We start from the raw sequence: 55587 nt of genomic DNA, 5'->3' as shown, positions 1-55587 counted from the left end.
TCCACGCCTACGCCAGCGCGGCCGACTGCTTTCAGGTTCTTCCCGGCGGCGAGCACCTCGGCTGTCACCTGTGTTTGGCTGCGGACGAGCAAGGCGTCGTAGTCGCCGATGACTTCGATCAGCTCAGCAGGAGAGAGGTTGGTTTTGCGGACGACTTCGACATCTTCTGCGTCCAGCAGTTGCTGGATACCAAATTCGCTAAGTGGGTCAGTAATGAGAACTTTATACATGTGCAATGAGCACCTCCTGAGCAGCTTTGACACCGGCACCCAGTTCGACTGGAGCACCGATCTGGTGGAGCGACATTTCAATCGCGGAAATCACTTGCAGGACATCGAGCGGCTCGCAATAGCCCATGTGCCCGATGCGGAAAATTTTCCCCTTCAAATGCTGTTGGCCGCCGGCGATGGTGACGTTGTACTGCTTCGTCAGCACCTTGCGCAGCGCTTCTGCGTCAAACGCCCCTTGAGGATCGCAGGAAGTGACGGTCAGAGCGGCGTAAGCGTCGTCGGCCATCAGGTTGACGTTCAACGCCCGCATGGCTGCGCGGGTCATGTCGCGCATCAGCTCATGGCGTTTGATGATCGCAGGCAAGCCTTCCTCGTCGAGCATATCGAGCACCTCGGCCAGACCGAAAATGAGCGAGACGGCAGGGGTGTACGGCGTTGTTTGCTCGGCGAGGCTTTTTTTGTACGCCTTCAGGTCGAGATAAAAAGCGAGCGGCTTGTTCGCTTCGATGACTTTCCAGGCGCGTTCGCTCGCCGCCAGAAAAGCAAGGCCGGTTGGCAGCATAAACGCTTTTTGCGAGCCGGTCACGACGATGTCGACACCCCAGGCGTCCATTTCGCAAGGGACAGCGCCCAGGCAGCTAACCGCGTCTACGATGAACAGCGCGTCCGAATGGGTACGGATCGTTTTGGCAAGCTCGGCAATCGGGTTTTGCACCCCGGTAGATGTTTCACAGTAGGTCGCGAATACCGCTTTTACTTGCGGTTTTTCCTTGAGGAAAGCTTCCAGCAGCTCTGGTGTAACGGCCTGCCCCCAAGGAACCTCCAGACGGTGGGCAACCACGCCGTAGCGCTCGCAAATTTTGGCGAAACGCTCGCCGAAAGCGCCGCTGACGAGAATCGCTGCCTCATCTCCAGGCTGCAGAGTGTTCACGACGCCTGTTTCCAGCGCGGCGGTTCCGCTGCCAGCCAGGATGTACACGTCCTGGGTCGTACCGAAGTAAGGCTTCAGTCGTTCCGCCGTGCGAGCGAACAGAGCGGAAAATTTGCCGCTGCGATGTCCGATCATCGGCTGGCTCATCGCCAACTGCACGCGAGGGGGGATCGGGGTAGGGCCGGGAATGCGCAAAATCAGTTTGTCAGTGAACATGTCTCTCTCCTCCTAAATAAATCAATAAAAAAACCTCCCGTTCTCACACTGCTCCTATTACAGAACAGTGAGGGACGAGAGGCTTTGCTTCGCGGTGCCACCCTCATTCGCTCCCTTTTTCTCAAAAAGGAGCCTTGGCAGGTACATGACCTGTAGAGATAACGGATCTACCGTTCGCACCTACTGGGACGGGAAAAATCGTCCGTTCAGCGCAGCAGCTCGGAAGTGCTTATCTGTGGTAGAAACCGCCGATTCGCAGCAATCATCGGCTCTCTGAGGATTTCCGGGGCCACAGCATTTCTTCGTCATCGCTGTTGGTGATGTGGTGTTTCGTAAGATTTGTACTAAAGATATCACGGCAAAATGACACCGTCAAGAACAAAAACAAGAAAAAATGAACAATGTCAAAAAAAATAGATTTATCGTTCGTGAATAATAGCGATCAGGGAGTGGGTAAGAGCTAGAAAACAACCAAAAACCGAACGTTAAGATATTAGTCTCACAAAAAATGGGAAAAATGCGCCGGAATGTTCGGTTTTTCTGCATGATTTTATCTTACCGAAAAATCAAAAAATAAGAAACGGGAAAATGTCGATCAGCCGTTCAGGGGAGAAAACTGAAAAACCTCTTACATACAAAGTACGTAAGAGGTTTTGTTCTTGGAATCCTATTCCACTTTGATAGAGTCGGTCGGGCATCCTTCCGCAGCGTCGCGAACGTCGTCTTGCAGGATATCCGGGATTTCAACACTGTTAGAGTTGTCATCCAACTTGTTGAACGCAAGGCCCTCATCGTCGTAGTCAAAAACGTCAGGGGCCGTGGCGCCACAGGCACCGCAAGCAATACAAGTATCTTTATCTACCCATGTAGTCATTGTGGTTTCACCTCCCGTTACAAGTGGTACGTCCACTATCATAGACAATTGTATGCTCTTGTCCACAAGATTTCAAGATTGAATCAGTCTAAAAATGTACGACTACTTGTAAAGCGGGATTTCAGGGGTGTTCAGTACGGAGTAAAGCTTGCCATTCAACTTCTTGAAATCGCCAAAGTGGACGGCATCGGTTGCATACAACACCTTCACTGCCGCTGCCACATCCGTGATTCCCAACGTTTGCGACTCGCTGGAAGCAAGCAGCAGGTCGAGGCGGGCGGTCAAATCTTCCGGATTGTAGCTGTCCCAATGCTTGTTCGCAGACATGAACAGGGCGGCCAAATAAGTCCGGTAGTGAAAAGGGTACTGCTTCCACTGCGCTGCCGTAACGGTTGCAGGCGCTGTTTGTGGCATCGGTTTTTTCTCGACATACGCCGATTCCCAGGCCGCGACGGAATGATAGACCATTTCCTGGGCCGTCAACCAACTGTTCTGGGATAAAGTCAAGTTGGAAGCGATGGCAGCAGGCGTTGCGGCATTACTATTCTGATCGGAACGGATTCTCTCCATACTATCCAAATAAGCCCGTACACTGTTCGTAAAATTGGCGTGTGCTTGTGTCAGCAGCGGAGAGGTCGGGAGCGGCACCTTTTTTTCCAACTCCTTCAGCGTCTGCTCGGCGAGCTTTTCCAACTGCTTCAACGCGTCAGAGCGGCCTTTCTGATCGAGGCTTCCCCAATTTGCCATCGCATCGAAATGCGCCTGTTTCAGTTCAAGCGCCGGCGCGTACACGGCGTAGTAAAAGCGGATGAAGTCCTGCTCGCTGTACAGCTTTTGCTCGCGCAGGAGCTTTTCCTTTTCCGCTTCTTTTTGTTTGGCTTCCAGCGCAGCCGCCTGCTCGGCTTCAATCGATGACTTCATATAATGGGCGCCGAAAAAAAATCCACCAACCCCGCATGCAAGTGTTATGATGATCATGTACGCCATCATAAATTCTGACTTTTTCAATCGTTTTGTCATAAAGAAATCCTCCAAATCCAATCCAGCAAAAATGGTGCAGGCTGCCATGCCCGCCAAAAATAAAAAGGAAAAGTGCAAGGAGTACCAATGAACAGTCAAAACAGTGTGGCAGAGGAACTTGAGCTTCTATGCGCTGTCGCCCTGAATGCGATGATTCCTCTGGCGAACGAGAGAACGCTTCAGTCAGCCTACTACATACTGCGCGGCAGAAAAGCGAATCAGACCCTGCAGGATGTGCATTTGTACAACCTTTATCCGTATTATCGGATGTTTCCCGGTTTTTCAAAAGAGGATTGGGATAAAATTGTTGCAACTTTGTTTCAAAAAGGGCATTTGCAACAGCGGGAAGGGGAAGGGGCAAGCCCCAAGCCGACGTTTTTGGTCACCGAAACAGGCTGCCAGTCTGCCCGGGAGGCGTATGAGAAATACCGCTTCGCCGTCTGGTTTGCGCCCTTTACGCAGTTTGATTTCGCTTCGCGCATCGAGACGTTTTGGCAGCGGCTTCACCTTCTGGTGCAAACGGTGTCGCAAATGCTGGGAAAAGACCTTGGGTTTACGCCTGTCGTGACCGACAAATCCGTCCAGCTTTGGGTCAAGGAGCAGTTGCAGCCGAAAGAGGCGAGAGCGGTATGGACAGACGGGCTGGCCGAGGAGCTGTACCGGCTGTGGGAGCCGCTTGCGCCCGAGGTGCAAAAGCTGCTGGTCACTCAACTATCCGGCATCTCGCAGGTGGGAAAAACGCTTGGACAACTGGCGAAGCAACAGCAGGTGACGCGCGTCTATCTGACGCTGTTGTTCCGCTATGGGCTGGCTGCCTCGATGCAACGGCTGATGAAGGAAGCAGAGGCGTTTCCGCTGCTTTCCCGGCTGGTCACCCGGGAAAACAAGCTCGATCCGCGGTTGAGCGACAGCGCGGCCCGGACGTATGCCATGGTGCAGCGCGGCTGGAGCAAGGCGGAGATCGCCGTCAGACGGCAAATGAAAGAAAGCACGGTCGAAGATCATCTCGTGGAAATTGCCCTGCGCTGTCCGGAGTGGGATGAATCGGCCTATTTGTCCCCCGAGACGCGCAGCGTGATCGTCGCCGCAAGCGAAGCGTTGCAAACGAGCAGACTGCGGCTCATCAAGGACCACGTCGGGCCTGCCGTCAGCTATTTGCAAATCCGTCTGGCGTTGGCCCGCAGGCAGGGGGAGACGAATGGATAAAGAGTTGCACGACTATTTGAAGGAGTATTTCGGCTACGAGGCATTCCGGCCGGGCCAAGCGGCTATCATAAAACGAGTGCTAGGCGGACAGAGCGTCCTCGGCCTGATGGCAACGGGCGGCGGGAAATCGGTCACCTATCAGCTTCCTGCCTTGCTGTTGCCGGGTATCACGGTGGTGGTTTCCCCGCTCATTTCGCTCATGGTCGATCAGGTTCAGCAACTGCGCACGAAAAGGCGCATACCTGCCGCCTATTTAAACAGCACGCAAGACCCGGCAGAGGCGCGGGAAGTGTTGCAGAAGATCGCGGCTGGCGCCTGCAAGCTGCTGTACATTTCGCCGGAAAAGCTGCAGCAGCCCTACGTCCAGCAAGTGCTGGGCCGCGCGCGGGTGTCGCTTCTGGCGATTGACGAAGCCCACTGCATCTCCGCGTGGGGACACGATTTTCGCACCGATTACTTGCGGCTGCCGGACACGCTAAAACAGCTCGGCAATCCGCCCGTGCTGGCTGTGACCGCGACGGCGACGACAGCGGTGCGCAATGAAATCTGCTCCCTGTTCGGGATTGCGCAGGAACATGTCGTCGTGCAATCGCTCAATCGGGCAAACATCGCGTTTGATCTGGCGGAAGTGAACGGGGAAAGCGAGCGGCGCCAACTGACGTTCGAGCTGATGGACAGGCTGGAAGGGCCGGGAATCGTCTATTGCAGCACGCGGCAGGCCGTCGATGTGCTCGTGGCTGCGTATCAGCTCGACGGGAAAAGGCGCGTGGACGGTTACCACGGAGGCATGAACAGCATAGAGCGGATGCTGATCCAGACGCAGTTTCTGGCGGGCGAACTGGACGTCATCATCGCGACGAACGCATTTGGCATGGGCATCGACAAGCCGGATATTCGCTACGTCATTCACTACCAGATGCCAGCAAGCCTGGAGGCGTACTCGCAGGAGATCGGCAGGATCGGCCGCGATGGACGGCCCGGCTATGCCATGCTGCTGTACGCCCAGGAGGACATCCAGATTCATCAGTACATGCTGGACAAGGAATACCCGACTCCTGTGCAAATCCAGCAGTTTATCCAATATTACCGCGGGGGAGCGGCCCTGGATGCCCAGGCATTGGCCATGATCGACATGTCCGAGGAAATGGCGGCCATGCTCACCTTTTATACAGAGCGTGCCCTGTCCCGGGCGCAGGTGAGCAGCACACACGAAATAGCCAATCCCGTCCATGATATTTGGCAGGAGACGGAAAAGCGAAAGGCCGTCAAGCGAAAAAAGTTGTCCGAAATGGTATCGTACGTGCTCGCCGACAGTTGTCTGCGCAAGCATTTGAATCAATACTTTGGCGAAGCAGACCACGGCTATGACCGTTTTTGCTGCTCGCGCTGCGGATTGCAGCGGCAAGCTTACGAAGGGCAGCAGCCCGCGCTGATGCAGCCGGAAGCACAAAACAGTTGGAGTTTGCGGCAGGCATTGGACAAGCTTTTGCCGAAAAAATAAAAGGAGAGAACGATTACGTGAAAGAAAGTGGGCTAGAGGTGGATGAAGCGACGCTGCGGCTGAATCTGTGGCTGACCCAGGCGTTGGTTTTGGCGGCGGCAGCGGCAAGCAGCTTCTGGGTCCACGGATGGCAAGGGACGCTTGGCTTGTTCAGCTTCCCGGGGTGGAAGGGAATCGGCCTTGCGTGCGGTGTGGCAGCGGGGATTGTGCTCTTCAGCATTGCCATGGAAACCTATTTACCCAGACGCTGGCAGGACGACGGCAGCATCAACGAAAAAGTGTTTGGAGCCATGTCTTCCAGCCTGACGGTGCTCGTATGCGTCATCGTCGGTATTGGCGAGGAATGGCTGTTTCGCGGCGTGATCCAGCCGTTTGCCGGGAATGCCTGGACGAGCCTCATCTTTACGCTCGTACATGTGCGCTATTTGAAAAAGCCGCTGTTAATCGCGAGCGTGTATGGCACGAGCTGGCTGTTGGGGCTGCTGATGGATTGGCACGGCTCTTTGTGGCCGCCCATCGTCGCGCATATTGCCATTGATGTTTCATTGGCCTTTTATCTGCAAAAGACTTTGAAAAAGGAAAAGGGGGAGGAAGAGTGAATTTGCAGACGAACCAATTGCCGCCTCGACGCTCCCGTCATACCCGCCCAAAAGCGTCAGTGGGATTGAAAACATGGGTTCGGTCGGGACTCTTGGTATTTGGACTTGTTTTTTTCGGGCTGATCGGCCTGGAGCTGTACAAGGCGAATGTAGCCCGGGAACAGGCAGAAGCCGTCGACATGATCTTGACGCCGCCAGAGGCAGGCGAAGCGAAGACGGCGGCAGCCGAAGCAGAAACGGGAGCGGAAACGGAAACAGCCGCCAGCGAGCCAACATCGGTGGCGCTCCCGTCTACTCCCGCAGAGACTGCGCAGCCAGCCGAGCAGACTGAATCTGCGTCTGTTGCCGCTTCGCCGCCTGCTACTGCCGCAAGCAGCGCTCCGGCCAGCACAAGCGCGGCAGTAGCTCCGCAAACCGAGAGCAAGCCCGTCCAGCAAAAAACCGAGAGCGCATCTGCTGCTCCTGCTCCGGCACAGCCAGCTCCTGAACAGAAGCCGGTACAACCAGCCCAGAAGCCAAAAGTCGTCAAGCACGTCGTACAAAAGGGAGAGACGCTGTTCATGCTGTCCCGCAAATATTACGGCAACAATTCCAACGTCGCCCGCATTGCCAAATACAACGGGCTGAACGCGGAAACGCAACTGGCAGAAGGAAAGGTGGTCTTCGTGCCGCTCTCTCCGTAATCGTTCCCGCCGCCTGCGGTTATGCTAAAGGCAGTAGACGGATCAGTGGAGGGCTAGCGATGTACGATACGATCATTGTAGGCGGGGGAATAGCGGGCTTGCAGACGGCGATCCAGCTCGCCAGAAGCCCTCGCCGCGTGGCGGTCATCGACGTGCCGGGAGGACGGTCGGCGGTCGCCAAAAACTACCGGAACATCCTCGGATTCTCGGAAGGGGTCAGCGGCGATTTTTTTCGCCGGGAAGGGCGGAAGCAGGCCGCGCAATACGGCGCCGAGTTCATTGCGGATGAAGTGACGGGGCTTGTCGCAAATCCGGAGGGAAGCTTCCGGGTAACCACGAAAACGAGAGCGGGCGCACAGGCGTTGCAGGCGAAAACGCTCGTCATGGCGACGGGAATGGCGGACCCTTTTCCGGCGATTGCCGAACTGCGCGACTGTCTCGGGCTGTCTGTTTTTATTTGCCCGGATTGCGACGGGTACGAGAGCGTCGGACAGACAACGGCGGTGATTGGCGATGGCTCACACGCTGTCCAGATGGCAGGCGATCTGTTTTTCTACACGAAAAAGCTGGTCGTCGTCAATCACGGCGGCAGCGAAATCGACGAAGAGGAGCAGGCGCTGCTGGACAGGCTGGGGATTGGCTATCGCGCTGCGCGTGTGGAAAAGCTCGTGCAAGCAGATGGCCTCTTGCAACGATTAGAGCTTTCCTCAGGGGAAAAGTTGACCGTGACCCGCGCCTTTTTGGCCTTTCCCGGGGCGCAGGCCCAGACCGGGCTGTTGCAAGCTTTTTCCGTACATATCAATGAAAAAGGACACGTGCGCACCGATCCGCGCACAAAAGAAACCGATCATCGCAATCTGTGGGCAGTCGGTGACATCGCCGTTCATTCCCAGCAGGTCGCGATCGCGATGGGGGATGGCGCACAGGCGGCGATCTGGATTCAGAAGCGACTTCGCGAGCTGGATGGCGAGCTGCCGTTTGAACAGAAATAGCCCCTTTGCAGGGGGAGCAGGGCGGACGTTTTGGGAAAAAAGCAAACGCCGAAGCGTGCGGCGTTTTTTTCTTGCTTGAGCAAATGGACGCGGAACCCGAACTAGCCGGAATCAATATATATGGGGGGAAGAAACAATCGGGAGGCCCTAGAATCATGCTGGTAATGGGAAGAAGCCTGTTTGTCGGACTTCTGGCATGGCTATTGGGAAGTGCTGCCCAGCACGTTTTTCCCGCCAAACATATGCATCTGGAGCGATTCGGAGACTGGGTGTCGATGTTTCTGTTTTCGCCCGTGGAGATTTTGCTGTCACTGCTGTTGTTCAGCGGGGCTTGCCTCTTGTTGTTCGGCCTGCTGCATTTTCATGTCAGCCAGTTTTTGTACGGCCGAATGCTGCAGACGGGATGGGTTCACGCCCCTTTATGCTTCTTCTCCTTTTTTGTTCTGCTGATCCAATTTGTCAAAATGCCCGTTCCCACCTTCCTGGCGGCCGCAGTCGCGCTCATGATTGGATGGCGATAAACGAGCAGCTTTTCCTGGGAAAGCGCAGGAAGCGTCAGGCTGCTACAAAGTCTGCTTTTCAAGCGTCCGAATCGACACGTGCGTGCGAAAGTGCGCGAAGAGCCTCGGAGAGTGTCAGGTGCTATGTTCCTGCTACTAAATGTGATATGATAGGACTACCCCGGATTTTCCCATCTGCGAAAAAATGGTTGAATGCAGCACGGGCATTCGTCGGAAAATGCGGAGAACTCTTACAGGCTTAGCATCATATTTTGTAGTACGACTGGATGGCGAGGAGGGACAGTCATGCGTGTTGAACGCCTTGGTCAAGACAAAATACGAATCTTTTTAACGTTTGACGACCTAACAGAGCGCGGGATAGAAAAAGAAGACATGTGGCGTGACATTCCTAAAGTTCATGAACTGTTCAACGACATGATGGAGCAGGCTTATCACGAATTGGGATTCGAAGTGTCAGGGCCTGTTGCAGTTGAAGTGTTCGCCTTGCCAGCTCAGGGAATGGTCGTGATCGTAACTCGCGGCAAAACAGGCTCAAAGGACGGAAAAGAAGAAGAATTTGAGGACGAAGAAGTGTACGAATTAGAAGTCACCCTAGAGGAAAGCGACCTGATTATCTACGCCTTCCGTGACTTTGAGCATATGGTTGAAGCTGCCCATCGTATCAATGCCTTGCTGACCAATGGAGGGTCGGCCTACTTCTACCAGGGGAAATACCACCTGGTCTTGGAAGAGGTGGAATTGGATCAGGAGCGATACCACAAGTTGATTGCGATCCTCTCTGAGTACGGGGAAGCGACGCCGACAACGATTTATGTACTGGAGGAATATGGCAAAGTTGTCGTTGCCGACGATGCTGTCAAGGAAATATGCAGACATTTCACGTAAGCAAAAGGATGAAATGCCTGGGAGAATAAACAGCACCTAGTCCATCAACTAGGTGCTTTTGCTGTCTCAGGTTACTCGGGGCTGTCGAGGCCGGCGAAAAAGTCGGCTTCCTTGCCTGCGACCGTGTAGCCGGGAAGGTTGTGCCAGGCCAGAATGTAGTGATTGCTCGGAGGCACCGATTCAAAGCCGCCGGCAGTGACGCCAGGGAACACGCGCTCTACGGACAGATGCTGGGTGCGGTGGGCGCGCAGAGCAGCAGCTACCTGCGGCTTGTACGCCGGCCCGTCAACGATGGTGGTAATGCTTTCGATCGGATCGGAAAACGGCGGCTGTACGGCCCCGAATGGCCCGTTGGAGGCGCGGGTTGCGTAGTACAGCTTGCGAACGCTCGTCGCCGAGCCCAAGGACTGGACAGCCTGGGTCGTTGCGAGAGAGATCGCCTGGTGGTCCGGATGACCGGAAATGCCATGCGGGGCAAAAGTGACGAGTACATGAGGCTCGATTTTTGCGACCGCCTGGTGGATGCGTTCCACCAGTTCCTGGACGGGCACGGTGTTCAGCAGCTTATCCTGGTAGTCCCATATGTCCACGCTCGCAAGCCCGAGGATGGAAGCCGCCTCTCTCAATTCCTGCTCGCGATACGCGGGCAGTTGCTCGATGGTGCAGAGCGGCGGATTGCCGGGTTTGCCTGCTTGGCCCCTGGTGGCGCAGAGCAGGTGGCATTCTGCTATGTTTTCTTGGGTATATTTGGAAATCGTAATGCCGGACGCGAAGGTTTCGTCGTCAGGATGAGCGAAAACGAACAAAATCTTATTTTTTTTCATAAAAACGCCTCCGTGAATAAACTTCCAGAATTACTGTTTCCATTATGGCATAATTTCACTTGCCCCGTCATGAAAGAATGCGCGTTGGGTACACTACAACAACCAAGGGATGTACGTTTTACGCCATGTCAAGGTGCATGGGCGCTTTTCGTTTCCAGTTGCGACTGGCGGGGAAATCGTTGTATTTATATGCAGATGAGCCGGAGAAAACGTTTTCGAAATGGAAAAAAAACTTTTTTTCGCTTCTCAACCCTGATACAAGCGTGTATACTAAAGGCTGCATTGACCGATAACATTTTTGAGGTGGTAAGTAATGGGTAATCAAGACGTGGTAACCGAAAGCACCGAAGGGAAAGCAAAGCAAGAAACAATGAACTTGCTGCATTCGACTCAAACGGTGATCAAGGAAGCACTGGACAAACTAGGTTACCAAGAATCGATGTTTGAACTCTTGAAGGAGCCGCTACGCGTTTTGACCGTACGCATTCCGGTTCGCATGGATAACGGCGAAGTAAAGGTGTTTACGGGCTATCGTGCTCAGCACAACGATGCGGTTGGTCCGACCAAGGGGGGCATTCGTTTCCACCCGGAAGTTACTGAGGATGAAGTTAAAGCACTTTCTATCTGGATGAGCCTCAAAGCCGGTATCGTCGACCTGCCTTATGGCGGTGGTAAAGGCGGTATCATTTGCGACCCGCGTGAAATGTCCTTCCGTGAACTGGAAAGACTGAGCCGCGGTTACGTTCGCGCAATCAGCCAACTTGTGGGGCCGACAAAAGACATTCCGGCTCCGGACGTCTTTACAAACTCGCAAATCATGGCTTGGATGATGGACGAATATAGCCGTATCCGTGAATTTGACTCACCTGGTTTCATTACCGGTAAACCGATTGCACTTGGCGGTTCGCATGGACGCGAGACAGCGACAGCCAAAGGGGTTACCATTTGCATTCGCGAAGCTGCAAAACGCCGCAACATTGACGTGAAAGGCGCGCGCGTTGTCGTGCAAGGCTTCGGTAACGCAGGCAGCTACCTGGCGAAATTCATGCACGATGCAGGAGCAAAAGTCGTCGGGATTTCCGATGCTTACGGCGCTCTGCACGATCCGAACGGTCTGGATATCGACTACTTGCTCGATCGCCGCGACTCCTTCGGTACGGTAACCAAGCTGTTCAACAACACGATCACGAACAAAGAACTGCTGGAGCTGGATTGCGACATTCTCGTTCCTGCAGCGATCGAAAACCAAATCACTGCTGCAAACGCTCACAACATCAAGGCGCAAATCGTCGTAGAAGCGGCTAACGGCCCAACTACGCTCGAAGCGACCAAGATCCTGACCGAGCGCGGCATCCTGCTCGTACCGGACGTACTGGCAAGTGCCGGTGGCGTAACGGTTTCCTACTTCGAATGGGTACAAAACAACCAGGGCTACTACTGGACAGAGGAAGAAGTAGAAGAGAAACTGGAAAAAGTAATGGTTCGCTCGTTTGAAAATGTTTACTCCCTGTCCCAAACACGCCGTGTGGACATGCGCCTCTCCGCTTACATGGTCGGTGCGCGCAAAATGGCAGAAGCTTCTCGCTTCCGCGGCTGGGTATAAGCAAAACAGACGACCTTCCCGATATGAGAAAAACCGGGCTTCGCCGCCTATGTGGCGAAGCCTTTTTGTTTGGGCGGGAACGTACAGGAAACAGAAACAGGAAAACCCTCCTGGAAGGGGCGAGGAGGGTTTGTCCGGTCGTGTTACTGATCGAATAGTTTTTGCAGTTCCTGGAAGTCGCGTGTTTTTTGCAGGGTGACGATCAGCTTGATTCGCGCTTTTTGACCGTTGAGCCCGTTGGAGAAAATGATGCCCATTTCCTTCAGCTTGCGGCCTCCGCCTTCGTAGTCGTACACGTCCTGTACTTGCCCGTTGTAGCAGCGGGACACGAGCACGATCGGGATTCCGCGATCCAGCAACTGCTGCAAGGTCGGGATGATCGCTGGCGGCAAATTGCCGAGGCCGAACGCTTCAATCACAAGCCCGTCAATCGGCTGGTCGAGCAAAAACTGGAGCCAGGACGGATCCATGCCAGCGACTGCTTTAATCAGCGGGACGTTTCCGTCGGCATGGGAAATCGTGTAATGCTCCCGCGCCAAAGGCGCGTGGTGGTACTGCACGCTTTTTTTGGCGATGGTGCCGATTGGGCCGTATTGCGGCGATTGGAAAGTGGCGACATTACTCGTATGTGTCTTGGTGACGTGGCACGCCGCATGAATCTCATCGTTGAACACGACGAGCACGCCTTTGTTCAGGCTTCCGGGATCAGCGGCCGTGCGCACGGAGGAGATCAGGTTGACCGGACCGTCCGCGCCCAGCTCGTTGCTGCTGCGCATGGCGCCCGTCACGACGATCGGCACGTCGACAGACAGCGTCAGGTCGAGAAAATACGCCGTCTCTTCCAGCGTATCGGTTCCGTGCGTAATGACCACACCGTCGTATTGCTCCTGACGAAAAGCTTCTTCGATTTGCAGGCGCAGGTCGTTCATGATCTTGGGAGTCATGTGAGGACTTGGCAGATTCAGTACATTTTTCATGGTGACGTCCGCATAACGCTCTAAAAAAGGAAGAATTTTGTTCACAGCCTGGTCATCCAGCGGTTTTACGCCTTCTGTGTCATCTACAGACATGGCGATGGTGCCGCCAGTGTTGACTACCAATATTTTTTTTGTCATGCTCTCTCTCCTGTAGCGGGTTTTCATCAACCAATATTCATGGTACGATGAATAACAGCCTTGTGTAAAGGAGCAATAAAAGATGATTGCAATGATCGGCGCGGCAATAGCCCCCGGTATCGCCATCATGAGTTATTTTTACCTGCGTGACAGTCTCGAGCCGGAGCCGATCTCTATGGTCATCCGGTCGTTTATCTTTGGGATGCTGCTGGTGATTCCGATTATGGTGCTCCAGTACATCATGCAGACAGAATGGAACTGGCGGAGCGGAGTTGTCGCGGAAATCATCCAGTCCGCTGTAGTAGAAGAGTTTTTCAAATGGATGGTCATCTTCTTCACCGCCTACAAGCACGTGGAGTTCGATGAGCCTTACGATGGGATTGTTTATGCGGTCGCCGTGTCGCTCGGTTTTGCCACTCTGGAAAACCTGTTTTATTTGATTATCAACGGCTTGAACATCGCCTTTTGGCGCGCGCTTTTGCCCGTCTCCAGTCACGCGCTGTTCGCCGTCTGGATGGGCTATTATTTGGGGCGAGCGAAGTTCTCGCAAAAGAAAGAGCAGGAGAAGCTTTTTCTCTGGCTGTCCATCTCGTTGCCGATCGGGCTGCACGCCCTCTACAACGCGATTTTTCTCTCCATTCAAAACTGGCTCGTGGTCATCGTGCCATTCATGCTTGTCCTCTGGTGGCAAGGCTTGAAAAAGGTGCAGCGCGCTCATGATTACGGTTCTAAAAATCTTTCTTCGCGTCCACAATAGACGATAAGGAGGAGACGAGACGTGCTGAAATCCGAACGAGCAAAAGTGACCATTCAATGTAATGTATGTGGAGAAAAATTTACCCTCCGTGGCCGCAGGGAACCGGGCGGGCAAGTGGAAACGGGATTCAAGCAATGCTTGTGCGACAACGACCAGCATTTTCGCATTGACGAATCGTAAACAAACGAATAACAAACGGTACAAAAAGACCGATGCCAAGCCGCATCGGTCTTTTTGTGCTGGAAGCCTCTGGGGCTTGCGCCTTCTGGCGGATTTGCATGCATAATCCATTCTTCCTCCACTAACACTATGCAAAGATTTCAATTCATGCCAAGGAGGATTTTCGCCGTGCAAAAAATCTGGATCGCAAGTTTGTTGATCTTGTTTGGAGTGGCAGGCTTTGGCGGGTACGAGCTTTTCTCCAGCAAAAAAAGCGCTGCGGCCGCACGGGAAGTACAGATAGCTGCACCGGCAAACGAGAAGCAGTCAAAGGCAAAAGCGAGCTTTCATCCTTCGCGCATATCGGAGAATGACCTGAAGCTGATGGCCAATGCAGTGTACGGAGAGGCCAGGGGCGAGCCGTTCGAAGGCCAGGTGGCGATCGCGGCCGTCATTTTAAACCGCGTCAAAAGCCCATCTTTTCCTGACACGCCATCTGCGGTCATTTTCGAGCCGCGCGCGTTTACGGCTGTAGCGGACGGCCAGATTTGGCTGACCCCCAATGAAAGTGCGCGCAAGGCTGTGAAAAACGCCCTGAACGGGTGGGACCCGTCGGGAGGCTGCACCTACTATTTCAATCCGGAAACGGCGACATCCAAATGGATTTGGAGCAGGCCGCAAGTCAAAAAAATCGGGAAGCACATCTTCTGCAGGTAATGGCTATTTAAAAAGAAGAAAAGGAGTGGCAAGGGATGGTATATGGAGCAACGGCGCGTGTCTTGTTTCCCATCGCTCTGGTTGCCTTGGTAGGCGCGGGGATGTGGGGCTACCAGGAGCACAACGAAAAAAACTCGGTTTTGATTAAGGCAGAGAACTCGTATCAGCGGGCTTTTCACGATCTGACCTATCACATAGACAAATTGCATGACGAACTCGGAAAATCTTTGGTGGTCAACTCCCGGCGGCAAATGACGCCGACCTTGACCAATGTATGGCGGCTCGCCTATGCGGCGCAGTCGGACGTGGGCCAGCTTCCGTTGACCTTGATGCCTTTCAACAATACAGAGGAGATGCTGTCACGGGTCGCCGATTTTTCGTATCGGGTCGCTGTGCGTGATCTGGACAAGGAGCCGCTTAGCGACAAGGAATACGGCACGTTGAAAAGCTTGCACAAGCAGGCCAAGGACATCCAGGACCAGCTTCGCAACGTCCAGGCCAACGTCATCGACAAACAGCTTCGCTGGATGGATGTGGAGACGGCGCTCGCTTCCGACGACAAAAAATCGGACAACACGATTGTCGACGGGTTTCAGACGATCGAGAAAAAAGTGCAGGAGTTTCCCGATTTGGATTGGGGAGTCGGCATCCAGAGCCTGGACAAGAAAAAGCAGCAGCGAATCCAGGGGATCGACGGCAAGCCAGCCACTCCGGAGGACGCGAAGAAAAGCGCACTGGAATTTTTGCGCCTGAACGCGCAGGACGCCAAGGTGGAGGTAGATGAAAACGGCAAAGGCCAAACCTACACGGCGTACAGCGTCCGCGTCACTCCCAATGGGCAAAAGGCCGCGATTAACCTCGATGTGACAAAGCGCGGCGGCAAAGTCGTCTGGATGATGAGCGAGCGCGAGATTGGGGAAGAGAAGCTCGACATGAAGCAGGCGCAGGAGCGGGGCGAGGAATTTTTGCGCAAGCATGGCTTTGAAAACATGATCGTCTCCGAGATTGACAGCTACGACCGCAATGCCCTCTTTACGTTCGTGCCCGTCCAGGACGGCGTCCGCATTTACCCGGATTCGGTGACGATTGAGATTGCGCTGGACAACGGGGAAGTAACAGCGTTCAACTCGACCGAATACTTGTTTAACCACAAACGACGCATCCTGTCCAAGCCGCGCATCTCCAAAGAAGAAGCGCGTAAAAAAGTGAATCCGAGCGTGAAGGTTACGAACGAACGACTGGCGCTGATCGAAGGGAAAAACGACGGCAAGGAAGTTTTGACCTGGGAGCTGACCGGCAGCTTTGAAGGAAATTCGTACATGGTGTACATCAACGCGATGAATGGCGACGAGGAAGAAGTCGTGAAAATGGAGACGGGCGAAGACCAGGACAATCAGCAATAGGCACGCGAAAAAATCAAGGGGAAAGCTGAATTTGACGGCTTTCCCTATTTGCTGATTGGAAAGAAAAGAGTATATAATGGGTGGGTGAGAGGGAAAAGGAGGAACATTTGCTATTATGATGCTTCCACGAGTAGGACAAACCATACGACTTCAGTTCACGGGTTCCTCTGAAGACGAGCAGGGCATGGAGGCCTTTAAAAGCCGCATAACCGACATGACAGAAGAGCTGGCTTCCATTGAGTTGCCAACCAGTGAAAGCACGGGGCGGACTGGCGTGTTCCGGCCTGGGACAAGCTGTCTGGTCTGGTATGTAGGCGAAGACGGGTCTCGCTATGAATTTCAGTCTTCCATCGTCAGCAGGGAGAGCGGGCACATTCCTGTCTTGCTGTTGCAACTGCCGAAAAAAGAAGAGATCGTGCGGACGCAACGGCGCAACTACTTGCGAATCGAAACCGCGCTGGACATCGCTGTCAAGCATCAGGACCCGATGCGACGCTATCATTTTTTGGCGAGAACCATCGACATCAGCGGTGGCGGCTTGTCTTTCACTTGCGATGAGTCTTATCGTCTGCGCGAAAAAGACGTGCTGCAAGTCTGGATCGCACTGCCGAGCAAAAACGGACAGGTCCAGCACGCCTTCGCCGAGCTGGAGGTCGTCAGACAAAAGGCGCCGGAAGAGAAGGGCTTGCACCAGTGGATATCGGGAAAATTTACGAATATTAGCGAACAGGATCGGGTAAAAGTGATTCGGGCGTGTTACGAAAGACAACTAGAGCTTCGCAAAAAAGGCGTCGAGGATTGACGCTTTTCCGAAAAGGAAGTGACCCCAGTGACCAGTCAGTACGACGAGCGTTTTCGCCGATTTTCCAGACGGGTAGAGAAAGGCATCTTGATTGGAATTGCGGCTTGCGCCATCGCGCTGACAGCCGGAGAGATTCTGATTCAATACGTTCCGGCTCGCGTTTTCCTGATCGAGACAGAACGCTTGGAAGGCGTGTCAGACAAGCCCTAAAGGTTTGCGCATGCTTCCATACTATGGTACTATTATAAATAACATAGAAAACGGTCAGGGGCGTTTTCGTAGACCGCGCGCGGTCGCCACGTGTTTTTCACCACATGAATGGGAAAGGGCTTCGGGCAGAAGCTTTTCTTGTTTTACTCCCTTTCTGAACTACTGTACATAGCAGGTGAGAAGTAATGAACATAGCGATTGATGGACCTGCGGGAGCAGGGAAAAGCACGGTTGCACAGAAGGTAGCAAGGCAACTGGAATACGTCTACATCGACACCGGGGCCATGTACCGCGCTCTCGCTTGGGCTGTTTCTTCCGGACAGATTCCGATCGGCGACGAGCCTGCTGTTTCCGAACTTTTGAAAAACAACAAGATTGGTCTGGTTCGGCAAGCTGGACAGCAGCGTGTGTTCTGGAACGAGCTCGATGTGACGGACCTGATTCGTTCGCCAGAGGTCAGTCAGTACGCCTCGATTGTCGCGAGCTACGGTTCCGTTCGCGAACAGATGCTGGTGTTGCAGCGAGAGCTGGCGAAGCAAGGAAACGTGGTCATGGACGGCAGAGATATCGGAACGCATGTCCTGCCTGACGCCGAGGTGAAAATTTTTCTGACGGCCTCCATCCGCGAGCGAGCAGAACGCAGATGGAAAGAACTGCGGGAAAAAGGAACCGAGGCAGACCTGGCTGAGCTGGAAAAAGAAATAGAGGAGCGAGATCGCCGGGACATGCAAAGAGAGGTGGCTCCCTTGCGCCAGGCGGACGATGCCGTGCTGGTCGACACTACGGGGATGACCATCGACCAGGTCGTAGACCACATCCTGCAAATCTGCGAACGAACGGGAGAGTCGGCCAAGTGACCTATTACCGTTTATTCCGCGGAATATTCCGCATCATATTTTCGCTTGTCTTCCGTTGGCAAGTGATTGGGCGTGAACATATACCTAAGGAAGGCCCGGTGATTTTGTGCGCCAATCACATTTCGCTCTGGGACCCGCCGCTGCTCGGTTCTGGAATCGAGCGCCAGGTGCACTTCATGGCCAAGGAAGAGCTGTTTAAAATTCCGCTCTTATCTTTTCTTATTACGAAATTCGGCGCTTTCCCAGTCAAGCGGGGCGCGGGTGATCGGGCGGCGATCCGCACGACGCTCAAACTGCTTGAAGATGGAAAAATCTTTGGAATTTTTCCCGAGGGAACCCGCAGCAAAACCGGCGAACCGGGAGAAGCGATGCCAGGGGTGGCGATGTTTGCCCTCAAATCGCAAGCAGCGGTCATTCCGGTAGCGATTATCGGGCCGTATCGGGCGTTTCGTCCGATCAAGATCGTCTACGGCAAGCCGATCGATCTCACCAGCTTGCGCGAAGCCAAGTCCGGCTCCGATGTGCTGAAGGAGACGAGCGATTTAATCATGGCCCGCATCAAGGAATTGCGCGACCAGCATCTTCCCTAAGTCCGGTATAGAATCGACAAAGGGACAAATACTACATTTGCTGGAACTTACTGGCTACGTCAGTGCTAACTGCCAGCCTTCGGGCGACAGTAAAAAATATACTTGCTCCCGCTTCGTGTAATATGGTTGGTACACAACCTGTACATAGATGGTCTGGGACTCGATGGTATTCAAGGAGGTTTTTTGGATGATGGATGAAACAAACGTAAGCTTGACGGATGCAACAACGATTTCTGTGGGGGATGTCGTAAAAGCGACTGTAACCAAAGTCGAAGACAAACAGGCTCTCGTGGATGTAGGCTACAAATACGATGGCCTGATCCCGATCAGCGAACTGTCTCCTCTGCATGTGGAAAAAGTGTCTGACGTCGTTGCGGTTGGCGACACGTTTGAAGTAAAAGTAATCAAGCTCAACGATGAAAAAGAAGAGCTTGTCGTTTCCAAAAAAGCGGTTGCGATGGAATCTTCCTGGGCTGAACTGGAGCAAAAAATGCAGTCAGGCGAGATCATCGAGGCGACAGTCAAGGAAGTCGTCAAAGGCGGTCTGGTCGTAGATGTAGGGGTTCGCGGCTTCATCCCTGCTTCTATGGTCGAGCGTCATTTCGTGGAGGATTTCTCCGATTACAAAGGCAAATCCTTGACATTGAAAGTAGTAGAGATGGACAAAGAGAAAAACAAAGTGATCCTCTCCCACAAAGCGGTTCTGGAAGAAGAAGCAAAAGCGAAAAAACAGTCCGTACTGGATCAAATCCAGGTGGGTCAAGTGCTGGAAGGCACTGTGCAACGCATGACCGACTTCGGCGTATTCGTGGACATCGGCGGGGTAGACGGCCTGGTGCACGTATCCGAGCTGGCTTGGAACCGCGTAGAAAAGCCATCTGACGTCGTAAAAGAAGGCGACAAGGTACAAGTGAAAGTGCTCAAAATCGACCGCGAAAACGAGCGCATCGGCCTCAGCATCAAAGAAACCCAGGCAGGTCCTTGGGCAAAGGTTGCCGAAGAGTTTAAAGCAGGCTCGATCACAACGGGTACAGTGAAACGCCTCGTTTCCTTCGGTGCTTTTGTCGAAGTGGCACCTGGAATTGAAGGGCTTGTGCACATCTCGCAAATCGCGAATCGTCGCGTGAACACGCCTGGCGAAGTGCTCAAGGAAGGCCAGGAAGTGCAAGTGAAAATTCTCGATGTGGTTCCACAAGAGCAGCGCATCAGCTTGAGCATCCGCGCGGTAGAAGAAGATCGCGCCGAGCAGGCAGAGCGCGCAAGCAAGCGTGAACAGCAACAATTCACGCAAGAAAACAATCAGCCAATGGGTGTAACGCTTGGTGAACTGTTCGCGGATCTGAAAGACAAGTTCAAGTAAGCGAGACAGACGGGAAAAATAAGGGGGTACGCTCTTGCGTATCCCTTTTTGCTTGGCTGTGGCCAAAGCTACAAGGGGATAAAAGGTTTGTCGGGAGGGAAGACGCGTGGATCGTTCGCAACGAAAGCTTGACCATATTCGCCATGCACTGGCAACGGCCGAAATCGGTACAAACAGCTTTGATGACGTCAGCTTTGTGCCGAATAGCCTGCCGAATATCGGCTACGAACAGACAAGGCTCGATACGGAGTTTGCTTCTTTTCGCCTGCCGTCTCCGCTCATTATCAACGCGATGACAGGCGGAGCGGAAGCGACAACGCAGATTAATCAGAAGCTTGCGATCATTGCCAGGGAGCGCCAACTGGCGATGGCCGTCGGTTCGCAGATGGCCGCGCTGCGCGACCCGTCTGTCGCCGCGAGCTACCAGATTGTGCGCAAAGAAAATCCGCGCGGCATCGTCTGGGCGAATGTCGGGGCGGAAGCGACAGTGGAGCAAGCGCAGGCAGCGGTAGAAATGCTTGCGGCAGACGGCTTGCAAATTCACCTGAATGTGATGCAGGAGCTGTTGATGCCCGAAGGAGATCGCGATTTCAGCGGCTATTTGGAGCGGATCCAGCGCATCCAGGAGAGCGTCGACGTCCCGGTGATCGTCAAAGAGGTCGGATTCGGGATGGCGAAGGAAACAATGCTCAAGCTGACCGCAGCCGGGATCAAAAGCATCGACGTGGGCGGCAGAGGCGGAACGAATTTTGCCAAAGTGGAAAACAAAAGGAGCGCTCACCCGCTGTCCATGTTTGAGGATTGGGGCTTTACGACCGTCGAGAGCCTGCTGGAAGCAGACCGCGATATACACGCGCAAGCATCTGTCATGGCGACGGGAGGAGCGCGGCACGGACTGGACGTGATAAAAGCGGTCTGCCTGGGAGCTTCGGCTGTCGGCGTGGCGGGTGCGCTATTGCGCGTCGTGCACGCGCACCCGATCGAAGAATGCCTGGCGGAAGTAGACGGCTGGCATCACCAGATTCGCGTGGCGATGACGGCGCTCGGGCTTGTGCAGCTCGCAGATGGCGTCAACACCCCGCTGTTGATAACAGGCAAAACAGCGGAGCGCGCCCGTCTGCGCGGGAGAGCAGTGGAGGAATGGGCAGAGCGGCGCTGACTAACGGACGAGCCATTCATGAAAGGCGGACGCTTGAGGCATACTTTGGGGAGACAACCATCATTTTGAGGAGATGAACATGAACGAGGGAACCATTGCGATCCTCATCCAGTGGTCTTTGCTTTGTCTTGTCTGGATGGGGAGCTTTGACTCGCAACTGCGGGAAATGGGCATGGAGAGAAGGCGCGTGCTCGCCGTTCTTTGTGCGTTTCTGATTTGCTCCTTTGTCAGTTGGACATTGTTTTTCGCCCCGATTCAGGTAAGTCTCAGCGGAACGTTGCTGCCCTTTTTCGCAAGCGCGATCTTTTATGCACGGCTCCCCAAAGCAGGCCGAAGACTGTATGTGCTCGGCGCGACGGGGGTTGCCGTCATGGTTTTCTGGCTGCGCTGGCTGTTTTTTTCCGACCCGATCCTGTTGATTTGGGACGAGCGGGTGATCGTGCCGGGAATTAGCGTCGCGATCACGCTTGCGACGAGCAGGCTTATGGCCGTCCGGCTGTTTCTGCTCATGCTGGCGCTGCCGCTGGCGGATGCGCTCTACGCGCTCTATTTTTGGCGGGCGTCCGGAGCGTGCAGCCTGGGAACGGATTACGCGCAAGACCTGTTGTGGAGCGGCATTTCGTTGCTGGGGCTTATCAGTATGCTCTGGACTGCCATTCGTCGGCTTTTCGGACGGAGGGAGGCAGAGCCTTCCCATTCCGATACTGGTAGGTGATCGCGCTTGTTTAAAGAGTTGTTGGCCAATGAGTTTGTCGTTCCGTTGACGATCGGGTTCGTCTTCGGGATCATGTGCCGAATCCATCTGCTGCGGACGGATTATCGCCAATATCCGACGTATCCGCACGGAAAAATCATTCATGTGTCGCTCGGGGTGATCGCCTCGGCCCTGGGCGCTTTGGCTGTGCCGGCACTGTTGAAGGAAAACTATACGGCCGTGACGTTTTTGACCGTGGCCGCCCAGCAGTTCCGCGACGTGCGCAACATGGAGCGGACGACCTTGACGGAGATTGACAAGCTAGAGCTGGTACCGCGCGGCGGTCCGTACATCGAAGGGATCGCCATGGTGTTCGAAGGGCGCAACTACATGGTCATTTTCACCTCCCTCGTCGCCGCGACAGCGACCATTTTGTTCAACTGGTGGGGCGGCATCATCGCGGGGGTGATCGCCCTTGTCATTTCGCGCAAGTTGCGCTCCGGGAAGACGCTGTCGCTGATCGCAGACACGAGTCCGGCAGAGGTGAGAGTGGACGGAAAAGACTTGTACGTAGGCGACATTTACATCATGAACGTCGGTCTGGAAGACGCGCAAAAGGTCATCCGCGAGCACGGAGTCGGCTTTATTTTGACCCCGAAGGATGCCAACGCCAAAGTGACGATCGCCCATCCCGGCCAGCGCCAGGCGATTTTGCATGATGTAGCGACCCAACTCGGCGTGTACACCGATACAGGGGAGCCTTCCTTGACGCCACTGGTAAAACGCGACCTGCAATCCGGCAGGCTCGGCGTCTTCCTTTTGCCGCAGGAAAAGGATGCCGAGCGGGGCAAAGCCGTCATTGATGCGGTGCCGATTTTAGAGAGCGTCTTCCGGATGCCGCAGAAGACGAAATTAGTCAAAAAGGAGCTGTAGATCATGACCGGGACGATTTTGGCCGTGATTACCGTGAACAGGGAAGGCATCGCGGGCGGCGCGCCGATTTTCATCGAGCCGACACATGAGAAGATGCAGCAGACGGCTTTCACGCTGGAAAAGATTTTGGACGCCATGGTGCACGAGGTAAGCCCTGATACCCTTATCGTTGTTCGCCACAAGTAGTGTATGGTATGATTAGCTAGTCAAAACGTAAATGAGAGAGAGTGTTGTTGATTATGGGATTACCTGTGGTAGCCATTGTGGGGAGACCCAACGTGGGCAAGTCCACGATTTTTAACAGACTGGTCGGCGAGCGCATCGCGATCGTGGAGGATATGCCGGGAGTAACCCGTGACCGCCTGTACGGAAAAGGAGAATGGCTGACCCATACCTTCCACGTGATTGATACGGGCGGGATTGAGTTTGGCGAGACCGATGAAATTCTCACGCAAATGCGTTACCAGGCGGAGCTGGCGATTGATGAGGCTAACGTCATCATCATGATCGCCGACAGCCGGACAGGCGTGACAGACGCTGACGTGGAGCTGGCCCGGATGCTGAACCGCACCGGAAAGCCAGTCGTGCTCGCAGTAAACAAAGCGGACAACCCGGACATGCGTGCCGATATTTACGACTTTTATTCGCTTGGCTTGGGTGAACCGTTCCCGATCTCAGGCAGCCATGGCCTTGGCCTGGGAGACATGCTGGAGGAAGTGGTTCGGCATTTTCCTGCCGAAGGCGACGAGGAGCGGAAAGAGGACGTCATTCGCGTGTCCATTATCGGCCGTCCGAACGTCGGGAAGTCGTCCTTGACGAATGCGCTGCTCGGCGAAGAGCGCGTCATTGTGAGCGACGTCGCGGGCACAACGCGGGATGCGATCGACACGCCGTTTGAGCGGGATGGACAGAGCTACGTTCTCGTCGATACCGCCGGGATGCGCAAGCGCGGGAAAGTGTACGAGACGACGGAAAAATACAGCGTCATGCGCGCGATGCGTTCCATCGAGGACAGCGATGTCGTTCTCGTCGTCATCAACGGGGAAGAAGGCATCATCGAGCAAGACAAAAAAATTGCCGGCTATGCACACGAGGCAGGCCGCGGCGTAATTATTATCGTCAACAAGTGGGATGCCGTTGAAAAAGACGACAAGACGATGCGGCGCTTCACAGAGCTGATTCGCGAGGAGTTCAAATATCTGGACTACGCGCCGATTCTGTACGTCTCGGCGAAGTCGAAGCAGCGCGTTCACACGATCCTGCCGAAAGTCAACGAGGTCGCGCAAGCACACGCCATGCGCATTCCGACCTCCGTCCTCAACGATATCGTAACGGATGCGACGATTCGCACACCGCCGCCGTCTGACAGAGGAAAGCGACTGAAAATCAACTACGCGACACAAGCGACAGTCAAGCCTCCCACGTTCATTTTGTTCGTGAACGATCCGGAGCTTATGCATTTCTCCTATGAGCGTTATATAGAGAACAAGATCCGTGAAGCGTTTGTCTTTGAAGGTACGCCTGTTCGCATATGGACGCGGAAAAAAACGTAGGGAGAGGAAACCGCCATGGTGTTAGTAGCCTGGGTGCTCAGCTATTTGATCGGTTCAATTAGCTTCAGCTATCTGATCGCCAAAAAAGTTGCAGGAATTGACATTCGCTCACATGGCAGCGGGAACGCAGGGGCGACCAATACGCTTCGCGTGCTGGGAAAAGGTCCGGGTATCGCCGTGCTGATTCTTGATGCATTAAAAGGATTGGCGGCGATGGGAATAACACACCTCATGACAGGTGATCCCGCTGCCTATGCAGTGGCGGGCCTGTTTGTCATCGCAGGGCACAACTGGCCGATCTACTTTGGCTTTCGCGGGGGAAAGGGCATTGCGACCACGCTCGGCGTGGTGCTAGGCTTCTCTCCCCTGGCCTTTTTGATTGCAGCGGTACTGGCTGTGCTGGTCATTGCGATTACCCGATACGTCTCGCTCGGATCGCTTGTGCTGGTTACGGCTATTCCTGTTTCCCTTTATCTGTTGGACAAACCGATTTCCTTTTTTTGGACAAGTTTGGTAATCGCTGTGTTTGCGTATGTTCGCCATTATAATAATATCCGCAATCTTCTCGCAGGAAACGAACGGAAATTGGGAGATAAGTCCAATCGCAAGCTGGGATAGGTCTGAATCGTTCTTACGAAAAAGACTGGAATGATGGAGGGGGATCTATTGAGAAAAGAGGTTACAGTAGTCGGTGCGGGTAGCTGGGGAACGGCGCTCGCTTCCGTTCTGGCGGAAAACGGCCATCAGGTTACGCTGTGGGTACGCGATCCCAAGCTGGCAGATGAAGTGAACAGCAAGCATACGAACGCCAAATATTTGCCTGAGGCCAAGCTGGCCGAGAGCATTGTCGCCACGACGGATATCCAGGCGGCCGTTTCCGACAAACCGATCGTGCTGCTGGCCGTTCCGTCGCACGCGATGCGGCAAATTTGCAGGCAGTTGGCTCCGTTTTTACATAAGGATGTGCTTTTGATCCATGCGACCAAAGGCTTTGAGCTGGAAAGCCTGAAGCGAATGTCAGAGGTCATCATGGAAGAAATCCCGCCCGAAATTTCCGGCAAGCTCGCTGTCCTGTCCGGACCGAGCCACGCGGAAGAAGTAGTCCGCAGGCAGCCGACGACAGTGGTGGTTGCGTCAGAAGCGGAGGAGAGCATGCTCCGCGCGCAGGACCTGTTGATGAACGCCAATTTTCGCGTCTACACCAACCATGATCTGATCGGGGCGGAAATTGCCGGCGCGCTGAAAAACATCATTGCGCTCGGAGCGGGCATGTCAGACGGCCTCGGATTTGGCGACAACGCGAAAGCGGCGCTTTTGACCCGCGGACTTGCGGAAATCAGCCGCCTCGGCATCAAACTGGGCGCCTTGCCGCTTACGTTCTCGGGGCTTGCGGGCGTCGGCGACCTGATCGTGACGTGCACCAGCCGCCATAGCCGCAACTGGCGGGCAGGCTTCATGCTGGGCCAAGGCAAAAAGCTCGACGACGCTCTGGAGCAGATGGGGATGGTCGTCGAGGGCGTGCGCACGACTCACGCGGCACACGCCCTGGCACAGCGCGAACAGGTCGAGATGCCGATTACGTCGGTGCTGTACGGCATTTTGTTCGAAGGAAAAGAGCCGCGCCAAGGGGTAGAAGAGCTGATGGGCCGAGGGAAGACGTTCGAGATGGGCTACCTGAACCCGGACGGAAGCATAGAAGCATAGGCGAAACTTTTCACACATGTAGGCTCCTGCACATACGATAGGGTGAAAGCCCAGGTGCAGGAGGAGATCAAAGGATGAACAACAATCTTTCCAAGCGTTTTTTGGAGCGTTTGCAAGGAAAAGCTGCAGAAAAGGTCGACGAGGGGAAACTGCGTTCCCTTGCCAGCCAGGTAAAGCGCAGCGACTTCGAGGATGAGGCAAAGCTGCGGCAAATCCTCCAGACGCTCGCGACCATGAGCGGGAAAAAGCTCAACGCCGAAAAGGAAGACAAGATCATCGAGATGTTCCGCAACAAAGAAATCAATTTGAATGACATGTCTTCCTTGTCCAAGCTGCTCAAATGAGAGAAATGGGCGATTATGCCCGTTACCTGCTGTCAAAAGCATCATACAGTAAAACTAGGAACAATCATGGCTCTACAGGGACATGGCTGACCTACAGATACCAAGAAAAAAAGAGGGATCTCATCCCTCTTTTTTTCGTTGCTTGCTCGTGCCGCTCACCGTTTGCGTCAGCAGGTTTTGCACCAAGGGCGATTGCAAGAGGCCCAGGATTTGCCCGATGTCGATGTTGCCCAGCGGATTGCCTCCGCCGCTTCCTGCCGCTGCACTGGATTCCTGTGGAGCCTCTTCTGCGCGGACCGCTTCCCTGCCTTTTGCGCTCTCCTTCGCTGCGCCGGCATTGCCTTTTCGTCTGGTCGAGACGGGCTTTTCTGCGGCCGCTTCAGGTTCGGCTGTGCGCTTGCCCAGGTTCTCGATGATCTCCATTGCTCCGTACAGCGTATCCATCGTTTCCTCTACCTGGCGAATCGTGCTGCTGATCCCTTTGATGTTGCTGCGCATTTTGGACACAGACGATCGCAGGTCGACGGCGGGAATGATTTTTTTCGGGCTGATGGCCAATGATACGTCGGCCGCTTGGTCGCTCAGTTTTCTGCTCGGTATGGGAGCGTACGGGTTCCGCCACTTGCGTCCATTTACTTTGCTGTTCAACATTCATCCCTCCCATGGGCGAATTCATCAGAATAGTCTATGCGAACGTCCAGATGGAGGTTCACAACGTCAGACGAGAGCTGGGAAGTATGGTATAATGAAGCAAAAAATGCAAAGGATGCTGCAAGAAAGATGTATATTGATCCTATGACCAAGATGAACATTTCGCTGCTGGCGATTGGGCTGATGTTCGTCTGCAATTTGCTGATGATCTTTGCCAGAAAAATGACAAATGCGCTTGTCAGGTTTCTCGTGAAGACTTGCGCTTTCTTGTTACTGATCGCAGTGTTTGTCATGATTTTGATCGTGATTTTTGTCTAAGGAGGAGAAAGGATGTCGCAGTTGACGCTGATTACGCGTGCAGGAACCCACGAACTGCCGGTGGAGCTGAACGAAACGGTGGTCGCGATGGCCAAAAAGCACAAGGTGACGTGGGGACATGCCTGCCAGAGAGGCGTATGCGCCCAATGCCGCACGCTGGTTGTGGAGGGAGCTTCGTTCCTCAACGAGATCACCAGCGAAGAAAAACTGCGCCTGCGCAAAGCCGAGCGGGCAGAAGGATTCAGACTCGGCTGCCAAATCAGGATCGTCGGGCAAGGAGATGTGAAGCTTGCCCATCGACCGTATTAAAAAGGAGTGACGACATGGGGAAGGTAACTTTTCTTCCCAGTAACAAAAGCGTGAAGGCCAGGGCAGGACAGACGCTTGTCAGCGTGGCTGGCAATGCCCGGATCGTGATCCCGCAAAGGTGCGGCGGCCACGCATCCTGTCTGATGTGCCGCGTCGTCGTGGAGAGCGGCGAGCTGGTGGCTCCGACCGCGCTGGAGCTGCGAAAAATGCCGGAGCAGGACTTGCGGCAGGGGATACGCCTGGCCTGTCAGGCGAAGACGACGCACGGCGACTGTACGGTCCGCATACCGGAGAGCCGCTTGAAATCGGTCGTGGCTGCCGCGCTGGAGCGGCAACGCATGGAAAATGAAGAATGAGGGTTTGAGGTGTACATAAGATGTGGCAATCATGGCGTAAAACCTTCAAGCTGACGATGAGCTTGAGCATCCTTTCCGTTCTGCTGTCCGGATGTTTGTATCCGGAAGAGCGAAAGGCGGAAAACCAGGTACCCAGCGCGTTTTTTCTCGAAGCGGCGCAAAAAGGAATCGAACAATTCCAAAAAGATACGTCTGTGCTGCCGATCGTGACGAAGCCGCTGGATACTCCCATTTTTGAGAAATACGAGATTGATTTTCGCAAAATGATTCCGAAATACATCCCGGATGTTCCCGGAAACGCTTTTGAAAAGGGCGGGATTTACAAATACGTCCTGATTGACGTGGAGACGAAGCCGACTGTCAAGCTGATCCATCTGGGGGCCGTCAGCACGGTTGCCGACGTGCAAAGCGCGGTGGACCGCTACCGCGGCTACTTCAACAAGCTGCCTGTTCAGGCCGATCTGGGCAATGGCTACTACTCGATCGACCATGCCGAAATCGGCGTGAAAACATGGCAGGTGCCGTCCACCATGGGCAATTATTTGCTGCCGCTGGTCATGAACGCAGACGGGCAGGTCGGGATCGACTACGCGGCAGATATCGCGACGATGCTGCGCGAAAACAAAGCGACTGTCACGCCCAATACAGACCCGAGATACGTCCTCGCGCGCGCCTCGATGTTTGTGCCGGCCAAATCGTTCCCGTACGAGCTGGTAGACGGCGAGCCGAGGCTGCTCAAAATCAAATAGCGGACACAAAAAACAACTCTTGCCGGAGTTGTTTTTTTGTTCTAGTTGGTCCAGCCGCACATATACTTGTACTGTCCACGAAACTAGTACGAGATTCCCTACGAAAATACTGACGGTCAGGGATAATTCGGAAAATCGGTCATAGTGTAAAAATAGACAAATAGAAGGAGGTCATCGATGGTGGAACGAGTCGACATCTTTAAAGACATTGCCGAACGGACGGGCGGAGACATCTACCTCGGGGTAGTGGGCCCTGTTCGTACGGGAAAGTCGACCTTTATTAAACGGTTTATGGAGCAGGTCGTCATCCCGAATATCCAGTCAGAAGCAGAGCGGATTCGCGCTACAGATGAACTGCCGCAGAGCGCTTCCGGCCGAACAATTATGACGACAGAGCCTAAATTTGTTCCGAACCAGGCCGTAAACGTACATGTAACAGAAGGACTCAGCATTAACGTCCGCCTCGTTGACTGCGTTGGCTATACGGTTCAGGGGGCAAAAGGCTTCGAGGATGATAACGGTCCCCGGATGGTGAACACTCCGTGGTATGAGGAGCCGGTTCCTTTCGAGGAAGCAGCAGAAGTCGGAACGCGCAAAGTCATCCAGGAGCACTCGACCATCGGGATCGTCGTCACGACAGATGGCAGCATCGCGGAAATCCCGCGTGTAGGATACATCGACGCGGAGGAACGGGTCGTCAATGAGCTGAAGGAAGTGGGCAAACCGTTTGTCATCGTGGTCAACTCGACGCGCCCGCGCTCGGACGAAGCGCAAAACTTGCGCGTGCAGCTTCAGGAAAAGTACGACGTGCCCGTCGTGGCCTTGTCCGTCGACCACATGACGGAGCAGGAAATTCTCCTCCTGATGCGAGAAGTGCTGTTCGAGTTCCCTGTGCACGAAGTAAACGTCAATCTGCCTAGCTGGGTCATGGTGCTGGAAAACGGTCACTGGCTCCGTCAGAACTATGAAGAAGCCGTACGTGAAACCGTGCAGGATATTCGCCGGTTGCGCGACGTGGACCGCGTCGTCGGTTTCTTCAATGACTATGACTTCGTGGAGCGGGCGTCTCTGGCAGGCATGCATATGGGCCAAGGGATCGCCGAAATCGACCTGTTCGCGCCGGATGAACTGTATGATCGCATCCTGATGGAGATCGTCGGTGTCGAGATCAACGGCAAAGATCATTTGCTGAAAATCATGCAGGAGTTCGCCCACGCCAAGCGCGAGTACGATCAGGTAGCGGAAGCCTTGCATATGGTGCGCAGTACGGGCTACGGAATCGCTGCTCCGTCGCTGCATGAGATGACCTTGGACGAACCTGAGCTGATTCGCCAGGGACCGCGCTTCGGGGTCAGGCTGAAAGCGACCGCGCCGTCGATCCACATGATCCGCGTGGACGTCGAATCCGAGTTTGCGCCGATTATCGGAACCGAGAAGCAGAGCGAAGAGCTCGTCCGCTACTTGATGCAGGACTTCGACAAAGACCCGCTGTCGATCTGGAATTCGGACATTTTCGGCCGTTCGCTGCACTCCATCGTGAGAGAGGGCATCCAGGCGAAGATCACCATGATGCCGGACAATGCCCGCTACAAACTGCAGGAAACATTGGGCCGAATCATCAACGAAGGCTCTGGCGGTCTGATTGCGATCATACTTTAAGGACTAGGTAAATAGACCTAGACAATTGATTCTAAAAGGGGGCACCCGGTGTGACGGGATGCCTTTTTTTCTTGTATTTCGTTCAATTTCGACAGGAGGGGCTTGAATTTAAGAAATCGGTGTATTACTATAAGCTTGTCAGATCGGTAAATACCACCAATCGTGTATAAAACGCTTCGTTTCGGTTAAGAAAAATAATAGCTAGGACTTGGTGTTCTTTGAGGGGAGGTGAATAAAATGAACAAAACAGAATTGATTGCAAAAGTGGCGGAAACCACTGAACTCACCAAGAAAGATGCAACAAAAGCAGTTGACGCTGTTCTCGATGCAATTGCTGATGCATTGAAAACTGGTGATAAAGTCCAACTGATCGGCTTTGGTAACTTCGAAGTTCGTGAGCGCGCGGCTCGTAAAGGTCGTAACCCACAAACAGGTGAAGAGATCGAAATCGCTTCCAGCAAAGTACCTGCGTTTAAACCAGGTAAACAACTCAAAGACTCCATCAAGTAGTTGTTTCTTTTGAGAACGAAGCACTTACATAAAAAAATCCACATTGATTGCAATGTGGATTTTTTTTAACGTCTGGGGATGACCCGACGCGATCACCTCCCGGGAGCAGGCTTCAATCAAAATGTTTATCGGCGCTTGAGCCCCATACATACAGTTGTCTTGTCAGATGTTTTTGTTTTTTTGAAGCGGGTATGGTAAGATTGGCTTGGCTTGTTTGTGCGCACGGAAGCATGACAATCGGATCAGGATAAGGCCAGCCAGAGAAGCTGTCGCTTCTAGGGAAAGAGGCCGCTATGTAGGAGGTACGAATGTATGAACGTTGATTTGGATAAAATTCAACAGGCTGTCCGCATGATTCTGGAGGCGGTAGGCGATAATCCCGACCGGGAAGGGCTGCTGGATACTCCCAAGCGCGTTGCGAAAATGTATGCCGAAGTATTCGAGGGCATGCACATAAACGAAGAGCAGTACTTCGAGACGGTGTTTAGCGAAGATCACGAAGAAATGGTTCTGGTCAAGGACATCCCGTTCTACTCGATGTGCGAACACCATCTGGTTCCGTTTTTCGGCAAGGCGCATGTCGCCTACGTTCCGCGCGGCGGGCGTGTCGTAGGCTTGAGCAAGCTGGCGCGCGCGGTCGACACCGTGGCGAAGCGTCCGCAGCTTCAGGAGCGAATTACGACAACGATTGCCGACTCCATCGTTCGCAAGCTCGATCCGCACGGCGTGATCGTCGTGGTGGAGGCAGAGCACATGTGCATGACGATGCGCGGCGTGAAGAAGCCTGGCTCGAAAACCGTCACCTCTGCGGTGCGCGGCATGTTTGAAAAAGACGCAGCCGCTCGTGCGGAAGTGTTCAGCCTCATCCGTTCCTAGCGTCCCGCTGGTATGCAGTCAACGCGTGCGAAGATGAAAATTACGGCATTTTCTATTGACACTGTAGGTAAAATATTGTAAAGTACAGATGTACAGTCGGGATGTGGCGCAGCCCGGTAGCGCGCACCCTTGGGGTGGGTGAGGTCCAGGGTTCGAATCCCTGCATTCCGACCATCTGAATAAAAAGCGAGGAAGCCTCTGAACAGGCTTCTTTTTTTGTTCTTGACAGTTGCCATTTTTGCTATTGGCTTCCTGATCTTTCTTTTTTATAATAGAGGGGAGACAAGCAAGGGAAGGGTTGTTCCATGCCATGAAGGTGCCTGTATCGCTTCAGCCGTATTTACAATCAATGCCGCAATCTTATTTGACCGATCAAGCAGCTTCTTCCCCCTACGGAGAGCAGGATCTCTTTTCTGATATCTTGCAGACGCAGTTGGCGTCAGGCCAGCGCGTCATTTCCTCGCAAGAGATTTTGGCCAAGCTCGACGGCAGCAAGGAGTGGAAGCTGGCCGCAGACTACGAGGCAGAGTTGAATACGACGGCGGCAAAAGGAGCAACGGTTGCTCCCGGAGCTATTTTGGAGAAAATCGAACGGACCGCCAAAGCGCTCGGCGTCGACCCTGACCTCGTCAGGGAAGTCGTGAGGGCAGAGTCCAACTTCAACCCGAACGTCGTTTCCAAAGCGGGGGCAAAAGGCTTGATGCAGCTTATGGACAAGACTGCACAGGCGATGCGCGTCCGCAATGCATACGACCCGGACGAAAACTTGGCGGGTGGAACCAAATACTTGAAATCGCTTCTCGACCGCTATAATGGAAACGTCAAAGTGGCGCTGGCAGCGTACAATGCAGGCCCGGGTCGCGTAGGCCGACTGGGCATCGACAGCGATGAGGAGCTGGAGGCGAAGTACAATCAGTTGCCTCAGGAAACACAGCGTTATGTAGCAAAAATCATGAGCCGTTTGCAGCCCGACGGGACATCATACTAGACAAGGCGCATCACGCACTGGTCAGGAGGAAACAACTTGTCACAGCCATTTAACCAGGACTATTTTGTAGTCAAAGCAAAAGAAAACGGCGTGCATGTCATCGGCCTTACACGCGGCTCCGACACCCGTTTTCATCATACGGAAAAGCTCGACAAGGGCGAAGTGATGATCTTCCAATTCACAGAGCATACTTCTGCCATCAAGGTTCGAGGAAAAGCGGTGATTTACTCGCAGCACGGTGTCATCGATACGACGGAATAACGAGTTCCATTTTGCGAAAGCAGGCATAGCCTGCTTTTTTTATTTGTACAATGGTGGAGAGGAGGGATGTCTATGCCGCGCCAACTGCTCGTGGCAATTGTCGTTTCCACTTTTTTGGCCTTGATGCTGTCGCTTGTTCCGAGCGCCGGGTGGCAGCGGACGGATGTTCCAACCTTCCAGCCGTCACACCCGATTCAACTGAGCGAGCGAAATGTCCTCGATTTGTTTACATTGATGACGCCACACTATAAAATGAAGCGTATAAAATGGGAAAACCCGTCAGTTTATGTCGATTTCGTGATCAAACCGGGGGAAAAGGTGAATGTCAGTCATGTGTATCACGATTTTTACCAGTTGACATACGAGCTGTTGACGCTCACGGATAATGTCGGGCAGGTCTATTTCCGCTTGCTGGAGGAAAGCGACCAGCCGAAAGAGTCGAAACTACTGATTGCCATTCAAACGACGGGAGCCAGTTCGCTGGCGCATCCCAAACCGATCGCGGAGCTGGAAGACGTCGATTCCTTTGTCAAAAACACATTTCCCGTGCGAATCGAGCCGTATTTTTACGAGAGAATTAGTCCCTGATGGAAGAAGTATGGTATGATAGTAAGGACGGCCTTTTGACCGGATGGTAAAGGTAGACGGAAGTGTACGGAACAGGCAGACATCTTTAGGTTGCGCAGCTTGTGGAGGAGGACGCATGAGCAAAGAACATACCCCATATGTAGAAGAGGTTCGGTCGATCATCGAGCAGATCTACAAGCGAACCACCCATTCCTATGTAGAGTATTACGTGGACGTTCCTTCCATGGCGGAAAATCGCCTGGAACTCTTGTATCTGTTTTTGCGGGAACAAGGCATGACGAAGGAACGGGCATCCATTTTCTGCACGGCGACGGGACTTGTTCAGTTGGGACTGGACATGCACGAACATGTCAAAAATCAGTACGAAGATTCATTGAGCGCAGAACGAAATCGGCAGTTGACGGTGCTCGCCGGCGATTATTACAGCAGCCGCTACTACCACCTGCTGTCTGAAACAGGCGAGATCGAAGCGATCCAGGTGTTGTCCGGAGCCGTTCAGCGCGTGAATGAAGCGAAAATGAAGCTGTACGTGGCAGGTCGCGATTCCAGAAGCTTGTCAGACGAAGAGTACTGGGAGCTGCGCAATGCCATTGATACAGGCTTGTATGTAGCGATTGTCGAGAAGTATGCCGATTCGGACGATCGCCGCCGTTTCTGGGTGAACCTGATGAAAGAAACGGCCAAGGTAGAGAGTGTCATTGGAGAATGGGAGCAAATCAAGTGGCAAGAACAAGTTCCTTTTGGTTTTGCTCGTTTTTTGCTGCAAAAACCAGGCGCTACGCTTGCCCAGGTGTTGTCAGGCGTCGAGATGAAAGCCATGGAAATGCTCAGCTTGTGCGAGCAAATGGTGCGCACGCTGCACCCTGCCGAAACGCGCAACGTGCTCGCTTCCATAACGGCTCGCTACTCCCATCGAGTGAATCGCCTGAAACGAGTTATTGAGGAGATGTAGCCTAGTGGACCAGACACAAATGAAAGAGAAGGCAAAGTACGTTCACTCCGTATTTGAGAGCATTGCAAGCGACTACGACAAAATGAACAACGTCATCAGCTTTGGCAGCCATCTGGCCTGGCGCAATTACACCATGAAGCAGATGAACATCAAGCCAGGGGACAGCGCGCTTGATGTCGCCTGCGGAACGGCGGACTGGACGATTGCGCTGGCAAAGGCCGTGGGCAAAGACGGGCGGGTTGTCGGGCTGGACTTCAGCCAAAACATGCTGGATGTCGGAGCGTACAAGGTAGCGAACGCCGGGGTCGGCAATACCGTCAAGCTGGTGAATGCCGACGCGATGAATCTGCCTTACGAGGATAATACATTTGATTTTGCCACCATCGGCTTCGCCTTGCGCAACGTACCGGATGTGCAGCAGGTGCTAAATGAGATGGCCCGCGTCGTGAAGCCGGGAGGAAAAGTCGTTTCCCTGGAAGTGTCCAAGCCTCCATTCATTCCGTATCGCAAGCTATTTTACTTATACTTCTATAAAATTTTGCCGTTGATTGCGAAAATGACCGTGAACAAGTATGAGGAATACGCTTGGCTCCCGCACTCCCTGACGAATTTCCCGGACAGCCGCGAGCTGGCGGGGATGTTTCAGCAGGCTGGTCTGGCCCCGGTCCAGGTCAAGCTGTTTATGGGTGGGGTATCCGCTCTGCATATCGGCACAAAGCCGTAGCCTCAGCGTCTGGCCCCGGCGTGAGCGGGCATGGGCGGTATTTTTTCAGTAGATAGGAAGTGTCATAGATGGGTCTACGTAAATTGAAAATCATCTTGGAAATGATAAAATTCGAGCATTCCCTGTTTGCTCTGCCCTTTGCTTTTATGGGCGCAGTTTTGGGAAGTATTGTAATTGAGAAGGCATGGCCGACCTGGCTGGAAATTTTTTGGGTGACCGTTGCGATGGTAGGGGCGCGCAGCGCAGCCATGTCGCTGAATCGACTCATCGACCGCGTCATTGACGCCAAAAACCCGCGAACGGCAACACGCGCGATTCCGGCAGGGCTGATCTCCGTTTTGGAAGTCATCCTGTTTATCGTCGTTTCGTTCATTGTGTTGTTCATCGCTGCTTTCCAGTTGAACGATCTGGCCGTCAAGCTGCTGCCTCTTGCTGTTTTCGTACTGGTGCTGTATTCCTACACCAAACGCTTTACATGGCTCTGCCATTTTGTATTGGGAGTAGCAATCGGGTTCGGACCGCTGGGAGGCTGGGTAGCCACGACAGGCCAGGTAGACGCGATCGGCTTACTCCTGTTTGCGTCCGTGCTGTTCTGGACGGCGGGCTTCGATATTATTTACGCGTGCCAGGATGCCGATTTTGACCGCAAAGAAGGGCTGTTCTCGATGCCGAGCCGCTTTGGCATTGCGAATGCGCTGCTCGTGGCGAGACTGTGCCACATCCTTACCTTTGTCGGCTTGATGTCGCTGTACGTCGTAGCGGACTTGTCGATCTGGTTCCTGCTCGGCGTGCTCATCTCCGGGGCGATCCTGATTTACGAGCATACGCTGGTGAAGCCGACCGACCTGTCCAAAGTCGACGTGGCGTTTTTCAACATGAACGGAATTTTGAGCGTCGTCATGTTCGTGTTTACTATGATTGATCTGGTGATTGCATGAACAGGCAAAAGTGGGTAGTGGGGATTACAGGAGCAAGCGGCGCGATTTACGGCGTCCGCGTCGTCACCGAGCTTTTGCGCGCCGGGCATATCGTCCATCTGATGATTACCGAGGCAGGCTGGCAAGTTTTTCACGATGAGCTGGACTGGCATGCAGATGATCGGGAAGGGCTATTGCGGGAGAAGCTCCAGCAGGATTTCCCCGGAGAGCTGCATTATTGGGGCCTGCGCGACTTCAATTGCCCTGCTGCGAGCGGTTCGTATCGCTGCGACGGCATGATCGTCGTTCCGTGCTCGATGGGCACCGTATCAGGCATCGCCCATGGCGCCTCCGGCAATTTGCTGGAGCGCGTCGCCGATGTGATGATTAAGGAAGGCAGGCGGCTGGTCATCGTCCCCCGGGAGACGCCGCTCAATGCGATCCACCTGGAAAACATGCTCACGCTGAGCAGGCTGGGCGTGCGGATTTTGCCGGCGATGCCCGGCTATTACCAAAAGCCGCAAACGATGGATGACCTGATTAACTTTGTCGTTGGGAAAGCTTTGGATGCACTGGATGTACCACACTCGCTGTTTCGGCGTTGGGGGGAGTAGACGCATGCAAAAGTCTTTGCGGATCGGACAAATCTTGTACACCAACGTACTGCCTGTTTACTACTACTTTGAACAAGCAAAATTCGAGGACCGGATCGAGTTCATCCGCCAGGTGCCAGCCCAGTTGAATCTGGCGATGGCAAAAGGCGAGATTGACATGGGGCCGATCTCCTCGTTTAGCTATGCTGAGCATGCCTCCCAGTACGTGGCATTGGCAGACCTGTCTGTCAGTGCCAAAGGGAGAGTAGGCTCCCTTTTCTTATTCAGCAAAAAGCCGATCGAGCAGTTGAACGGGGCGAAAATCGCCCTGACCAACACGTCAGCGACGACGGTGAACCTGTTGAAAATCGTGTTCCACAAGTTTTACGAATACGAGATCGCTTACGTTACACAAGAGCCGAACCTGGCGCAGATGCTGCAAGGCGCAGATGCTGCCCTGCTCATCGGCGACGACGCGATTGCCGCAGAGCGGACGGCCAAAGACTTGCACGTGTACGATCTCGGGGAGCTGTGGCACCGATTTACGGGCTATTCCATGACGTTTGCCATCTGGGCGCTCAGGCGCGCTGTCATAGCCGAGCATTACGATTTGATCGCAGAAGTCCACGCTTCGTTTTTGGCGAGCAAAAAGAAGACGAAAGCCGATCCCGGTCCGTTAGTGGACTATGTATGCGCGCACTTCGGCGGAACAAAAGAGGAATGGATTCGTTACTTCGCGGGACTGCAGCACGATTTCGGCGAAGGGCAGCGGGTAGGACTGGAGTATTATTACCGATGCGCGGCGGAGCTGGGGTTACTAGCGGCGCCCGCGACCGTCGAGTTGTGGCAGGCGGATGGCCACAAGACCAATATTACGCTTGCGAGATAGGTGGAACGGATAACGGATGAACCTAGTCGATATTTACTTCAAGATGAAAAAGGACGTCCAGTACATTGAGGATGAACTGGAAAAATCGATCGATACAGACGTTCGCGAGCTGTATCAATCCTCGACGCATTTGCTCAAAGCAGGAGGAAAGCGCATCCGTCCGGTCTTTGTGCTGCTCGGAGGCAAGTGGGGCCATTACGATGTAAAAGTTTTGAAGCACGTCGCCGTCCCGCTTGAGCTGATTCATATGGCTTCGCTCGTGCACGACGACGTGATTGACGATGCGGACAAGCGGCGGGGCAAAGACACGGTGCGCATGAAATGGGACAACAAAATAGCGATGTACGCGGGCGATTACATTTTCGCGCGCGCGCTGGCGATCGCTTCCCAGCTTCCGAATCCGAAGCTGCACCAGATTCTCTCCAACGCCATTGTCGAGGTGTGCAAGGGCGAGATCGAGCAAGTAAAAGATTTGAACAACTGGGATCAAAACTTCCGCACGTACTTGCGCAGAATCAAGCGGAAAACGGCGCTTTTGATCGCGATTAGCTGTCAGTTGGGTGCCGTGGCGAGCGGCGCCACCGAAGAGTTGGTGCGAAAAATGTACTGGTACGGCTACAACGTCGGCATGGCTTTTCAAATTACCGACGACATTCTCGACTTTACCGGAACGGAAAAGCAGTTGGGGAAACCGGCGGGCAGCGACCTTCTCCATGGCAACATCACGCTGCCGGCGCTCTACACCGCTTACCACGGCAAGGCGAGCGGACAGTTCCAGGAATGGATCAGGCAAAATACGTTTTGGGAGCATACGGACGAAGCGATTCGCCTGGTGCGCCAGGACGAAGGCATTGCCTTTTCCCAGCGGCTGGCCGAGCGCTATATCGCCCGCGCGCATGCGGTTCTCAGCGACTTGCCCAATACGCAGGCGAAAACATCGCTGACAGGAATTGCCAACTTTATCATCGATCGCAAATTTTAATGAGAATTTGACTGTCTGCCTGTTGCTTGGCCACCCCAGTTTTGATAAAATTTTCGTTGGTGTTGTAAACACCAATACATAGCTTTGATGGAGGCATACTTACAATGGAAAAAACGTTCCTTATGGTAAAACCTGACGGCGTACAACGTAACCTGATCGGAGAAATCGTATCCCGTTTCGAGAAAAAAGGCTACCAACTCGTTGGTGCTAAACTGATGGTAGTAAGCCGCGAACTGGCTGAACAACACTACGCCGAGCACAAAGAGCGCCCGTTCTTCGGCGAACTGGTTGACTTCATCACTTCCGGTCCTGTATTCGCAATGGTATGGCAAGGAAACAACGTCATCTCCACTGCTCGTGCGATGATGGGCAAAACAAACCCGGTTGATGCGGCTGCTGGTACAATCCGCGGCGATTTCGCGACTTCCGTTGGCATGAACATCATCCACGGTTCCGATTCCCCAGAAAGCGCTGAGCGTGAAATCGGCCTCTGGTTCTCCGCTGATGAAGTTCTCTCCTTCGAGAAAACAATCCAACGCTGGATCTAATTTGCCGATCCAACGACGAAAAAACCCCATGCGTGGGGTTTTTTCTTTTTTTCGTCAAAATCTCCCCGAGAAGTGATAGGATTTTGGCGAATATTAGCGAAATCAAAGAGTTAAGAGTTTTCAAGGGGGTACAATTCTGTATGGAAGATAAGGACTTTCTCCAATTTATCGCTAGTGTGAAAAAAATGACCGGAATTGATCTTGCCCTCTACAAGGAAGCACAGATGAAGCGGCGCCTGACTTCGTTGCGGCAAAAGCGGGGCTATGGCACGTTTGTCCAATATTTCGATGCGATTGCAAAGGACAAGGAACTGTTTTACGAATTTCTCGATCGGATGACGATCAACGTCTCGGAGTTTTTCCGCAACCCTGGGCGCTGGGAAGTTCTTGAGAACAAGATCTTGCCGCGGCTCGCCAAGCAATCGTCGCGCATCAAATGCTGGAGTGCCGCTTGTTCCACTGGCGAGGAGCCGTACACGCTCTCGCTGATCTTGCTGCGCAAGCGTCTGGACGCGACTGTGCTGGCATCCGATATTGATGAGGGCGCGCTGGCCAAGGCCAAGCAAGGCGTCTATACGGACCGTTCGTTGCAGGATTGTCCGAAGGAGCTGGTGGACAAGTACTTCGTCAAGGACGCGCTCAGCTACCGGATTTCCGACGAGGTGAAGAGACGTGTCACGTTCAAGAAGCACAACTTGCTAGCTGATGCGTTTGACACGCAGTTCGATCTCATCATCTGCCGCAACGTGATGATCTATTTCACGGAAGAGGCGAAGCACGAGCTGTACCACAAGTTCAGCCGGGCGCTCAAACCGGGCGGCGTGCTGTTTGTCGGCAGCACGGAGCAAATTTTCCAGCCGCAGCAATACCAGTTGGAGACGGAAGATACGTTCTTTTATCGAAAAATGGGATAAATCCCCACGGCCCTTTGTATAACGCTGCTCTTTTTTCCCAAGACTAGGAATACTTACTTTGTCAAGGGAGGCAGCAGATGGATAAGCACAAGGTCATCGAAGCATACCGTCGGGGTTTGATTACGTTGCAAGAATGCGGACAAATACTTGGGGCTGAAAAAACTCAACTGGATGATTTGATACGTGTGGATCATTCCAGAAGGCCGCTTAGCCCCAATCCTTTTTTGATGGTCGATCCTTTTTAATCAGCGCCATCTGCAAACGAAGCGCTTCTCCCGTCGGAGGGGCGTTTTTTCTGCAAACGAAAGGTTTTCGCGCAGGTTTCTACTTTTGTGTTTCCACAGCGAGACAGGTATGATATTATAGCGCTTAAAAGTGATAAAGGACAGCGACCCGAACCGGAAGGAATGGGGATACAAGCTGCCTGGAGGATGGAGGAAGGAAGAGATGCGTTACTTGACAGCAGGGGAATCTCACGGCCCGCAGCTTACGGCGATCATCGAGGGAGTTCCGAGCAACTTGCCGATTTCGGTTGAGGCAATCAATGAACAGTTGGCACGTCGTCAAAAAGGGCATGGACGTGGCCGCAGAATGCAGATTGAAAAAGACCAGGTGAAAATTTTGTCCGGCGTGCGCCACGGTTATACGACAGGGGCACCGATCACGCTGGTCGTTGAAAATAAGGATTGGACTCACTGGCAAACGATCATGAGTGCCGAGCCGGTAGAAGAGGGCGCAGAGGAAAAGCGCCGCGTCTCTCGCCCGCGTCCAGGCCACGCTGACCTGAATGGTGCGATTAAATACCATCAGCGCGATATGCGAAATATTCTGGAACGTTCCAGCGCCCGCGAAACGACAATCCGCGTGGCCGTAGGGGCTGTCGCTCGCCAATTGCTGGCGGCTTTCGGCATCCGGATCGGCGGACAAGTTTTGCAGATCAATGATGTGGTGGCGAAGCGTCAGGAGGTCAGCCTGGAAGAGCTGATTGCCCGGACGGAAGAATCGCCGGTTCGTTGCCTGGATAAAGAAGCGGAGCCGCTCATGATGGCGGCGATCGACAAGGCAAAAGAAGACGGCGATTCCCTCGGCGGCGTGGTCGAAGTAATCGTGGAAGGTGTGCCGATCGGCCTTGGCAGCCACGTGCAATGGGATCGCAAGCTCGACGGACGACTGGCGCAGGCGATCATGAGCATTCAGGCGTTCAAAGGCGTGGAAATCGGCATCGGGTTTGAGGCGGCAGGCTTGAAAGGCTCGCAAGTCCACGACGAAATCATCTGGAACGAAGAGACCGGCTACAGCCGCAAAACGAATCGCGCAGGCGGTTTGGAGGGCGGCATGACGACGGGGATGCCTGTGGTCGTGCGCGGCGTGATGAAGCCGATCCCGACGCTGTACAAGCCGCTCATGAGCGTGGATATCGACTCCCGCGAGCCGTTTTCCGCGAGCATCGAGCGCTCCGACAGTTGCGCGGTTCCGGCTGCGAGCGTCGTAGCGGAAGCGGTAGTCGCGTGGGAGATCGCGCAGGCGATGTGCGAGAAGTTCCCGAGCGATTCGATGGACGACATGATCGAAAACGTGCGTGAATACCGCGCGTACACGGAGAAATTCTAATGAAGACCAACAGACTGACAGTAGAGCTGGGAGAGCGTTCTTACGAGATTGTGATCGGCGATTCTCTATTGCAGCAGGTTCCTGATTTGCTTGCGGAGGCAGGAGTTGTCTCCACAAGCAAACTGATGATTATTACAGATGAGCATGTGGCGGTTCGTTACTTAGAGCCGCTGCGCGATGCTCTGCGCGCTGCCGGATACAATGCGATAGCGAGCGTCGTGGAAGCGGGCGAGCAATCGAAAAGTCTCGCTGTCTACGAACGGTTGATGACCGAAGCGATTCAGGGCGGACTGGACCGCAAATCCGCAATTCTCGCGCTGGGCGGCGGCGTCGTGGGGGATTTGGCTGGCTTTGTGGCGGCTACGTTCATGCGCGGCATTGACTTTGTCCAGTTGCCGACGACGTTGCTCGCTCACGACAGCTCAGTCGGAGGAAAAGTGGCGATCAATCACCCGTTGGGGAAAAACTTGATCGGTGCTTTTCATCAGCCTCGCGTCGTGATCTACGACACAAAGGTGCTGCACACCTTGCCCAAGCGCGAAGTGGCCGCAGGCTTTGCCGAAGTCATCAAGCACGCTCTTATTTCGGACGCCTCCTTTGTGGATTGGCTGGAGGAGAACGCCGCCCGCCTGTGGGAGCTTGATTCAGAATTGTTAGGGAAAGCGATCGAAAGAGGCTGCGCCGTCAAGGCTGCGGTTGTCTCTGCCGACGAAACCGAGCAGGGCCAGCGTGCGCTTTTGAATTTGGGGCACACATTCGGCCATGCGTTTGAGGCGCTGTCGGCGTACGCGACGTTGAATCACGGCGAAGCCATTTCCATCGGGATGTGCATCGCCGCCAAAGTAGCGGAGCGAATCGGCTTGGCGCAAAGAGGCGTGTACGATCGCACGAAGCATTTGCTCAGCCTGTACCATTTGCCAACGGCTTGGCCAAAAGGACTTGAGCCGCAAGACGTCCTCGAGGCGATGAAGCGGGATAAAAAGACGGTCGGCGGCCAGCTTGCCCTCGTATTGCCTAGCGCAATCGGGCAGGCGGAGATTGGGAAACACGTAGACGAACAGCTCATCCTGACAGTAATGAGTGAAGAAGCGGAGGCTTTGTAATGGGAATGCGAGGAATCAGAGGCGCGGTTACGGTAGAAGCCGATACGCGGGAAGAGATTGTCTCTTCCACCAAGTGGCTGCTGGAAGAAATGGTCACGCGCAATGAAGTAAATCCGGAAGAGATCGGCAGTATCATCATCACGACGACAGAGGATTTGTGTGCGACGTTTCCCGCCCAGGCGGCGCGTCTGTTGGAAGGGGAGGCCTGGCAGTATGTCCCGCTGATGTGCGCGCGGGAAATTCCTGTGCCGGGCAGCTTGCCCCTCTGTATTCGCGTCATGATGCACGTCAACACAGAGAAGTCGGCAAAAGAGATTCAGCACGTCTTTTTGCGGGATGCAGTCAAGCTTCGCCCGGATTTGACAAATCGCAGTTGACAATCAGGGCGCTCTCTTTTACCATAAATGAAACGAGAGCGCCTCGTTTTTGCAGAAGAAGAGCCAATACCGGCTGAGTTGAGAATGAGTAGAGCAGAGTTGAGATGAGTTAGGTTGAGGAGAGAAGAGCAGGCTGGGTACATATTTGTCTACCCAATCCAGTTCTGTCGCTGGGTTTTTTTGTATATTTTTTTCTCCCCCCTACCTCTCGCTCTAGGCAGCGGGCAGTGAAAAGGCGGTTGTTCTCCCTTTTCGCTCCCACTAAAAAGGAGATGAGAGTTCATGTATTTTCCCTCCCTTGCTGAGGTCAAGAACCTTTCGGCGACCTATTCCCTGATTCCTGTGAGCCTGAAGCTTTTGGCAGACCAGGAGACACCCATCCGTTTGTATCAGAAGATTCGTACGAGTGATTCGTTTTTGCTGGAGAGCGTGGAAGGCGGAGCGCGTTGGGCCCGTTTCTCGTTCATCGGGATGAACCCTTTTCAAATCGTGGAAGCAAAAGGGGAAGACATCTCCGTAGTGACGCGCAGCGGAGAGCGAAAAGCTTTGACAGGCAATCCCGTCCACTTTTTGCGCCAGGAGACGGATCGCTTCAAGAGCCCGAAGCTGCCCGGCTTTCCCCGCTTGAGCGGCGGGGCCGTAGGCTTTTTTGGCTACAACACCCTGCGCTATTTTGAAAATTTGCCGGCGCACCGCCAAGAGGCAGTACGCGTGCCAGACATGCGCTTCCTCTTCGTCGACGAAATGATCGCTTTCGATCACTTGAAGCAGGAAATTCAGTTGATCGTCAACTTGCACGTAGAGCCGGGAGATTCCGCCGAAGTTATTGACGAAAAATACAAGCTAGTCTGCGAAAGGCTGGAGCAGCTCGCTACAAAGGTAACCGCTCCGCTGGAGGTGGACAGCCGCATCCAGGTAGAAACCCAGTCGCCAGCCCCGCTCAACGTCGAGCCGAACATGAGCCGCGAGCAGTACGAGCGGATGGTCGAGCAGGCAAAAGAGTACATCGCAGCGGGCGATATTTTCCAGGTAGTGCTCTCGCAGCGCTTTTCCGTCAAGACCGACGTCGATCCGTTTGCCGTGTACAGACTGCTTCGCACGCTGAATCCTTCGCCGTACATGTACTACCTCGAATACGAGGGCGAGACGGTCGTCGGTACGTCTCCCGAGCTGCTCGTGCGGGTCGAGGATGAAAAAGTCGAGATGCGCCCGATCGCCGGAACGAGAAAAAGAGGCGCGACGCCGCAGGAGGACGAGGAGCTGGCGGCAGACCTTTTGGCCGACAAAAAGGAACGGGCGGAGCATTACATGCTTCTGGACCTGGGCCGCAACGATGTCGGCAAGGTGTCGGCTTACGGCAGCGTCCGCGTGGAAGAGGCGCTCGTCATCGAAAATTACTCGCATGTGATGCACATGGTGTCGCACGTGACGGGCAAGCTGCGCGAGGGGCTACACGCTTTTGACGCCCTGCTCAGCGCCTTCCCGGCCGGGACCGTCTCCGGCTCGCCCAAGCTGCGGGCGATGGAGATTATCGCCGAGCTGGAACCGGATGCCCGCCATCTGTACGCCGGAGCGATCGGCTACATTTCCTTCGACGGCTCGCTCGACAGTTGCATCACGATCCGGACGTTGTTTTTCCAGGATGGGTACGCGCACGTGCAGGCAGGAGCAGGCATCGTCGCCGACTCGGTTCCCGCAAGCGAATACCAGGAGACGGTAAACAAGGCAGCCGCGATGATTTCGGCTTTGGAAAAGGCAGAACAGCTATTTGTGCGCAAGGAGGTATTGCCATGCTGACCCATGCATTGGAGCAAATTTTGCAAGGAAACGATTTGTCGCGGGCAATCGCAGAGGAAGCGATGGGAGAAATCATGGACGGCAAAGCGACGCCAGCCCAGATCGGAGCCTTTTTGGCGAGTATGCGGCTCAAGGGCGAGCAAGTAGAGGAAATCATCGGGTTTGCGCAGGCGATGCGCGCCCGGGCGATGCGTTTTCCGATCGAGCTGCCGGGTCTGGTCGATACGTGCGGCACAGGGGGAGACGGCAGCAACACGTTCAATATCTCGACAGCCAGTGCGATTGTGGCGGCGAGCGACGGCGTGCGGATCGCCAAGCACGGCAACCGGGCTGTGTCGAGCAAAAGCGGCAGTGCAGACGTCCTCGAAGAGCTGGGCGTTCCGGTCAACCTGTCGCCCAAGTCCGCCGCTGATTGTCTGCGTGCGACCAACCTGTGCTTTTTGTTCGCGCCGCTCTACCACCAGGCGATGAAGCATGCGGCAGGTCCGCGCAAGGAGCTGGCCGTGCGCACCGTTTTCAACCTGCTTGGCCCGCTGACGAATCCGGCAAACGCCAGCCATCAGCTCATGGGCGTCTATGATGCGAAGCTGCTGCCGACTGTCGCGGCTGTCCTGCGCGAGCTGCATGTAGAGCGGGCGCTGGTCGTGGCTGGCTCTGACGGGCTGGATGAGCTGACCGTGACGGGAACAAGCCAGATCGCGGAGCTGCGTGACGGCGAGATTCGCACGTATGAGATCGACCCAGAACAGTTCGGATTGCGCCGCCATGAAAAAGAAGCGCTGCGCGGCGGAGACGCGTGCGAAAACGCGACGATCATTCGCGAGGTGTTCGCTGGCAAGCGCGGGGCGGCGCGCGACATCGTGCTGTTAAACGCAGGGGCGATCCTCTACCTGGCGAATCGCGTTCGCTCGATCGAAGCAGGCGTGATCCGGGCAGCGGAGCTGATTGACGACGGACTCGTCATGCGCAAGCTGGAGCACATTCGGCAAATTGCAGGAGGGATGATTCATGCTTCATAAAATCGTGGAAAAAAAACGCGAGGAAATCGCTCGCCTGCAAAAAGAGACGACGGTAGCGGCCTTGCTGCAGCAAGCCAAAGCGCAGGAGCGTCCGCGCGGCTTTCGCCAGGCGCTGGAACAGAGCAGCCGCCCGGTCAGCGTAATTGCCGAAGTGAAAAAGGCTTCGCCGTCCAAAGGGCTGATTCGCCCGGATTTTGACCCGCTCGCGATTGCGCGGGCGTATCAGGCGGCTGAGGCCGAGTGCCTGTCCGTCTTGACCGACGAGTCGTTTTTCCAGGGCAGTCTCGCTTATTTGCAGGGCATTCGCGAAGCGGTAGACCGTCCTTTGCTGCGAAAAGATTTTCTCATCGAAGACATTCAGGTAGTGGAAGCGCGGGCAGCCGGAGCGGATTGCATTTTGCTCATCGCCGCGATCCTTACGCACGAGCAACTGCGGCATTTGTCGCAGACGGCGGAACAACTCGGGATGGACGTCCTCGTCGAAGTCCACGACAAGCGGGAGTGCGAGCTCGTTTTCCGCGCGATCGAACCGAAGCTGCTCGGGATCAACAACCGCAACCTGCATACGTTTCAGACCGATCTCGCGGTGACGCACGAACTGCTCGCGGAACTGCCTGCTTCCCTGACTGTCGTTAGCGAAAGCGGCATTTCTTCTGCGACCGATGTGGAAAACGTCAGACAGGCGGGAGCGAGAGCGGTTTTGGTCGGCGAGCACTTCATGCGCCAGCAAGACGTGAAACAGGCGGTTTTCGATCTGGTCGGACCAGCGAAAGGCAGCAAGGCGGGGGTGAGCTTGTGACCCGGTTGAAAATTTGCGGGATCAAACGCCCGGAGACGCTTGCGCTGCTAAAAGAGCTGGACGTCGACTATGTCGGTCTGGTGTTTGCGCCAAGCAAGCGCAAGGTAGACGCGAAAACGGCAGGGAGGCTGCTCGCTGCCGTTTTCGGCCACCCGCCGGCTGTCGGCGTGTTTGTCAATCCGACGATGGATGAGCTGGCTGAAGTGCTCGCGGAAGCGCCGCTTTCTGTCATTCAACTGCACGGCCAGGAGACGCCGGAATTTTGCCGCCAAGTGCGAGAGCGGTTTTCGGTGCCGGTATGGAAGGCACTGGCTGTTGGAGGCGAAGCGGATGCCTCCGCGTCGCTGGAAGCGTATCAGGGGATTGTAAGCGCCTTTTTGTTCGATACGTACGATCCGGCGCAAGCAGGCGGAACAGGGAAAAAGTTTTCGTGGGAGCAAATTCCGCTGCTGCAAGCGAAGTGCAAGGAAGCGGATTGCATCATCGCAGGCGGGATTCATGCCGAAAACGTAGCCGAGCTGATTGGCACGTACCAGGCTGCGGTGATCGACGTGTCCAGCGGAGTAGAGACGGATGGAGAGAAAGACGGAGATAAGATAAAAAAACTGGTGGAGAGGGTGAAGGCGCATGCCAAGCAATACACAGACAACCACGCGGGTCGTGCCTGACGAGAACGGACGGTTTGGAGCGTTCGGCGGAAAATTCGTGCCAGAGACGTTGATGAATGCTTTGTACGAGCTGGAGGCTGCTTTTGAGGAAGCGCGACGTGATCCACAGTTCGTAGCCGAGCTGAATGAGCTGCTCAGCAAATACGCAGGTCGCCCTACGCCGCTGACACATGCGGAGCGGCTGACGGAGGCGCTTGGCGGGGCGCAAATTTACCTCAAGCGCGAAGACCTCAACCATACCGGGGCGCACAAGCTGAACAATGCGCTCGGGCAGGCGCTTTTGGCAAAGCGTATGGGCAAAAAGGCGATTATCGCAGAGACGGGAGCGGGGCAGCACGGCGTTGCCAGCGCGACGGTCGCAGCGAAGCTCGGGCTTTCCTGCAAAGTGTTCATGGGCGAGGAAGACATTCGCCGCCAATCGTTGAACGTCTTTCGCATGAACTTGTTGGGAGCGGAAGTCATTCCGGCCGTGTCCGGCTCGCGGACGCTGAAGGACGCGACGAACGAGGCGATTCGCCACTGGGTTTCGCACGTAGAGGAGACGTTTTACGTGATCGGCTCGGTCGTCGGCCCGCATCCGTATCCGTACATGGTGCGCGAGTTCCAGAAAATTATCGGGGAGGAGACGCGCCAGCAAATTTTGCAGCAACTCGGCAAGCTGCCCGACGAGGTAGTCGCCTGCGTAGGCGGCGGCAGCAACGCGATCGGGATGTTTTACCCGTTTATTCAGGATGAGTCTGTCGCGCTTCGCGGCGTGGAAGCGGCAGGAAAAGGAATCGAGACAGACAAGCATGCCGCGACATTGACCCTTGGGCGGCCAGGCGTGATTCACGGCTCGCTCACCTACTTGCTGCAGGATGCGCACGGACAGGTGCAAGAGGCGCACTCGATCTCGGCGGGGCTGGACTACCCGGGCGTCGGCCCTGAGCATGCGTATTTAAAAGATACCGGGAGAGTGACGTACACGTCCGTAACCGATGCGGAGGCGCTCGCGGCCGTCGAGCTTTTGTGCCGCACGGAAGGGATTATTCCCGCACTGGAGAGCGCCCACGCGATTGCTGAGGTCATCAAGCGCGCTCCGCAAATGTCGCCGGAGAAGATCATCGTCATTTGCCTGTCGGGACGCGGGGACAAAGACGTGCTGACCATCCAGGAAGCGCTGGCGGAACGCACAGAAGGGGGAGTGGCATGATGACGGCAGCAACGAATCGAATTGACCGTTTGTTTGCGGATCGCAGCCGCAAGCGTTTTATCCCGTTTATTACGGTAGGAGATCCGACCTTGGAAGCGACGTTTCAACTCGTGACTGCGATGGTGGAGGCCGGAGCGGACGTGATCGAGCTTGGCGTTCCGTATTCCGATCCGCTGGCAGATGGCCCTACGATCCAGCGCGCCTCGCAGCGTGCGCTGCAACACGGCGTGTCGATCGCAGACGCCTTGCAGCTCGTCTCCCGCCTGCGAGAGTCGGGCGTAGAAGCGGGCATCGTCCTGTTTTCTTACTTCAATCCCGTGCTGCAATACGGAATCGAACGCTTTTTCGCCGACCTGGCCGCGCATGGAGCAGACGGCGTCGTCATTCCGGATTTGCCGATTGAAGAAAACGGCCCTGCCGTGGCTGCCGCGAAGCAAAACGGCTTGCACGTCATTTCGCTCGTGGCACCGACGTCCGATACGCGCATCCAGACGATCGGCGAGCAGGCGACAGGCTTTTTGTACTGCGTTTCGTCGCTCGGCGTGACGGGAGCGCGGACAGACTTGCGCGAAGACTTGGCGGACTTTTTGGCGCGGGTAAAAGCAAGCACGACTGCGCCGACTGCCGTCGGATTCGGCATCTCCACGCCAGAGCAGGTGCGGGCCGTAGCGCCGCATGCAGACGGCGTGATCGTGGGCAGCGCGATCGTGCAGCAGATTGAACAGCACGAGGACCAACTGAAAGATCCGGCACAAATGCCAGTTGCTGTTGAAAAAATAAAAACGTTTGTACAACAGTTGGCGAGTGCGCTACAATAATGGGAAAAATGTGACTGGAGTGAACGTGGATGCAACCGAAGCAACGCATACTCAATGCCCCGGTATATCAGCCAGGGAAGCCCATTGAAGACGTCAAACGGGAGTTTGGTTTGACAGAAGTAATCAAGCTGGCGTCCAACGAGAACCCTTACGGCTGCTCGCCTAAGGCGAAGGCGGCCATTGCGGAGCAACTGGATAATCTCGCTCTTTACCCGGACGGCGCAAGCCTCAGCCTGCGCTGGGATTTGGCCGATTTCCTCGGCGTGAAGCCTAGTCAACTCATTTTCGGCAATGGTTCCGACGAAAATTTGTTGATGATCTCCCGCGCTTTTTTGAGTGAAGGCACGAACACGGTCATGGCGACTCCTACCTTTTCCCAGTATCGCTCCAATGCGATTATCGAAGGGGCAGAGCTGATCGAGGTTCCGCTCAAGGACGGCGTTCACGATCTGGAAGCGATGGCAGCAGCCATCAACGAACAGACGAAAGTCGTATGGGTATGTAACCCGAACAACCCGTCCGGTACCATCGTGACTGCGACAGAGCTGGAAGCGTTCCTGAAAAAAGTGCCGAGCAGCGTTCTCGTTGTTTTGGATGAAGCTTATTACGAGTATGTTGTTGATCCAAAATATCCACAAACCGTTCCTTTGCTCGATCAGTATCCGAATCTGATTATTTTGCGGACGTTCTCCAAAATTTACGGTCTGGCAACGCTGCGGATCGGCTACGGCATCGCCTCCGAAGAGCTGGTGTCTGCACTGGAGCACGTGCGCGAACCGTTCAACACCGGAGCGCTCGGTCAAGTAGCAGCTCGTGCGGCCTTGCGCGACCAGGAGTTCGTGGCCGCATGCCGCGAGCGCAACCGCGAAGGGCTGAAGCAATTGACGGACGCTTTTGACGAGTGGGGACTTTCTTACTTCCCGTCGCAGACCAACTTCATTTTGGTTGACCTGAAAAGAGATTCCGATGAAGTGTTCAAAAAGCTGTTGACGCACGGCATCATCGTGCGCTCGGGGAATGCACTCGGCTTCCCGGGATACCAGCGGATTACGGTGGGAACGAAAGAACAGAATGAAAAGATTTTGTCTGTGTTGAAAGAAATTGTGACTGGCGCATTGAAATAACGGACAAAAGATGCCGGGCGTGCCCCGGCATCTTTGTCTACGCGAACAAGGAAGGACAGGAAGTGGAGATGAAAAAAATTACTATCGCCGTAATCGGAGTCGGATTGATCGGCGGTTCGATCGCTTTGTCGATGCGACGGGACCCCAACATCCGGGTCGTCGGTTACGACGTACGTCAAGAACCGTTAGATAAAGCGTTGACGCTCGGCGTCATCCACGCAGGCACGACCGATTTGCAAACGGCCGTCCGGGAAGCGAATGTCATTTTTCTCGCTGCGCCTGTCGAGCAGATCGTCGCTACCTTGCAGCATTTGCAAGACATGGAGCTGCAGCCAGACGTCATTGTAACAGACGTGGGCAGCACCAAGGCCGGCATCGTCAGACAAGCCGTAGAAGTCATCCCGGAGCGCGTGACGTTCATTGGTGGACACCCGATGGCAGGCTCGCACAAGTCAGGGGTCGAAGCGGCTTCGGACAGGCTGTTGGAGAATGCCTATTACGTATTGACGCCCGCACCGGGCACCCCGCCTGAAAAAGTCGAGCGCCTGACCGAATTGCTCTCGCTGACGCGGGCAAAAGTCGTGCAAATGGACGCTGACACCCACGATCAGGTAGTGGGCGCGGTCAGCCACTTCCCGCACGTGCTGGCATCCGCGCTGGTCAATCTGGTTGCGGGCTACGACGAGGAAAACGGCTGGCACGCACGCCTGGCCGCAGGCGGCTTCCGCGACATTACGCGCATTGCGTCCAGCAACCCGCGGATGTGGCGCGATGTGCTCCTGCAAAACCGCGAGCCGCTGTTAAAAATCGCCAAAGATTGGACAAAAGCTCTGGAGGATGTTATCGAGCTTGTGGAAGAGGGCGATCCAGAAGGCATTGAGCGGTTTTTCCAGACAGCGCGCGATTTTCGCGACGGCCTGCCGGAGCGCAAAGCCGGGGCTTTGCCGCCTCTGAACGACCTGTATATCGACATTCCCGACCATCCGGGGGAGATTGGCCGCATCACGACGCTTTTGGGAGCGAAGCAGATCAACATTACCAACCTGCAAATCAGAGAGACGCGTGAAGACATATACGGAGCGCTGCGCATCACCTTCCATTCCCAGGAGGAGATGGAAAAAGGGGAGGAACTTCTGCGCTTTTTCGATTACAATGTGTACAGGCGTTCCTAAGCCATTTTGTACAAACACACTTTACAACGAAGACGCTTCACAGCATGACTAATTGCTGAAGAGACAAAGGGGAGTGGAACTGTGCTTCGAGTTCGTCAAGCCAAAAAAATAACAGGGACCGTGCGTGTTCCGGGAGATAAATCCATCTCGCACCGCGCTGTCATGTTCGGTGCGCTGGCAGAGGGCGTCACCACGATTGAAGGCTTTTTGCCTGGGGCAGATTGCCTGAGCACCATCAGTTGCTTCCGCCGCCTGGGCATCGAGATCGAACAGCAAGGCGACAAGGTGACTGTTCACGGAAAAGGCTGGTACGGCCTGCGGGAGCCTTTGCAGCATCTCGACGTCGGCAACTCCGGGACGACGATTCGCCTGATGTCCGGAATTATGGCGACACAGCCGTTTCACGTAGTGATGGAAGGCGATGAGTCGATCGCCAAACGCCCGATGCGGCGCGTGATCGGACCGCTTCGCCAGATGGGCGCGAAGATCGACGGCAGAAAAGACGGCGAGTTTACGCCACTCTCGATTCGCGGCGGCAAGCTGGAGGCGATCGCTTACCAGTCTCCGGTAGCGAGCGCACAGGTCAAGTCGGCGATTTTGCTCGCAGGCTTGCAGGCGAACGGCGTGACCAGCGTCACGGAGCCGCATTTGTCCCGCGACCATACGGAGCGCATGCTGCAAGCGTTTGGCGTCTCTGTCGTGCGCGACGGCCTGACCGTATCTGTAGAAGGCGGACAAAAGCTGACAGGACGGGCTATCTCCGTGCCAGGGGACATTTCCTCTGCGGCGTTTTTGATCGCAGCGGTTATGGTTGTTCCCGGCAGCTCGCTGTTGATCGAAAATGTCGGCATCAATCCGAGCCGCACAGGGATCATCGACGTGGTCAAAGCGATGGGCGGAAGCCTGGAGCTGCTCAACGAGCGCGTCGTAAACGAAGAGCCGGTTGCCGATTTGCTCGTGACCCATTCCGAGTTGCACGGCATTGAAATCGCGGGCGACATCATTCCGCGGCTGATCGACGAGATTCCGGTGATCGCGGTCATGGCGACGCAGGCAAAGGGCAAGACCGTGATTCGCGATGCGGAGGAGCTGAAGGTAAAAGAAACCGACCGCATCGCTACGGTCGTAAGCCAGCTCTCCAAGTTCGGCGGTCGTGTCACGCCGACAGAGGACGGCATGATTATCGAAGGCGAGACTCCGCTGACAGGCGCGGTCATCGACAGCATGGGCGATCACCGCATCGGAATGGCGATGGCGATTGCCGGATTGGCGGCAACAGGGGAGACGGGAATCGAAAACGAGGAAGCGATCGACGTATCGTTCCCGGGATTCCACGAGCTGCTTACGCGCATCAGCCAACAGTAAAAAGAGGGAAAGGAGCCTGCCGCTCGCAACCGAGCCAGGCTCTTTTGCCTGTCTACCAACCGCCGGGAAAACGTCGGGACAGGTCTGGCGGTTTTTAGCAAAAATGATTTGACAAGCGCTTACATTCCGTTTATTATAAAACTACAGTATGGTTTCTCTCCACTCCTATCCAATATTATAAAAGCACACGTGTGCTACCGCCGTTTGAATGCGCTTACAATCAACGGCGGTCTTTTTTTGTATTTTTTTCCTTGCCCGCGCATATGCTCGTACAAATTGCAGCTCGATGCGAGGCGGGAGGGGACGAGCGTGCCGGAGCAAGGAATGGTCATTCGAGGAGGAGCGGTAGTCACAGCGCACCGAGTCAAAGAAGCAGATATTTGGATTGCAGGCGGAAAAATCGTTCGCATCGCCAAGGATACCTTGCCCAAAACGACCGCGACGACCGTCTTTGAAGAGGTGGACGCGTCCGGTATGTATCTTTTGCCCGGTTTCGTCGCACTGCCGACACAATCGTTGTATAAAATAAAAGATGGGAAGACGTACATAGAAGTGATGCGAGAGCTCGTCAGGAGCGGTTGTACGAGCTTCGTGGACGTGTTGCGCCCGGAGCCGTGGATGAGCAGGCCGCAGGTGGAATACCAGCAGACGAGGCACTTCAACAGCCCGCTCGACTACGCCTGGCACGTGGCGATCGAGCCTGCCCAGCTACAGCCGAGAACGGTGGCGCAGTACTCAGAGCTCGGCTTTTCTTCCTTTCATGTGACGGTCCGAAGCCCAGAAGAAATTTCCACAATAAATTGGGAAACGCTTTTGCCACTTCATACGTCTAAACAAACGATTCTGCATTTGCATATTCAAAATGATGCTTCCGTAAAAAAAGAACAGCGTGATCTCATTCGGCAGCTTTGGCTGGACGCCACGAGATACTGGAAGGTGCGTACTGTCATTGCTGATCCGTCAGCGGCCTTTGAACCAAAACAATCCGATCCGTTTTTACACATTTTCCGTTTGAACGCTGAAACAACTGACCGGGCTGTCCGATATATATATCAGAGGTTTTACGATAGCTGCCAGGTCGCTTCGCCTCTGCAGGAGGTTCGCATTGACTATCGCAGGAGATGGTGCTCGCCGGAAATCCTGCTTTGTCTGCTCGTCAGACTCGCTTCGACAAACGTTGCCAAGGCGATTGGGCTTTATCCGCAAAAAGGAAGCTTGACACCAGGGGCGGACGCTGATATTGTCTTCCTGAAAAAGGAAAACTGGTTGACAAAGTATGATCTTTCCACTATTCTCAATTTTAGCGAAATGCATCTTCCAGCATCTGTTATGTCGAACGGTAAATGGATGTATCGAAATGCGCAGTTTAGCTCTTCAATCGGGATGGGCAGGCGGATTTTCGACACAAAGCCCAACGCCTATGTCATTTAACCCCAAAATTGGGGGTTTTTTCGTGAAGGATTCCCGCAGTGAGACGAGAAAAGAATCGTAAGGTCGCGCAACTTTTTACATCCCCAGCAGTCTAATATGACAAAGGCCGCTGAGGGATCGGAATCGCAAGGAGGTAATCCTGATCATGACCGATTCCCAGCTTATCCGAGAGATTAAAGAAGGTAATCTGGAATGCTATGCTGAACTGATTCGTCGTTATGAAAAAAAGATCCTCTCATTTGTCACTCACCTTTTGCGCCAGGCTCATTTGGAGCATATCGCTGAGGACATCTGTCAGGAGACGTTTTACAAGGCGTATAAGAGCATTCATTCTTTCCGTGATGTAGAAGCAACCTTCTCCACCTGGCTCTATACGATAGCCCGCAACTCCGTACTCAGCGAATTGCGCAAAAGCCGCAACTCCGACGTGTATCTGGACGATACTTTGCAAGTGCCGATGGCTTCTCCCAAAACCTTGCCCGAGCAGGTGTTGTTGCGCAACGAGCGGGAGAGCATGGTCAGACTGGCGATCAACAACCTGCCGGAAAAGCAGCGTTCCGCCCTGATTTTGCGGGAGTACGAACAAATGGATTACACAGAGATCGCCACGATCCTCAATTTGACCGTCAGCTCCGTGAAATCCTTGCTGTTTCGGGCACGCCAAAGTATAAAAGGCCAGTTGGAAACCTACATCCTGGACCCTCAATTGGATGAAGCTGAAGGGATGAATCGATGATGAAATGTGAAGAAGTGCAGGAAATTCTGCCTGACTACGCCGAAAATCTGTTGCCCGAGGTGACGCAACGCCGCGTCGACCATCATATGGCTTCTTGTTATGCCTGCCGTTCCGACTATGAAATTTGGTCGGACAGCGGGGAGTGGATG

66 protein-coding genes, 1 tRNA gene and 1 other annotated feature (2 of these 68 running past the window's edge) are annotated in these 55587 nt (G+C 54.5%); of the genes, 60 read left to right on the top strand and 7 right to left on the bottom strand.

Going from position 1 to position 55587, the window contains the following annotated elements; translation table 11 throughout:
• The 4 genes from serA to BA6348_RS16985 all read right to left on the bottom strand — a co-directional run.
• Positions 1-230, bottom strand: partial view of a phosphoglycerate dehydrogenase gene (gene serA, locus BA6348_RS17000; protein WP_007785496.1) — the 5' portion only. 1354 nt of this gene lie to the left of the window's left edge; 230 of the gene's 1584 nt are visible here — the first part of the coding sequence; it begins with the start codon at positions 228-230; its stop codon lies beyond the left edge, outside the window.
• Positions 223-1377, bottom strand: a complete 1155-nt coding sequence (locus BA6348_RS16995) for a pyridoxal-phosphate-dependent aminotransferase family protein (protein ID WP_007785494.1) — start codon at positions 1375-1377, stop codon at positions 223-225. The genes serA and BA6348_RS16995 overlap by 8 nt, the downstream gene beginning before the upstream one ends.
• A 67-nt stretch (positions 1378-1444) precedes the next feature.
• Positions 1445-1695, bottom strand: a binding site (T-box leader).
• A 349-nt stretch (positions 1696-2044) separates the two neighbouring features.
• On the bottom strand, positions 2045-2251 hold the full coding sequence (locus BA6348_RS16990; RefSeq protein WP_005836244.1) for a ferredoxin: 207 nt from the start codon (positions 2249-2251) through the stop codon (positions 2045-2047).
• A 102-nt stretch (positions 2252-2353) separates the two neighbouring features.
• Positions 2354-3172: a hypothetical protein gene (locus tag BA6348_RS16985; protein WP_241753002.1), complete on the bottom strand. Its 819-nt coding sequence runs from the start codon at positions 3170-3172 to the stop codon at positions 2354-2356.
• A 186-nt stretch (positions 3173-3358) separates the two neighbouring features.
• On the opposite strand from BA6348_RS16985, the gene BA6348_RS16980 reads away from it, so the two are divergent.
• The 7 genes from BA6348_RS16980 to BA6348_RS16950 all read left to right on the top strand — a co-directional run bounded on the left by BA6348_RS16980 (position 3359) and on the right by BA6348_RS16950 (position 9658).
• Positions 3359-4477 carry a YpbB family protein gene (locus tag BA6348_RS16980; RefSeq protein WP_025843779.1) on the top strand — a complete coding sequence of 373 codons (1119 nt, stop codon included), beginning with the start codon at positions 3359-3361 and terminating at the stop codon, positions 4475-4477.
• On the top strand, positions 4470-5978 hold the full coding sequence (locus tag BA6348_RS16975) for a RecQ family ATP-dependent DNA helicase (RefSeq protein WP_025843780.1): 1509 nt from the start codon (positions 4470-4472) through the stop codon (positions 5976-5978). Before BA6348_RS16980 ends, BA6348_RS16975 begins: the two co-directional genes overlap by 8 nt.
• 17 nt (positions 5979-5995) lie before the next feature.
• Complete coding sequence (locus BA6348_RS16970; protein ID WP_007785490.1) at positions 5996-6577, top strand: CPBP family intramembrane glutamic endopeptidase; 582 nt, start codon at positions 5996-5998, stop codon at positions 6575-6577.
• Positions 6578-6669: 92 nt separating this feature from the next.
• Entirely contained in the window at positions 6670-7260 is a 591-nt protein-coding gene (locus tag BA6348_RS16965; RefSeq protein WP_237716678.1) for a LysM peptidoglycan-binding domain-containing protein, read from the top strand.
• A gap of 59 nt (positions 7261-7319) precedes the next feature.
• Complete coding sequence (locus tag BA6348_RS16960; protein WP_007785488.1) at positions 7320-8252, top strand: NAD(P)/FAD-dependent oxidoreductase; 933 nt, start codon at positions 7320-7322, stop codon at positions 8250-8252.
• 155 nt (positions 8253-8407) lie between these two features.
• Positions 8408-8773 carry a hypothetical protein gene (locus BA6348_RS16955; protein WP_005831375.1) on the top strand — a complete coding sequence of 122 codons (366 nt, stop codon included), beginning with the start codon at positions 8408-8410 and terminating at the stop codon, positions 8771-8773.
• 285 nt (positions 8774-9058) lie between these two features.
• Positions 9059-9658, top strand: coding sequence for a genetic competence negative regulator (locus BA6348_RS16950; protein WP_007785485.1), 600 nt, complete (start codon positions 9059-9061; stop codon positions 9656-9658).
• A gap of 71 nt (positions 9659-9729) precedes the next feature.
• Here the strand turns inward: BA6348_RS16950 and BA6348_RS16945 are convergent, their stop codons facing one another.
• The gene (locus tag BA6348_RS16945) at positions 9730-10482 is read right to left on the bottom strand and encodes a PIG-L deacetylase family protein (protein WP_122953144.1); all 753 of its coding nucleotides are present in this window, start codon (positions 10480-10482) and stop codon (positions 9730-9732) included.
• Positions 10483-10852: 370 nt separating this feature from the next.
• Here BA6348_RS16945 and BA6348_RS16940 point away from each other — a divergent pair, with 370 nt between their 5' ends.
• Positions 10853-12085, top strand: a complete 1233-nt coding sequence (locus BA6348_RS16940) for a Glu/Leu/Phe/Val family dehydrogenase (protein WP_085974920.1) — start codon at positions 10853-10855, stop codon at positions 12083-12085.
• A 143-nt stretch (positions 12086-12228) separates the two neighbouring features.
• On the opposite strand, the gene BA6348_RS16935 is transcribed toward BA6348_RS16940, so the two are convergent.
• Complete coding sequence (locus BA6348_RS16935; RefSeq protein WP_005831366.1) at positions 12229-13200, bottom strand: asparaginase; 972 nt, start codon at positions 13198-13200, stop codon at positions 12229-12231.
• 82 nt (positions 13201-13282) lie between these two features.
• Here BA6348_RS16935 and prsW point away from each other — a divergent pair, with 82 nt between their 5' ends.
• The 17 genes from prsW (at position 13283) to BA6348_RS16855 (ending at position 26442) form a co-directional block, all read left to right on the top strand.
• A complete protein-coding gene (gene prsW / locus BA6348_RS16930; protein ID WP_005831364.1) occupies positions 13283-13957 on the top strand; it encodes a glutamic-type intramembrane protease PrsW in 675 nt (224 codons plus the stop codon).
• A 21-nt stretch (positions 13958-13978) separates the two neighbouring features.
• On the top strand, positions 13979-14137 hold the full coding sequence (locus BA6348_RS26805) for a hypothetical protein (RefSeq protein WP_005831362.1): 159 nt from the start codon (positions 13979-13981) through the stop codon (positions 14135-14137).
• Positions 14138-14335: 198 nt separating this feature from the next.
• Positions 14336-14833, top strand: coding sequence for a cell wall hydrolase (locus tag BA6348_RS16925; protein WP_369750406.1), 498 nt, complete (start codon positions 14336-14338; stop codon positions 14831-14833).
• Positions 14834-14868: 35 nt separating this feature from the next.
• Positions 14869-16236: a germination protein YpeB gene (gene ypeB, locus BA6348_RS16920; protein WP_025843784.1), complete on the top strand. Its 1368-nt coding sequence runs from the start codon at positions 14869-14871 to the stop codon at positions 16234-16236.
• A gap of 184 nt (positions 16237-16420) precedes the next feature.
• Positions 16421-17038: a flagellar brake protein gene (locus BA6348_RS16915; protein WP_237716677.1), complete on the top strand. Its 618-nt coding sequence runs from the start codon at positions 16421-16423 to the stop codon at positions 17036-17038.
• Positions 17039-17065: 27 nt separating this feature from the next.
• Positions 17066-17248 (top strand): hypothetical protein, encoded by a 183-nt coding sequence (locus BA6348_RS16910; protein WP_005831352.1) that lies wholly within the window; start codon positions 17066-17068, stop codon positions 17246-17248.
• A gap of 185 nt (positions 17249-17433) precedes the next feature.
• The gene (gene cmk, locus BA6348_RS16905) at positions 17434-18105 is read left to right on the top strand and encodes a (d)CMP kinase (protein ID WP_122953145.1); all 672 of its coding nucleotides are present in this window, start codon (positions 17434-17436) and stop codon (positions 18103-18105) included.
• Entirely contained in the window at positions 18102-18695 is a 594-nt protein-coding gene (locus BA6348_RS16900) for a lysophospholipid acyltransferase family protein (protein WP_007785466.1), read from the top strand. The genes cmk and BA6348_RS16900 overlap by 4 nt, the downstream gene beginning before the upstream one ends.
• A 187-nt stretch (positions 18696-18882) precedes the next feature.
• Positions 18883-20055: a 30S ribosomal protein S1 gene (gene rpsA / locus BA6348_RS16895; protein WP_005831346.1), complete on the top strand. Its 1173-nt coding sequence runs from the start codon at positions 18883-18885 to the stop codon at positions 20053-20055.
• Positions 20056-20161: 106 nt separating this feature from the next.
• Positions 20162-21214, top strand: coding sequence for a type 2 isopentenyl-diphosphate Delta-isomerase (gene fni, locus BA6348_RS16890; protein WP_122953146.1), 1053 nt, complete (start codon positions 20162-20164; stop codon positions 21212-21214).
• A gap of 79 nt (positions 21215-21293) precedes the next feature.
• A complete protein-coding gene (locus BA6348_RS16885; protein ID WP_007785463.1) occupies positions 21294-21929 on the top strand; it encodes a YphA family membrane protein in 636 nt (211 codons plus the stop codon).
• Between the two features lie 6 nt (positions 21930-21935).
• Positions 21936-22841 carry a YIEGIA family protein gene (locus BA6348_RS16880; protein WP_007785462.1) on the top strand — a complete coding sequence of 302 codons (906 nt, stop codon included), beginning with the start codon at positions 21936-21938 and terminating at the stop codon, positions 22839-22841.
• A gap of 3 nt (positions 22842-22844) precedes the next feature.
• Complete coding sequence (locus BA6348_RS16875) at positions 22845-23027, top strand: capping complex subunit for YIEGIA (protein ID WP_005831338.1); 183 nt, start codon at positions 22845-22847, stop codon at positions 23025-23027.
• Positions 23028-23080: 53 nt separating this feature from the next.
• Positions 23081-24394: a ribosome biogenesis GTPase Der gene (gene der / locus BA6348_RS16870; protein WP_122953164.1), complete on the top strand. Its 1314-nt coding sequence runs from the start codon at positions 23081-23083 to the stop codon at positions 24392-24394.
• A 15-nt stretch (positions 24395-24409) separates the two neighbouring features.
• Complete coding sequence (gene plsY, locus BA6348_RS16865; protein WP_005831334.1) at positions 24410-25012, top strand: glycerol-3-phosphate 1-O-acyltransferase PlsY; 603 nt, start codon at positions 24410-24412, stop codon at positions 25010-25012.
• A gap of 48 nt (positions 25013-25060) precedes the next feature.
• Entirely contained in the window at positions 25061-26098 is a 1038-nt protein-coding gene (locus tag BA6348_RS16860) for an NAD(P)H-dependent glycerol-3-phosphate dehydrogenase (protein WP_007785459.1), read from the top strand.
• Between the two features lie 74 nt (positions 26099-26172).
• Positions 26173-26442 (top strand): stage VI sporulation protein F, encoded by a 270-nt coding sequence (locus BA6348_RS16855; protein WP_005831329.1) that lies wholly within the window; start codon positions 26173-26175, stop codon positions 26440-26442.
• Between the two features lie 120 nt (positions 26443-26562).
• On the opposite strand, the gene BA6348_RS16850 is transcribed toward BA6348_RS16855, so the two are convergent.
• Positions 26563-27093 carry a hypothetical protein gene (locus tag BA6348_RS16850; protein ID WP_007785455.1) on the bottom strand — a complete coding sequence of 177 codons (531 nt, stop codon included), beginning with the start codon at positions 27091-27093 and terminating at the stop codon, positions 26563-26565.
• A gap of 129 nt (positions 27094-27222) precedes the next feature.
• On the opposite strand from BA6348_RS16850, the gene BA6348_RS16845 reads away from it, so the two are divergent.
• From BA6348_RS16845 to BA6348_RS16680, 35 genes are all read left to right on the top strand, one after another.
• Complete coding sequence (locus BA6348_RS16845) at positions 27223-27411, top strand: DUF2768 family protein (protein ID WP_005831325.1); 189 nt, start codon at positions 27223-27225, stop codon at positions 27409-27411.
• Between the two features lie 12 nt (positions 27412-27423).
• Positions 27424-27720, top strand: a complete 297-nt coding sequence (locus BA6348_RS16840; RefSeq protein ID WP_007785453.1) for a 2Fe-2S iron-sulfur cluster-binding protein — start codon at positions 27424-27426, stop codon at positions 27718-27720.
• Between the two features lie 14 nt (positions 27721-27734).
• Positions 27735-28076, top strand: coding sequence for a 2Fe-2S iron-sulfur cluster-binding protein (locus tag BA6348_RS16835; protein WP_005831321.1), 342 nt, complete (start codon positions 27735-27737; stop codon positions 28074-28076).
• A 20-nt stretch (positions 28077-28096) separates the two neighbouring features.
• Complete coding sequence (locus tag BA6348_RS16830) at positions 28097-28825, top strand: hypothetical protein (RefSeq protein WP_005831319.1); 729 nt, start codon at positions 28097-28099, stop codon at positions 28823-28825.
• A gap of 180 nt (positions 28826-29005) precedes the next feature.
• Positions 29006-30484, top strand: a complete 1479-nt coding sequence (gene spoIVA / locus BA6348_RS16825) for a stage IV sporulation protein A (protein ID WP_005831318.1) — start codon at positions 29006-29008, stop codon at positions 30482-30484.
• 237 nt (positions 30485-30721) lie between these two features.
• Entirely contained in the window at positions 30722-30994 is a 273-nt protein-coding gene (locus tag BA6348_RS16820) for an HU family DNA-binding protein (protein ID WP_005831316.1), read from the top strand.
• A gap of 312 nt (positions 30995-31306) precedes the next feature.
• Positions 31307-31870: a GTP cyclohydrolase I FolE gene (gene folE / locus BA6348_RS16815; RefSeq protein WP_005831313.1), complete on the top strand. Its 564-nt coding sequence runs from the start codon at positions 31307-31309 to the stop codon at positions 31868-31870.
• Between the two features lie 97 nt (positions 31871-31967).
• Positions 31968-32044 (top strand) — tRNA-Pro (locus BA6348_RS16810).
• Positions 32045-32180: 136 nt separating this feature from the next.
• Complete coding sequence (locus BA6348_RS16805) at positions 32181-32858, top strand: lytic transglycosylase domain-containing protein (protein WP_005831311.1); 678 nt, start codon at positions 32181-32183, stop codon at positions 32856-32858.
• Positions 32859-32894: 36 nt separating this feature from the next.
• Positions 32895-33119, top strand: a complete 225-nt coding sequence (gene mtrB / locus BA6348_RS16800; RefSeq protein ID WP_005831309.1) for a trp RNA-binding attenuation protein MtrB — start codon at positions 32895-32897, stop codon at positions 33117-33119.
• A 72-nt stretch (positions 33120-33191) separates the two neighbouring features.
• Positions 33192-33707, top strand: a complete 516-nt coding sequence (locus BA6348_RS16795) for a hypothetical protein (protein WP_005831307.1) — start codon at positions 33192-33194, stop codon at positions 33705-33707.
• A gap of 115 nt (positions 33708-33822) precedes the next feature.
• Positions 33823-34659 carry a heptaprenyl diphosphate synthase component 1 gene (locus BA6348_RS16790; RefSeq protein ID WP_005831305.1) on the top strand — a complete coding sequence of 279 codons (837 nt, stop codon included), beginning with the start codon at positions 33823-33825 and terminating at the stop codon, positions 34657-34659.
• 4 nt (positions 34660-34663) lie between these two features.
• Positions 34664-35383, top strand: a complete 720-nt coding sequence (locus BA6348_RS16785) for a demethylmenaquinone methyltransferase (protein WP_005831303.1) — start codon at positions 34664-34666, stop codon at positions 35381-35383.
• Between the two features lie 68 nt (positions 35384-35451).
• On the top strand, positions 35452-36321 hold the full coding sequence (locus BA6348_RS16780) for a UbiA-like polyprenyltransferase (protein ID WP_005831302.1): 870 nt from the start codon (positions 35452-35454) through the stop codon (positions 36319-36321).
• Positions 36318-36914: a UbiX family flavin prenyltransferase gene (locus tag BA6348_RS16775; RefSeq protein ID WP_005831300.1), complete on the top strand. Its 597-nt coding sequence runs from the start codon at positions 36318-36320 to the stop codon at positions 36912-36914. Before BA6348_RS16780 ends, BA6348_RS16775 begins: the two co-directional genes overlap by 4 nt.
• A gap of 4 nt (positions 36915-36918) precedes the next feature.
• Complete coding sequence (locus BA6348_RS16770; protein WP_007785439.1) at positions 36919-37782, top strand: menaquinone biosynthesis protein; 864 nt, start codon at positions 36919-36921, stop codon at positions 37780-37782.
• A 16-nt stretch (positions 37783-37798) separates the two neighbouring features.
• The gene (locus tag BA6348_RS16765) at positions 37799-38764 is read left to right on the top strand and encodes a polyprenyl synthetase family protein (RefSeq protein WP_007785438.1); all 966 of its coding nucleotides are present in this window, start codon (positions 37799-37801) and stop codon (positions 38762-38764) included.
• A 104-nt stretch (positions 38765-38868) separates the two neighbouring features.
• A complete protein-coding gene (gene ndk / locus BA6348_RS16760) occupies positions 38869-39312 on the top strand; it encodes a nucleoside-diphosphate kinase (protein ID WP_005831294.1) in 444 nt (147 codons plus the stop codon).
• 140 nt (positions 39313-39452) lie between these two features.
• Positions 39453-40226: a CheR family methyltransferase gene (locus BA6348_RS16755; RefSeq protein WP_007785436.1), complete on the top strand. Its 774-nt coding sequence runs from the start codon at positions 39453-39455 to the stop codon at positions 40224-40226.
• 77 nt (positions 40227-40303) lie between these two features.
• Positions 40304-40471, top strand: a complete 168-nt coding sequence (locus tag BA6348_RS26800) for a hypothetical protein (RefSeq protein ID WP_007785434.1) — start codon at positions 40304-40306, stop codon at positions 40469-40471.
• Between the two features lie 202 nt (positions 40472-40673).
• Positions 40674-41837: a chorismate synthase gene (gene aroC / locus BA6348_RS16750; RefSeq protein WP_005831290.1), complete on the top strand. Its 1164-nt coding sequence runs from the start codon at positions 40674-40676 to the stop codon at positions 41835-41837.
• Entirely contained in the window at positions 41837-42940 is a 1104-nt protein-coding gene (gene aroB / locus BA6348_RS16745; RefSeq protein WP_005831288.1) for a 3-dehydroquinate synthase, read from the top strand. The genes aroC and aroB overlap by 1 nt, the downstream gene beginning before the upstream one ends.
• Positions 42940-43317, top strand: a complete 378-nt coding sequence (gene aroH / locus BA6348_RS16740; RefSeq protein WP_005831286.1) for a chorismate mutase — start codon at positions 42940-42942, stop codon at positions 43315-43317. Before aroB ends, aroH begins: the two co-directional genes overlap by 1 nt.
• A 282-nt stretch (positions 43318-43599) precedes the next feature.
• Positions 43600-45114: an anthranilate synthase component I gene (gene trpE, locus BA6348_RS16735; protein ID WP_005831284.1), complete on the top strand. Its 1515-nt coding sequence runs from the start codon at positions 43600-43602 to the stop codon at positions 45112-45114.
• Complete coding sequence (gene trpD, locus BA6348_RS16730; protein WP_005831282.1) at positions 45108-46133, top strand: anthranilate phosphoribosyltransferase; 1026 nt, start codon at positions 45108-45110, stop codon at positions 46131-46133. Before trpE ends, trpD begins: the two co-directional genes overlap by 7 nt.
• The gene (trpC, locus tag BA6348_RS16725) at positions 46123-46932 is read left to right on the top strand and encodes an indole-3-glycerol phosphate synthase TrpC (protein ID WP_007785428.1); all 810 of its coding nucleotides are present in this window, start codon (positions 46123-46125) and stop codon (positions 46930-46932) included. The genes trpD and trpC overlap by 11 nt, the downstream gene beginning before the upstream one ends.
• The gene (locus BA6348_RS16720; protein WP_122953147.1) at positions 46929-47600 is read left to right on the top strand and encodes a phosphoribosylanthranilate isomerase; all 672 of its coding nucleotides are present in this window, start codon (positions 46929-46931) and stop codon (positions 47598-47600) included. The genes trpC and BA6348_RS16720 overlap by 4 nt, the downstream gene beginning before the upstream one ends.
• Positions 47560-48792: a tryptophan synthase subunit beta gene (trpB, locus tag BA6348_RS16715; protein WP_122953148.1), complete on the top strand. Its 1233-nt coding sequence runs from the start codon at positions 47560-47562 to the stop codon at positions 48790-48792. The genes BA6348_RS16720 and trpB overlap by 41 nt, the downstream gene beginning before the upstream one ends.
• Positions 48792-49610 (top strand): tryptophan synthase subunit alpha, encoded by an 819-nt coding sequence (gene trpA, locus BA6348_RS16710; RefSeq protein ID WP_005831274.1) that lies wholly within the window; start codon positions 48792-48794, stop codon positions 49608-49610. Before trpB ends, trpA begins: the two co-directional genes overlap by 1 nt.
• Before the next feature lie 29 nt (positions 49611-49639).
• Positions 49640-50734, top strand: a complete 1095-nt coding sequence (gene hisC, locus BA6348_RS16705; RefSeq protein ID WP_005831272.1) for a histidinol-phosphate transaminase — start codon at positions 49640-49642, stop codon at positions 50732-50734.
• Positions 50735-50802: 68 nt separating this feature from the next.
• On the top strand, positions 50803-51906 hold the full coding sequence (locus BA6348_RS16700) for a prephenate dehydrogenase (protein WP_007785422.1): 1104 nt from the start codon (positions 50803-50805) through the stop codon (positions 51904-51906).
• 81 nt (positions 51907-51987) lie between these two features.
• A complete protein-coding gene (aroA, locus tag BA6348_RS16695) occupies positions 51988-53271 on the top strand; it encodes a 3-phosphoshikimate 1-carboxyvinyltransferase (protein WP_007785420.1) in 1284 nt (427 codons plus the stop codon).
• A 309-nt stretch (positions 53272-53580) separates the two neighbouring features.
• Positions 53581-54702, top strand: a complete 1122-nt coding sequence (locus BA6348_RS16690; RefSeq protein WP_122953149.1) for an amidohydrolase family protein — start codon at positions 53581-53583, stop codon at positions 54700-54702.
• A 145-nt stretch (positions 54703-54847) separates the two neighbouring features.
• The gene (locus BA6348_RS16685) at positions 54848-55438 is read left to right on the top strand and encodes an RNA polymerase sigma factor (protein WP_007785416.1); all 591 of its coding nucleotides are present in this window, start codon (positions 54848-54850) and stop codon (positions 55436-55438) included.
• Positions 55435-55587, top strand: partial view of a zf-HC2 domain-containing protein gene (locus BA6348_RS16680; protein WP_051353869.1) — the start only. It continues 498 nt past the right edge of the window; 153 of the gene's 651 nt are visible here — the first part of the coding sequence; it begins with the start codon at positions 55435-55437; the stop codon falls past the right edge of the window. The genes BA6348_RS16685 and BA6348_RS16680 overlap by 4 nt, the downstream gene beginning before the upstream one ends.

The sequence above is a fragment of the Brevibacillus agri genome, from assembly GCF_004117055.1.
Lineage (GTDB): Bacteria > Bacillota > Bacilli > Brevibacillales > Brevibacillaceae > Brevibacillus > Brevibacillus agri.
Note: the sequence above shows the minus strand (reverse complement) of the source record. Positions and strands in the feature narration are given on the sequence as shown.

What these genes read in the sequence shown, in the direction of transcription:
- der (WP_122953164.1), top strand. Translation starts at nt 23,081, where the DNA reads ATGGGATTACCTGTGGTAGCCATTGTGGGGAGACCCAACGTGGGCAAG.
- BA6348_RS16775 (WP_005831300.1), top strand. Translation starts at nt 36,318, where the DNA reads ATGAACAGGCAAAAGTGGGTAGTGGGGATTACAGGAGCAAGCGGCGCG.
- BA6348_RS26800 (WP_007785434.1), top strand. Translation starts at nt 40,304, where the DNA reads ATGGATAAGCACAAGGTCATCGAAGCATACCGTCGGGGTTTGATTACG.
- BA6348_RS16795 (WP_005831307.1), top strand. Translation starts at nt 33,192, where the DNA reads ATGCCGCGCCAACTGCTCGTGGCAATTGTCGTTTCCACTTTTTTGGCC.
- BA6348_RS16940 (WP_085974920.1), top strand. Translation starts at nt 10,853, where the DNA reads ATGAACTTGCTGCATTCGACTCAAACGGTGATCAAGGAAGCACTGGAC.
- BA6348_RS16955 (WP_005831375.1), top strand. Translation starts at nt 8,408, where the DNA reads ATGCTGGTAATGGGAAGAAGCCTGTTTGTCGGACTTCTGGCATGGCTA.
- ypeB (WP_025843784.1), top strand. Translation starts at nt 14,869, where the DNA reads ATGGTATATGGAGCAACGGCGCGTGTCTTGTTTCCCATCGCTCTGGTT.
- BA6348_RS16875 (WP_005831338.1), top strand. Translation starts at nt 22,845, where the DNA reads ATGACCGGGACGATTTTGGCCGTGATTACCGTGAACAGGGAAGGCATC.
- BA6348_RS16755 (WP_007785436.1), top strand. Translation starts at nt 39,453, where the DNA reads ATGGAAGATAAGGACTTTCTCCAATTTATCGCTAGTGTGAAAAAAATG.
- BA6348_RS16700 (WP_007785422.1), top strand. Translation starts at nt 50,803, where the DNA reads ATGAAAAAAATTACTATCGCCGTAATCGGAGTCGGATTGATCGGCGGT.
- prsW (WP_005831364.1), top strand. Translation starts at nt 13,283, where the DNA reads ATGATTGCAATGATCGGCGCGGCAATAGCCCCCGGTATCGCCATCATG.
- trpB (WP_122953148.1), top strand. Translation starts at nt 47,560, where the DNA reads ATGCCAAGCAATACACAGACAACCACGCGGGTCGTGCCTGACGAGAAC.
- BA6348_RS16985 (WP_241753002.1), bottom strand. Translation starts at nt 3,172, where the DNA reads ATGAAGTCATCGATTGAAGCCGAGCAGGCGGCTGCGCTGGAAGCCAAA.
- BA6348_RS16945 (WP_122953144.1), bottom strand. Translation starts at nt 10,482, where the DNA reads ATGAAAAAAAATAAGATTTTGTTCGTTTTCGCTCATCCTGACGACGAA.
- BA6348_RS16935 (WP_005831366.1), bottom strand. Translation starts at nt 13,200, where the DNA reads ATGACAAAAAAAATATTGGTAGTCAACACTGGCGGCACCATCGCCATG.
- trpA (WP_005831274.1), top strand. Translation starts at nt 48,792, where the DNA reads ATGACGGCAGCAACGAATCGAATTGACCGTTTGTTTGCGGATCGCAGC.
- BA6348_RS16765 (WP_007785438.1), top strand. Translation starts at nt 37,799, where the DNA reads ATGAACCTAGTCGATATTTACTTCAAGATGAAAAAGGACGTCCAGTAC.
- BA6348_RS16685 (WP_007785416.1), top strand. Translation starts at nt 54,848, where the DNA reads ATGACCGATTCCCAGCTTATCCGAGAGATTAAAGAAGGTAATCTGGAA.
- BA6348_RS16835 (WP_005831321.1), top strand. Translation starts at nt 27,735, where the DNA reads ATGGGGAAGGTAACTTTTCTTCCCAGTAACAAAAGCGTGAAGGCCAGG.
- BA6348_RS16850 (WP_007785455.1), bottom strand. Translation starts at nt 27,093, where the DNA reads ATGTTGAACAGCAAAGTAAATGGACGCAAGTGGCGGAACCCGTACGCT.
- plsY (WP_005831334.1), top strand. Translation starts at nt 24,410, where the DNA reads ATGGTGTTAGTAGCCTGGGTGCTCAGCTATTTGATCGGTTCAATTAGC.
- rpsA (WP_005831346.1), top strand. Translation starts at nt 18,883, where the DNA reads ATGATGGATGAAACAAACGTAAGCTTGACGGATGCAACAACGATTTCT.
- BA6348_RS16820 (WP_005831316.1), top strand. Translation starts at nt 30,722, where the DNA reads ATGAACAAAACAGAATTGATTGCAAAAGTGGCGGAAACCACTGAACTC.
- aroC (WP_005831290.1), top strand. Translation starts at nt 40,674, where the DNA reads ATGCGTTACTTGACAGCAGGGGAATCTCACGGCCCGCAGCTTACGGCG.
- cmk (WP_122953145.1), top strand. Translation starts at nt 17,434, where the DNA reads ATGAACATAGCGATTGATGGACCTGCGGGAGCAGGGAAAAGCACGGTT.
- BA6348_RS16960 (WP_007785488.1), top strand. Translation starts at nt 7,320, where the DNA reads ATGTACGATACGATCATTGTAGGCGGGGGAATAGCGGGCTTGCAGACG.
- aroB (WP_005831288.1), top strand. Translation starts at nt 41,837, where the DNA reads ATGAAGACCAACAGACTGACAGTAGAGCTGGGAGAGCGTTCTTACGAG.
- BA6348_RS16975 (WP_025843780.1), top strand. Translation starts at nt 4,470, where the DNA reads ATGGATAAAGAGTTGCACGACTATTTGAAGGAGTATTTCGGCTACGAG.
- BA6348_RS16950 (WP_007785485.1), top strand. Translation starts at nt 9,059, where the DNA reads ATGCGTGTTGAACGCCTTGGTCAAGACAAAATACGAATCTTTTTAACG.
- BA6348_RS16995 (WP_007785494.1), bottom strand. Translation starts at nt 1,377, where the DNA reads ATGTTCACTGACAAACTGATTTTGCGCATTCCCGGCCCTACCCCGATC.
- hisC (WP_005831272.1), top strand. Translation starts at nt 49,640, where the DNA reads ATGCAACCGAAGCAACGCATACTCAATGCCCCGGTATATCAGCCAGGG.
- BA6348_RS16980 (WP_025843779.1), top strand. Translation starts at nt 3,359, where the DNA reads ATGAACAGTCAAAACAGTGTGGCAGAGGAACTTGAGCTTCTATGCGCT.
- trpE (WP_005831284.1), top strand. Translation starts at nt 43,600, where the DNA reads ATGTATTTTCCCTCCCTTGCTGAGGTCAAGAACCTTTCGGCGACCTAT.
- BA6348_RS16855 (WP_005831329.1), top strand. Translation starts at nt 26,173, where the DNA reads ATGAACAACAATCTTTCCAAGCGTTTTTTGGAGCGTTTGCAAGGAAAA.
- BA6348_RS16885 (WP_007785463.1), top strand. Translation starts at nt 21,294, where the DNA reads ATGAACGAGGGAACCATTGCGATCCTCATCCAGTGGTCTTTGCTTTGT.
- ndk (WP_005831294.1), top strand. Translation starts at nt 38,869, where the DNA reads ATGGAAAAAACGTTCCTTATGGTAAAACCTGACGGCGTACAACGTAAC.
- BA6348_RS16915 (WP_237716677.1), top strand. Translation starts at nt 16,421, where the DNA reads ATGGAGGCCTTTAAAAGCCGCATAACCGACATGACAGAAGAGCTGGCT.
- aroH (WP_005831286.1), top strand. Translation starts at nt 42,940, where the DNA reads ATGGGAATGCGAGGAATCAGAGGCGCGGTTACGGTAGAAGCCGATACG.
- BA6348_RS16840 (WP_007785453.1), top strand. Translation starts at nt 27,424, where the DNA reads ATGTCGCAGTTGACGCTGATTACGCGTGCAGGAACCCACGAACTGCCG.
- BA6348_RS16845 (WP_005831325.1), top strand. Translation starts at nt 27,223, where the DNA reads ATGTATATTGATCCTATGACCAAGATGAACATTTCGCTGCTGGCGATT.
- BA6348_RS16770 (WP_007785439.1), top strand. Translation starts at nt 36,919, where the DNA reads ATGCAAAAGTCTTTGCGGATCGGACAAATCTTGTACACCAACGTACTG.
- BA6348_RS16780 (WP_005831302.1), top strand. Translation starts at nt 35,452, where the DNA reads ATGGGTCTACGTAAATTGAAAATCATCTTGGAAATGATAAAATTCGAG.
- BA6348_RS16830 (WP_005831319.1), top strand. Translation starts at nt 28,097, where the DNA reads ATGTGGCAATCATGGCGTAAAACCTTCAAGCTGACGATGAGCTTGAGC.
- BA6348_RS16990 (WP_005836244.1), bottom strand. Translation starts at nt 2,251, where the DNA reads ATGACTACATGGGTAGATAAAGATACTTGTATTGCTTGCGGTGCCTGT.
- trpC (WP_007785428.1), top strand. Translation starts at nt 46,123, where the DNA reads ATGCTTCATAAAATCGTGGAAAAAAAACGCGAGGAAATCGCTCGCCTG.
- BA6348_RS16790 (WP_005831305.1), top strand. Translation starts at nt 33,823, where the DNA reads ATGAGCAAAGAACATACCCCATATGTAGAAGAGGTTCGGTCGATCATC.
- trpD (WP_005831282.1), top strand. Translation starts at nt 45,108, where the DNA reads ATGCTGACCCATGCATTGGAGCAAATTTTGCAAGGAAACGATTTGTCG.
- folE (WP_005831313.1), top strand. Translation starts at nt 31,307, where the DNA reads ATGAACGTTGATTTGGATAAAATTCAACAGGCTGTCCGCATGATTCTG.
- BA6348_RS16805 (WP_005831311.1), top strand. Translation starts at nt 32,181, where the DNA reads ATGAAGGTGCCTGTATCGCTTCAGCCGTATTTACAATCAATGCCGCAA.